This is a genomic window from Pseudomonas syringae pv. tagetis, from assembly GCF_022557255.1.
Classification (GTDB): domain Bacteria; phylum Pseudomonadota; class Gammaproteobacteria; order Pseudomonadales; family Pseudomonadaceae; genus Aquipseudomonas; species Aquipseudomonas caricapapayae.
Genome location: NZ_CP092923.1, coordinates 1718733 through 1776403, shown reverse-complemented (window position 1 = coordinate 1776403; position 57671 = coordinate 1718733). Strand labels below are relative to the sequence as shown.

Below are 57671 nucleotides of genomic sequence, written 5' to 3'. Positions count from 1 at the left end.
AACCGCGCTGCATGGACAGCGTAATCATCGCTATGTTTGCTAGACCGATGTCCAGGCACAACGACAGACTCAATAGAAAACCGTTGGAAAACTCCACCCGACAACTCCGGCCAGACACTGAATAACGCTTGGTATGCCCGATCTATCGGCGCACACGGGCAACATTGATACAACCGCCTTGCATCCGGTTCGGCAAAAAAACGCCTGTAGAGGACTCAAGAATCGCTTTAGTATTCCAAAACTGTTTAAAAAACGACCAAAAGAGACTGGACGGTGCGCCATGCTGAGCAATACTTAACCCGCTGACGCGTCATCATTCCCCAAATGACTCGCCAGTAAAGGTGCCGAGGGACCAGCGTGCCTTTGTTTTACTCCTAATGGTCTTAACCCGGCTTCACCCCCCAGAATCCGGGTTTTTTTTGCCTGCGATTTGCTTTTGCACCGACCTGTAGGCCAATCAGCGCTGAACATGTGCCAGCGGGAACAGGCGAGCGAAGTTGGCAGTGGTCTGCTCGGCAAAACGCTCGTAGGACTCGCCTCGCAGCATCGCGAGAAATTCGGCAACTTCACGCACATACTGCGGCAGATTCGGCTTGCCCCGATAAGGGATAGGCGCAAGGTAAGGCGAATCGGTTTCAACCAGCAGCCGGTCTGCAGGGACTTGCCTTGCAACATCCCGCAATGCGTCGGCATTGCGAAAGGTCACGATGCCGGACAGCGAGATGTAATAGCCCAGGTCCAGCGCAGCCCTGGCCATGTTCCAGTCTTCGGTGAAGCAATGCAGGACGCCTGCCTGTGGCAGTGCTGCCTCACCCAGAAGGCTCAATGTATCGGCGCGTGCGCCACGGGTATGGATGATCACCGGTTTACCCGTGACACGAGCTGCCTCAAGGTGCAACCGGAAAGAAGCCTGCTGCAGCTCGGCGGCCTCGGGCTCGTAGTGATAGTCCAGACCGGTCTCGCCGATCGCCACCACGCGCGGATGGTCCAGCTCCTTGAGCAACCAGTCCAGAGGGGGCATTTCACCCGGCTTGACGTCCAGCGGATGGATGCCTACCGAGCAGTCGACGTCGGCGTAGCGTTCGGCGAGCGCTTTGACTGCGCCGGCATTGTCGGCGCTGACACCGATGCAGAGAAAGTGCCCGACGCCCCTGCCCCGCGCGGCGTCAAGGGCGGCATCCAGAGAACCATCGTGCAGGGCGAGGTCAAGGCGATCGAGGTGACAATGGGAATCTACGAGCATGGGTTAAAACACAACTACATCGTATGGGTTGGACGATCGGACTTGAGAGCACCGACCAGATGAGTTTCGATCAGATTACGTGCGGTATTGTCGCCGTCATTGAATTGCACGCCGACACCGGCAGTCCGATTGCCCTGCGCGCCTTTTGGCGTAATCCAGGCGACGCGGCCGGCCACCGGAACCTTTTCCGGCTCGTCCATCAGGTTGAGCAGCATGAACACCTCATCACCCAGCTTGTAGCTTTTGCTGGTGGGAATGAACAGCCCGCCGTTTCTGATGAAAGGCATGTAGGCAGCGTAAAGGACGGATTTGTCCTTGATGGTCAGGGACAGAATGCCATTACGTGGACCTGTGTTCAGCGGCAGACTCATGACAACACCTCAACGGTTCCGGATAACGCAGAGTCTACGCCTGTCCTGGCAGGCCTGCCCACTGCACCAGCAATGCTTCAAGCAGCAAGACCCGATTGAGATTGGCCTTGGACATGACTTTTTGTCGCTGCGCCAGAATCCAGTCCTGAATATCCAGCACTTTGGCGCGAGAGGATTTCTGTGCCAGGTACTGAACGACCTTGCGCATGTCGCCAAGACCAAGGCCTTCTTCATCCTGCGTCATCTGATAGCGCAGGATAAGGTGCGACCAGTCGCAGAACCAGTCGAACAGCAGTAAAAGCGGAATATCCTTCCAGCCCTCGGCCAATTGAGTCGCCGATTGCTGTTGCTTGAGCAGCTTCTTGACACCGTCCACCACCTGCGCGCGTTGCTCGCGAACGCCTTGCGTATGGAGCGCCACGGCCGCCAGCGGCGATCCGGCCGCCAGCGTCAGCAACTCAAAACGCTCGTCCTGCGTGCAGTCAGGCAAGGCATTGCTCAGCCAGTCCAGGCTCATCTGCTCGCCTGGCAGCGGGCAAGCCTGCTGAACACAGCGGCTCTTGACCGTCGGCAGCAACCGGCTCGGCTGATGACTGACCAGCAACAGAACGGTATTGCCCGAAGGCTCTTCCAGACTTTTCAGCAAAGCATTGGCAGCGTTGATGTTCATTGCCTCTACCGGCTCGACGAGCACCACCTTGCGACCGCCCATCTGTGCGGTCTGCACGACAAAGCTGACCAGATCACGCACCTGATCGACCTTGATCGGCTTGTCCGCCTCTTCCGGCTCCAGGACATAATTGTCCGGGTGGCTGCCAACTGCCAGTAAAAGGCAGGACTTGCAATGCCCGCAGGCCTCAAGCCCTTCGGGGGCCTTGCACAGCAGGCTGGCCATCAGGCGTTCGGCCAATGCCCGCTTGCCGATGCCGGCCGGACCGTGCAACAGATAGGCATGCGCGTGCTGGGCACGACCGGCCATTTGTTGCCAGAGCGATGCCTGCCAGGGGTAGGCTTCAGCCACGTCGCAGCTCCAGCAACCGAGGCAGTAATGTATCCAGGGAAGCCTGCACGTTGGCAAGTGTCTGTGCGGCGTCTACCAGTCGATAACGTGCAGGATCAGCTTTCGCCCGCTCCAGATACGTTGTGCGCACTGCGTCGAAGAACACTCTGCCTTCCTGTTCGAATCGATCCAGTCGGCCGCGTGCAGCGGCGCGTGACAGACCGATTTCCACCGGCAGGTCGAACACCAGCGTCAGATCAGGGCGCAGATCGCCTTGAACAAACTGCTCCAGCGCCGCAATACGCTGATGGGACAAACCGCGACCGCCGCCTTGATAAGCGTAGGTTGCATCGGTAAACCGGTCACAAAGCACTACCTCGCCACGCGCCAGCGCAGGACGAATGACCTCAGCCAGGTGCTGTGCACGCGCAGCAAAGACCAGCAGCAACTCGGTGTCGGCGCTCATGGTTTCGTCACTGGGGGCCAGCAGCAGCTCGCGAATGCGCTCGGCCAACGGAGTACCGCCCGGCTCTCGGGTCAGCAATACCTCAACACCCTGTGCGCGCAGCTGTGCGGCCAGGTACTCGCGATTGGTGCTTTTGCCAGCACCTTCAGGGCCTTCCAGGGTGATAAACAAGCCAGTCACAGGCAATCCTTAATAGTCATCATTGCTCATTCGGCTCGGGCTGCGGCGCATCAAGTGTGGTTGCAGGTTCGGGCTCGGAAGCGGGCGAGTCGGCTGACGGAGGCGTCGTAACAGGTGCCGGGCTGGAGCGATAATCGGCACGGCGCTTGAGCTGGTAATCACGCACAGCTGCGTTATGGGCATCCAGGTCGTCAGAGAACACATGGCTGCCGTCCCCCTTGGCAACGAAATACAGGCTGCTGCCCGCAACCGGGTTGAGTGCGGCATGAATCGCTTCTCGCCCCACCAGCGAGATAGGTGTCGGCGGTAGACCCGCTATCACGTACGTATTGTAAGGCGTGGCTTCCTTGAGGTTGGCGCGGGTCAACTTGCCGTTGTAGCGCTCGCCCATGCCATAGATCACGGTCGGGTCAGTCTGCAATTGCATGCCCAGTTTAAGACGCCGTACAAACACGCCGGCAATCTGCCCGCGCTCCTGAGGCACACCGGTTTCCTTCTCGACCAGCGAAGCCATGATCAGGGCCTGATAGGGGTTCGAATAAGGGGCCTCTGACGATCTGGCGTTCCATTCTTCATCCAGTACCTCCTCCAGACGGCCGTAAGCCTGCTTGAGCAATTCCGCATCGGTCATGCCACGCACATAGCGATAGGTGTCAGGAAAGAAACGGCCTTCAGGGAATACGTCGGGATGGCCGATTTTTGCCATCAGTTCGCTGTCGGACAAGCCTGCCAGCGTCTGATCGAGCTTGACCTGCCTGGCCAGCGCGGCCCGCACCTGGCGGAAATTCCAGCCCTCGACCAGCGTCAGGCTGTATTGCACGACTTCCTTGCGCTTCCAGATATCGAACAGACCTTTGACGTTCATGCCTGGCACCATGCGGTACTCGCCGCTGTGCAAGGCTTGCCCCGACAAATTGAAGCGCCAGTAGAGACGCAACCAGAAAGCATCCTTGATGACACCATCGGCCTGCAGCCGATTGAGCACACCAGTCGGCGTCGAGCCGGCCGGAACATCCAGCAACTGCTCCTGCGCCACTTCAAGCGGCTGGTTCAGCGCCTGATATTGCTGCCAGAACGCAAGGCCGAGCAGCAGCCCCGCCAGAACGACAGCTGTTTCCAGCAACACCAATATTTTTCGGATCACAAATCAGATATCCAGAAGGGTGCGAGCAATGCCTTGCAGTTTACGGGTGAGCGGCCCGACCGGCCAGTTCGACGCTGCAAAGCCGCAAACCGGCCAGACGCCGTAGACGCTATTGCATAGAAACACTTCGTCCGCCGATTCCAGGTCGGACATGTGCAAATCACGGATATCGACAGCCAGTTCCAGATTTCGTGCCTGATCGAGCAGCTCGGCGCGCATCACCCCTGCAACTCCGCAGCGGCTCAGATCGGCCGTCAGCAGACAGCCTTTGCTGATCAGAAACAGATTGCTGTAAACACCCTCGATCAACCGCCCCGAGGTATCGCGCATCAAGCCTTCGGCATGCTCGCTATCGCTCCATTCGGAACGGGCGAGCACCTGCTCCAGGCGATTCAGATGCTTGAGCCCGGCAAGCAGCGGCTGTTCGGCCAGACGAGTCCGGCAGTCGAACAGGCGCACACCCTGCTCGGCATGTGCACCGGGATAAACGGGCGCCGGGCCGCCTTGCAGGATTCGGCGTGACGGAGTGTCCAGGGCCGGAGCATAGCCACGCTGGCTGTCGCCACGGGTGAGTATCAGCTTCATGACCCCGTCGCCAAGCTCTGCGGCGAAGTGGGTCATTTCTGCGCGAAGCAGCGTATGATCGGCAGCAATCGAAAGTCGCTGGCATCCACTTTCAAGACGCTGCAGGTGACGCTCGAGCAGCACTGGCTGCCCGGCCTTGACGGCAATGGTTTCGAACAGCCCATCGCCGTAGGCCAGCCCGCGATTCTTGAGGGACAAGGCATCTGCCGGGCAGCCATCGACCCAGCCAGGCATTACTCGGCGAACCGACGGAATACCAGCGAGCCATTGGTGCCACCAAACCCGAACGAGTTGGACAGGACGACATCGATGGGCATCCGGCGTGCTTCGTGAGGCACGAAATCCAGATCGCAGCCTTCACTCGGCTCATCCAGGTTGATAGTCGGCGGAGCTACCTGATCAACCATTGCCAGTACGCTGAAAATCGCTTCGACAGCCCCGGCAGCACCCAGCAAATGGCCTGTCATCGATTTGGTCGAGCTGACGGCCAGCTTGTAGGCGTGATCACCGAATACCGATTTGATGGCAGACGCCTCGGCCAGATCGCCTGCCGGCGTCGAAGTACCGTGTGCATTGATGTACTGCACCTGATCGGGATTGACCCTGGCATCACGCAATGCGTTGACGATGCAGCGCGCGGCACCGGCACCATCGTCAGGCGGTGAGGTCATGTGATAGGCATCGCCACTCATGCCGAATCCGACGAGCTCGGCATAGATGGTCGCACCGCGCGCCTTGGCGTGCTCAAGCTCTTCAAGCACCATTGCCCCGGCACCGTCGGACAGGACGAAACCATCACGCCCCTTGTCCCAGGGACGACTGGCACGGGTCGGGTCGTCATTGCGTGTCGACAGCGCACGCGCCGCGCCAAACCCGCCCAGTCCCAGGCCACAGGCGGCCATTTCAGCGCCACCGGCAATCATCACGTCCGCTTCGTCGTAGGCAATGTTGCGAGCTGCCATGCCGATGCAGTGGGTTGCAGTGGTGCAGGCCGTGGCGATCGAGTAGTTAGGCCCCTGCGCACCCAGATGGATAGACAGGAAACCGGAAATCATGTTGATGATCGAGCCCGGCACGAAAAACGGTGAAATCCGCCCCGGGCCTTGCTCGTGCAGCAGACGGCTGCTGTTTTCGATGTTGGTCAGACCACCGATGCCCGAACCCATGGCAACGCCAATGCGCTCACGGTTTGCATCAGTGACTTCGAGGCCTGCGTTACGCACGGCCTGAAAACTGGCCGCAAGACCATACTGAATGAAGAGATCGAGCCGACGCGCTTCTTTGGGCGCGAGGTATTCTTCAACGTTGAAGCCCTTGACCGAACCGCCGAAGCGGGTGGTGAAGGCTGACAAGTCCGTGTGCTCGATAAGGCCAATGCCACTGCGGCCCGCCAGAATGCCTTGCCAACTGCTGGGCACGTCATTGCCCAGTGGCGAAAGCATACCCATCCCGGTGACCACGACGCGTCTACGCGACACAGGACTCTCCTTCTCTCTTGTTTACGGAACAATCAGTTACGAACAATCACAGCGTTTTTTAAAGAAAAAACCGCACGCCGGTTAAAGCAGTGCGGTTTTCCCGTGACAGCAGTCAGCGATTACAAATCTTAAGCCTGATGGCTGGTGACGTAGTCGATTGCTGCTTGAACGGTAGTGATCTTTTCCGCCTCTTCGTCAGGGATTTCGGTCTCGAATTCCTCTTCCAGAGCCATTACCAGCTCGACGGTGTCCAGGGAGTCAGCGCCCAGGTCTTCAACGAAAGAAGCAGTGTTGACAACCTCTTCTGATTTGACGCCAAGTTGCTCTGCAACGATTTTCTTGACGCGCTCTTCGATGGTGCTCATACCTAGTTTTAACTCCTAGTGGAAATGTTCAGGCATCTGGCCAGTGGGTAAGTGTATAGAAGAGGTTTTGCGAATTTCAAGCTTAACGCTCTCCCCTTGTCCCCAACCGTACCTTTGCCCATTCATAGATTGCAGCTTTATAACGGATTTTAGACAGCTCGTATGACATTTTTTTGAAACAGATCGTCACATTAGCTCATGTACATGCCGCCGTTAACAGGGATTGTGGCCCCGGTAACGTAGCCTGCGCCTTCGGACGCAAGAAAAGCGACTACATGCGCAATCTCTTCAGCCTGCCCCAAACGGCCCAGGGGTATCTGGGTAATCAGTGACTCACGCTGAGCTTCAGGCAGCTCACGTGTCATGTCAGTGTCGATGAAACCGGGCGTAACCGAATTGACGGTTACTGCACGCGAGCCCACTTCACGAGCCAGAGCCCTGCCGAAACCTTCCAGCCCGGCCTTCGCGGCAGCATAGTTTACTTGACCGGCGTTGCCCATGGCACCCACAACCGAACCAATGCTGATAATACGGCCCCAACGCGCCTTGGTCATGCCGCGCAAAACACCCTTGGAAAGGCGGAAAAGGCTGTTCAGGTTGGTGTCGATGACATCGGACCATTCGTCATCTTTCATGCGCATCATCAGATTATCACGGGTGATACCGGCATTATTGACCAGAATCAACGGTGCACCGACGCGCTCCTGAATGGTCGACAAGACCGAGTTCACGGAATCGGCATCGCAGACGTTGAGCATCAGACCAAAGCCTTCGATGCCGTTTTCCTTGAGCGTCGCGCTGATGCGCTCGGCACCAGACTCGGACGTTGCCGTGCCCACAACGACAGCACCATTGCGCCCCAATTCCAGGGCGATGGCTTGACCAATACCGCGACTTGCACCGGTTACCAGTGCAACTTTACCTTGAAGGCTCATGCAGGCGTCTCCTAATCAGGCCAGTGCCGCACGCGCGGCGGCAAAGGCGTCTGGGGTATCAAGGTTGTAAGTAATCACGCCTTCGGCGCAACGCTTGTTCAGACCGGCCAGTACCTTGCCCGGCCCACACTCCACAAGCTGGGTCGCTCCGCGGCTCGCCAGACATTGAATGGATTCAACCCAGCGTACCGGTTTATACAGTTGCTCCAGCAGATCACGTTTGAGCGTCGCCAGATCACTGACTGCGCTGGCACTGACGTTCTGTACCAGCGCGATTTCAGGCGCTTGCCATTCGATGGCTTCGACAGCTTCGGCGAAACGCTCGGCGGCCGGGCGCATCAGCTCGCAGTGCGACGGCACACTGACCGGCAACGGCAATGCACGCTTGGCACCGCGCGCCTTGCACAGCTCCATGGCGCGCTTGACGGCCTCGGCAGCCCCGGCAATCACGACCTGGCCCGGCGAGTTGAAATTCACTGCACTGACGACCTCGCCCTGCGCCGCTTCGGCACAAGCGGCGATGACGTCGGCGTCATCAAGCCCCAGAATGGCGGCCATACCACCCTGACCGGCCGGCACCGCTTCCTGCATCAACTGGCCGCGACGCTCGACAAGCTTCACCGCGTCAGCCAGGCTCAGGCTTTGCGCAGCTACCAGCGCACTGTATTCACCCAGACTGTGGCCTGCGACAAAAGCAGGAACTGCACCGCCCTCTGCCAGCCAGACATGCCACAACGCTACGGAAGCAGTCAGAATCGCAGGCTGGGTCTTGTCGGTCTGATTGAGCGATTCGACAGGACCGTTCTGGGTCAACGCCCACAGGTCATAGCCAAGGGCATCGGAAGCCTGCTCGAAAGTATCGAGGATCAACGGATGCTGCGCGCCTTGCTCGGCGAGCATGCCGAGCGATTGCGATCCTTGACCCGGAAAGACGAATGCGAGGGATGCAGACATTTGACAAGCCTCTGAATTATTGTCGCCAAAATGGGCGTCCGGACAAGCCGAACGCGGGAATTCAAATTTACATGACTGATCGGTTGGATGACTGACCAGTCTGGTGCGTCACATTTTCAGGTCCGCCCGTTCTGAAACAGCGTCTCAAGTCGCCCTTTCAAACGCTGCGGCAGGTTTTCACGGGATTCTACGATCGCTCGCTGAATCGCACTCTGGAATCCTGAGACACTGGCGGAGCCATGGCTTTTCACCACAACCCCCTGCAACCCGAGCAGGCTCGCACCATTATGACGAGCGGGTGCCAGATCCGTCTGCAGTCGCCTGAGCAACGGCAACGCCAGCGCCCCGACAGCCCTGCTCAGCAGGTTACGATTGAACAGTGTATCGATTCTGGCAGCAATCATGCTCGCCAGCCCTTCACTCGACTTGAGCAGCACGTTACCGACAAAGCCGTCGCATACCACCACATCAGCCTCGCCCCGGTACAACCCGTCGCCTTCCACATAGCCAACGTAGTTAAGGCCCGAGGCAGCCTGCAGAAGACCGGCGGCACGCTTGACTTGCTGGTTGCCCTTGATGTCTTCAGTGCCGACGTTGAGCAAGGCCACTCTGGGCGTTGCGACACCAAGGATCTCGGCGAGCACTGAGCCCATCACGGCAAACTGATAGAGCGCTTCGGCGCTGCAATCGACATTCGCCCCCAGGTCCAGTAATTGGCAATGGCCTGATCGAGTGGGAATGGCCGCGACCATCGCGGGACGATCAATCCCCGGCAAGGTCTTGAGGACAAATCGGGAAAGCGCCATCAGCGCACCGGTATTACCGGCGCTGACACACGCCTGGGCCTGCCCGCCTGCCACAAGCTCGAGCGCCACGCGCATCGAGGAATCAGGCTTGCCACGCAGAGCCTGGGAAGGAAGTTCGTCCATCGCGATGGTCTCGCCGGCATTCACGACACGCAGGCGAGAGCGATCCACAGCATCATGGCGGGCAATGAGTTCTTCAATCAGGGAGGCTTGGCCGACGAGGACCAGATGAAGCGAGGGCGTAGCTGTCAGGCACGCGAGGCTTGCCTGAACAATGTTGCGGGGACCGAAGTCCCCGCCCATTGCGTCGATCGCGATGATCGGAGCGGACAAGAAATTACTCGTCAGCGCCCTTGTCGATCACTTTACGACCACGGTATACGCCTTCTGGCGATACGTGGTGACGCAGGTGGATTTCACCAGTGGTCTTTTCTACCGACAGAGTGCTTGCCTCAAGAGCGTCGTGCGAACGACGCATGTCACGGGCAGAGCGGGATTTTTTGTTCTGCTGAACAGCCATAATTGATTAACTCCTAAACGTTTGGGTCACGCTTTAACTGCGCCAATACACTGAACGGGTTGGACCGCGTTACCTCGTCCACGCTCGGTTCGGGCTCATCGAGACCCGCCGGTTGCTGGCATTCTTCAGGATGATGAGCAGGCACAATGGGCAAGGCGAGCAATAGCTCCTCCTCGATCAATGCCAGCAGATCCAAAGGATCTTCGCCCAGTTCCAGCACGTCATAACCTTTCGGTAACGACTGGGTATTCGCACCCTCCTTCACCACGGCGTAACTGCATTCGCTGTGGATCGGCAGGGTCACCAGCTCAAGACAACGCTGGCAAACCATCTTGACCGGAACGTCTATCGAACTGTGGATAACCACCGAACGACGTTCGTCACGCTCAAAAACGAATTTCGCCTGCACCGTACCGACAGTGTCGGCAAGCGGGTCGCAGAGTCTCTTCAAATCGCCCAGCAGCACTTCACCCTGAAGGGCAGTGCCGCGATCAGACAATTTGCGCGGGTCAACGTGAGATGGAATCGGGTCATTCAACATAGGCGCAGCATTCTATGGATGCCCCCTTGGCATGTCAAAGGAAATTCAGGCCTGTTCGTCACTCCGACCACTCTTTAGAATCAACGCTCAGCCTACGGAGAACCGCATGCCATCCCTGCTACTTGCCTCCAGCTCTTCTTACCGCCGCGAGTTGCTCACTCGCCTGCGCCTGCCCTTCGCCTGCAAGTCTCCGGACATTGATGAAAGCCACCGCCCCGGCGAGACTGCACACGACCTCGTACGGCGCCTGGCCCGAGAGAAGGCCGAGGCGCTGGCGGACGAGTATCCGCGCCACCTGATCATTGGCTCAGACCAGGTCGCCGTGCTGGATGGACAGGTACTTGGCAAGCCCCACACCTTCGAGCGCGCGCTTGGGCAACTGACGGCCGCCAGCGGCACAAGTGTTACGTTCCTGACCGGCCTGGCACTGCTCAACAGCACCACAGGCGAGTGCCAGGTCGATTGTGTGCCTTTTACGGTGCACATGCGTGAACTCGACCGCGCCAGCATCGAGCGCTATCTACATGCAGAAGAGCCTTATGACTGCGCAGGCAGTTTCAAGGCAGAAGGCCTTGGCGTCAGCCTGTTTCGCAGCACCGACGGCAGCGATGCGACGAGCCTGATCGGCCTGCCCCTGATAAGACTGGTGGACATGCTGATAAAGGAAGGCGTCAGCGTGCCCTGACCCCAGACAAAAGAACCCGGCCAATGACCGGGTTCTTTTATCGACAACAGACCATCAGCGCAGGCTGGGCCCATTGAATCCGACCAGCATGGCTATTCGCTCGGCGATACTGGTGCCGAGCTTTTTCGAAAAACGATCAAATGGCGACTCTTCGACAGTATATTCGACGATGTCCTTTTCCTTGATCACATCCCGCGCAACATAGCTTGCACTGCCCAGACCATCCACCAGACCGAGCGCAACGGCCTGCTCACCAGTCCAGATCAACCCTGAAAACAGCTCGGGATGATCCTTGTCCTTCAGACGCTCACCACGCCCCTGCTTGACGCTGGCGATGAACTGACGATGAGTCGTATCCAGCACGCCCTGCCAAAACTGCGTTTCTTCAGCCTTTTGCGGTTGAAACGGATCAAGGAAGGCTTTGTGCTCGCCCGATGTGTAAGTGCGTCGATCAACGCCGAGCTTATCCATGGCGCCGACAAACCCGAAACCGGCTGCCGTCACACCAATGGACCCTACAAGACTGGCCTTGTCGGCATAAATCTGGTCGGCGGCGCTGGCGATGTAATACGCCCCGGAAGCCCCCAGGTCAGTAATGACGGCATAGACCTTGATGTCCGGCTTTGCGGCGCGCAGACGACGGATTTCGTCATATACGTAACCCGACTGAACAGGACTGCCACCAGGGCTATTGATGCGCAGAATCACACCCTTGGTTTTTTCATCGTCGAATGCCTTCTGCAACGCGGTGACGATATTCTCGGCACTGGCCGACTCCTTGTCGGCAATCACGCCCTGCACATCAATCAACGCTGTGTGGCTGGAGCGCCGCGATGTGCCACCATCGAAATCCAGCATCGGCACAATCACCGCAACAAACAGAAACGCGAAGGTCAACAGCTTGAAAAAGATCCCCCAGCGACGCGCACGACGCTGCTCCTGAACACTGGCCAGCAGCGTCTTTTCAAGAAGTTTCCAGCTTTTTGCCTCTTCCCTGCTATTGATGCCCTCGTCTACGCTCTGCGAGACAGGTGCCTTCCATTCGTCAGACATGTTCCAATCACTCCAATCCTGAAACTAGACGCCGCGACCGTTCAACCAGGTACGCAGCTCGGAAAAATGCTCGATAGCCAGCCGCGGCTGGAACTGGCGCAACGACTCCAGCGGCTGCGCGCCGTACCCCACCGCAACCGAATCCATACCCGCATTGCGGGCCATCAGCAGATCGAACGATGCATCGCCGATCATCAACGAACGCTGCGGCGCAACATCGCAGTGCGCCATGATCTCGTTCAACATCAATGGGTCAGGCTTGCTGGCTGTTTCGTCGGCAGCCCGGGTAGCATCGAAGTAATCCAGCCAGCCATTGGCCTTCAGCACCCTGTCCAGCCCGCGACGCGCCTTGCCGGTTGCAACCGCAAGACGATAGCCATCCTCGCGAAACGCCTGCATCGACTCCAGAACGCCTTCGAACAGCGGCGAGGGCACATTATCCATTGCCATGTAGCTGTCAGCATAGCGCTGCCGGAAATCGATCAGCTGATTGCCGCTGATCTGTGGATAGAGGGTCCGGATCGCCTCCGGCAGCCCCAGGCCGATAATGCCCTTGATCGCCAGATCGTCGCGAACTTCAAGATCGGTCTCGATGGCAGCCGCGCGCATGGACAGGACAATGCGTCCGATTGAGTCGGCCAGCGTGCCGTCCCAGTCGAAAATCAACAGATCGTAATCACGACGCACTCAGACGCTCCACTGTTTTGGCCCACATGTCATCGACAGACGCCTGCACATTCAGCTTGCTGCCATCGGGCATCGGCACGGTCAGCATGTAAGCATGCAAAAACAGGCGTTTGCCGCCCAGATCGCGAATTTCGCGACTGAAATTCTCGTCACCGTACTTGGTGTCGCCTGCAATGGCGTGCCCCGCATGCAGCGTATGCACGCGGATCTGATGGGTGCGACCAGTGACTGGCTTGGCTTCGACCATGGTGGCAAAGTCACCGAAACGACGCAGCACCTTGAAAATCGTCAAAGCCTCCTTGCCCTCTTCATTGACCTCGACCATACGTTCGCCGGAACGCAGATTGCTTTTCATCAGCGGAGCACGCACCTGTTTCAGCGCTGTCGCCCAGTTACCGCGGACCAGCGCCATGTAGCGCTTGTCGACGCCGTCGCCACGCAAAGCTTCGTGCAGATGACGCAGCATGCTGCGCTTCTTGGCAATCATCAGCAGCCCGGACGTGTCGCGATCAAGACGATGCACAAGCTCAAGCTCCTTGGCATCGGGACGCAACTGGCGGAATGCCTCGATCACACCAAAGCTCAGGCCACTGCCACCATGCACGGCGATACCCGCAGGCTTGTTGAGCACGATCAACGCCTTGTCTTCGTAGACAATCGCCGCTTCAAGGCGCTGCAACAAAGCCTGAGCGACCGGCACCGGCTCGTCGCGCTCGGGCACGCGCACAGGGGGAATACGCACGATATCGCCTGCCTGCAGCTTATACTCGGGCTTGATCCGCCCCTTGTTCACACGCACTTCGCCCTTGCGCAAAATGCGGTAAATCAAGGTTTTGGGCACACCCTTGAGATAAGTGATCAGAAAATTATCGATGCGTTGACCGGCAAGTTCCGGGGCAACCTCGACCAGCTGGACGCCGGGGGTTGGAGGGGCAATATTCGTCATGCCGCAAATGATAACAATTTTTTATGGATTTGAAGCACTTAATGATTGCTGCTATAGTCGCGAACGCCGCCAAAAGCGGCCGGACAGCGGACCAACGGTTGACAACCGGCCCTGACCAACGCAATTCACAAGGACGGGAGGCCGTCCTACGCAGTGTTCGGTGACAACGGAGCAAGCTGGAAACGTAACGAGCGCAGGTGACATGAGGCCGGAAACACGCCTGACAGCAGAGCAGACAGCTCGCGGCCAGTGCGGACAGTTCATGGCCAGTTCACAAAGTGCAGTCGCTTCCAGACGCTACGAGCGAATGCTTCGGGAACAACGCCTCAAGCCATGATGCGCGACCTTCCCTATCGAAGATCGCGGTAAATGCCAACCCGCTGCGGATTCTGCGCGCGGCAGCACCCGAATTATCAGGGATACGTGTAGGGTGGAGACGCACAACCATCGGACTGTGTAGCACAAGGCTTGTTCTAGACGCTTCATCTCGTCCGCTACCGATGGTCGATTCCTCCTCCTGACAAAGCTTTTGCTGAAAGGGTGTCTTACGCCACCACAGCAAGCAGGAAACGTCGTCGCGACCCTCCGCCCCCTCTGGGCGAGGACCTCGCTAGACACTGGAGTGTCCAACCACTCCTGACGCGCCCTGACACCGACCGTGAGAAGTCGTGTGTGCCGAACGCCGTTTCCGGCAGCCCGGAAACCGACGGTACTACATGAAAAGAATGCTGATTAACGCAACTCAACCCGAAGAGTTGCGTGTTGCACTGGTAGACGGCCAGCGCCTCTACGACCTGGACATCGAGTCAGGTGCACGCGAGCAGAAGAAGGCCAACATCTATAAAGGCCGAATCACTCGCATCGAACCCAGCCTTGAGGCTGCCTTTGTCGATTTCGGCTCTGAGCGCCACGGCTTTCTGCCCCTCAAGGAAATCTCCCGCGAATACTTCAAGAAAGCCCCCGAAGGCCGCGTCAACATCAAGGATGTCCTGAGCGAAGGCCAGGAAGTCATCGTTCAGGTCGAGAAAGAAGAGCGTGGCAACAAGGGTGCCGCCCTGACCACCTTTATCAGCCTTGCAGGCCGCTATCTGGTCCTGATGCCGAACAACCCTCGCGCCGGCGGCATCTCGCGCCGTATCGAAGGCGAAGAACGCAACGAACTGCGTGAAGCGCTAAACGGCCTGATCGCTCCAGCCGACATGGGCCTGATCGTTCGCACTGCCGGCCTGGGCCGCAGCAGCGAAGAAATGCAGTGGGACCTCGATTACCTGCTGCAACTGTGGACCGCTATCAAGGAAGCGTCCCTGGACCGCTCGGCTCCTTTCCTGATCTACCAGGAAAGCAACGTCATCATCCGCGCCATCCGTGACTACCTGCGTCAGGATATCGGTGAAGTCCTGATCGACAGCGTTGAAGCCCAGGAAGAAGCCCTGACCTTCATCCGCCAGGTGATGCCGCAGTACGCCAGCAAGATCAAACTGTACGAAGACAGCGTCCCCCTGTTCAACCGCTTCCAGATCGAAAGCCAGATCGAAACCGCCTTCCAGCGCGTGGTCGAACTGCCTTCCGGCGGCTCCATCGTCATCGATCCGACCGAGGCCCTGGTGTCCATCGACATCAACTCGGCGCGCGCTACCAAAGGCAGCGACATCGAAGAAACCGCCTTGCAGACCAACCTTGAAGCGGCTGAGGAAATCGCCCGTCAACTGCGTCTGCGTGATATCGGCGGCCTGATCGTCATCGACTTCATCGACATGACGCCAGCCAAGAACCAGCGCGCCGTGGAAGAAAAAGTCCGCGAGAGCCTGGAAGCAGACCGCGCCCGCGTCCAGGTCGGTCGCATCTCGCGCTTCGGCCTGCTGGAGATGTCCCGTCAGCGCCTGCGCCCATCGCTGGGCGAAAGCAGCGGCATCGTTTGCCCTCGCTGCAACGGCACTGGCATTATCCGGGATGTCGAATCGCTGTCTCTGGCCATTCTGCGCCTGATCGAAGAAGAAGCCCTGAAAGACCGCACTGCAGAAGTGCGCGCCCAGGTCCCTATACCGGTTGCGGCTTTCCTGCTCAACGAGAAACGCAACTCGATCACCAAGATCGAACTGCGCACCCGTGCGCGCATCATCATCCTGCCGAACGATCAACTGGAGACTCCGCACTTCGAAGTTCAGCGACTGCGTGATGACAGCCCGGAAGCGCATAGCAGCCAGACCAGCTACGAAATCGCTGCGGCGGCTGCCGAAGTGGAAGAGATTGCCCCTCTGGCTGCGGCAACCCGCACCCTGGTTCGTCAGGAAGCAGCCGTCAAGACTGCCCCGGCTCGTGCCAATGCCCCCGTTCCGGTAGAAGCCGTTGCGCCCGCACCGACACCTGCACCTGCCGCTCACGAGCCAAGCCTGTTCAAGGGCCTGGTGAAATCCCTGGTCAGCCTGTTCGCGACCAAGGAAGAGCCCGCCGCCCCGGTTGTGGTTGAAAAACCTGTTGCAGAACAGCGTCCGGCCCGTAATGAAGAGCGCCGTAACGGTCGCCAGCAGAGCCGTGGCCGCAACAACCGTCGCGACGAAGAACGCAAGCCTCGTGAAGAACGTGCCCCGCGCGAAGAACGTGCCGAACGCGCACCGCGTGAAGAGCGCGCACCTCGCGAGGAACGTGCTCCTCGTGAAGAACGCGCCGCTCGCGAACCTCGTGAAGCCCGCGAAGACTCGACACCACGCGAAGAGCGTCCGGCGCGTACCTCTCGCGAGCGCAAGCCGCGTGAAGCACGCGAAGATCGTCCGGTCCGTGAGTTGCGCGAACCTCTGGACGCGGCCCCTGCCGTGAACCTTGCCCGTGAAGAACGTCCTGAACGTGCTCCACGCGAAGAGCGCCAGCCACGCCAGCCTCGTGAAGAACGTCAACCACGTGCCGAACAGGCCGCAGCCGCCGTGAGCGAAGAAGAGGAAGTGCTGCACAACGAAGAGCAGGTCAACGACGAGAACCAGGAAGGCAACGACGGTAGCGAAGGCGACCGCCCTCGCCGCCGCTCGCGTGGCCAGCGTCGTCGCAGCAATCGTCGTGAGCGTCAGCGCGATGCCAATGGCAACGTGATCGAAGGCTCCGAAGAGAATGGCAACGAAGAAGAAAGCAGCGCCACCGACCTGTCGGCTGGTCTGGGCTTCACCGCAGCCGCCTCGGCTGCAAGCAGCGTGATCAGCGCGCCTGCCGAAGCCGATGCGCATCAGCAGGCAGAACGTGCCAACAGCAATGCAGTCACTGCAGACGCCGAGCCGGTGCATCAGGCACCTGCTGCCGAAGCACATACGACTGAAACGCCAGTAGCTGAAACACCAGCCACCGAAGCACCGGTTGCCGAAAAAGCACCGACTGTTGCCGAGCCGACTGTCGAAGCGCCTGCCGTTGAAGCCCCTGTGGCAGACGACGCTCCTGTAGCAGAGCCTGCTCCAGAGGTTGAAGTTCAACCGGCAGCGGTCGAAGCACCTGCCATTGCTGCGCAGTCCGAACTGTTCGAAGCACCTCACGCAGAACGCGTAGTGCCGTTCAAGCCAACGCCAGAGCCACAGGTGCCGGTCGAAGCAGCGGCTCATGAGGAAGTGCCAGCCACTGAATCATCCGAACTGCCAACGCCTGCACCTGCTGATGTCGTCGAGCCGGTAGCGGTAAAAGAAGAGCCTGCTCCTTACGTCGCGCCTCAGCCGGTCGTTGAAGAACAGTCACCTGCCCCACAAGAGCAGGCACCTGCACTTGTAGAAGCAGCGCCTGCACCAGTGGTCAGCAGCACGGGCCGCGCACCGAACGATCCTCGTGAAGTTCGTCGCCGCAAGCGTGAAGAAGAAGCACGCCGTCAGCAGGAAGCTGCTGCCAGCACTCCAGTCGTCGAGGCAACGCCTGCTGCTGAAGCAGAATCGGCAAAGCCTGCACCGGCAGTCGAGGAGCAGACCGAAGAAGCGGCAACTGAGCAACCAGCAGTCAAACCGCAACATGAAGCCGAGAAAGAAAACGAGCCTAAACCCCTCGTTTAACCCCGGCCCACGAAAAAGCCCCGCCTGTGCAGACAGGCGGGGCTTTTTTACATCTGCGATTCAGCATCACTCTCTGGTCACGTTGCAGTCTCAGTAAAGATTGGGCTCCATTTCCAACTCCACACCAAAACGTTCGGTGATGTCGGTCTGAATGCGGCGCGCCAGGTTCAATAGCTGCAAGCCACTGGCATGCCCGTAATTGACCAGCACCAGAGACTGAAGCCTGTGCACCCCGGCATCACCGTCACGGTACCCCTTCCAGCCAGCCTGCTCGATCAGCCATCCGGCCGCCAGCTTCACACGACCATCGTCCTGCGGGTAGCCGACGATGCCTGGGTACTGCTGCTTGATCGTAGCGTACAGTTCGGCAGGGATAATCGGGTTTTTGAAGAAACTGCCGGCATTGCACAACACCGCTGGGTCAGGCAGCTTTTCACTGCGAATGGCGCAGATCGCACGGCTGACATCGAACGGGGTTGGCTTATCGAGACCTAGCTCGTCGAGACGCTGACGAACCGGACCGTATTCAAGGTGCAGAGTGGCTACGCGACTGAGCTTGAAGCGCACGCGCAAGATCAGCCAGCGCGCGACCTGATGCTTGAATACGCTGTCGCGATAGCCGAAGGCACAATCCTGCAGAGAGAACTCGCGCAACTCGCCTGTTTCACGATCCAGCGCAGTCAGGCCATGGAATACATCCTTGATCTCGACGCCATAAGCACCGATGTTCTGCATCGGTGCAGCGCCAACGGTGCCTGGAATCAGACTGAGGTTTTCCAGCCCCGCCAGCCCCAGTTCCAGGCAGGACTGCACAAACGGATGCCAGGGCTCGCCAGCCTCTGCCTCGACAATCGACTCGAGACAGTCCTCATGCACGATACGAATGCCGCGGCTGGCCATGCGCACGACCAGTGACTGCACGTCACCACTGAGCAGCAGGTTACTGCCACCGCCAATCACCAGCAGCGGTACGTCGTGCTCGGCCGAATATGCCAGAGCCTCGCGAACATCGTCATCACTGTGCGCCTCAGCGAACAATCGGGCCTGAACGTCGACGCCAAAGGTATTGTACGGTTTGAGGGAAATCGCGGACTGTACCTGCAAGGTCATACCCTCGCCTTCCCGAACCACTGGACGAAGTGCATTAACCCTCCAGCAAGCGCCTTACGCGCTCCAGGTCTTCAGGCGTATCGACGCCACCGGGTGGCGCCTCGAGCGCATCGGCAACGTGAATCCGCACGCCATTCCACAGCGCTCGCAATTGCTCCAGGCTTTCGGTGTTTTCCAGCCAGCATGGGCCCCAACTGACAAAGTCGTGAAGGAAGCCCGCACGATAAGCGTAGATACCGATATGGCGACGATAAGGCACGCCAGCAGGCAGTTCGTCCCTGTTTGCGGCCAGCGCATCGCGCGCCCACGGCAAGGGAGCCCGGCTGAACGTCAGTGCCAGGCCGTTGATGTCCGTTGCGACCTTGACGATGTTCGGGTTGAACAACGCCGCTACGTCGTGGATAGGCTCGGCCAGTGTAGACATGCCGGCTTCGGGGTGAGCCGCAAGATTGGCCGCCACCTGATCGATTACCGCAGGCGGGATCATCGGCTCGTCGCCCTGCACATTGACGACAATCGCGTCGGCGGCCAGCCCCAATTGCGCAGCCACCTCGGCCAGACGGTCAGTACCGGAATTGTGATCCTGGCGAGTCAACAGCACTTCGGCACCGAAAGCCTGACAGGCTTCGACAATGCGAGCATCGTCGGTGGCAATCACTACGCGCCCGGCGCTGCTCTTGCAAGCTTGCTCCCAGACGAGCTGGACCATGGGCTTGCCGGCAATGGTTTTCAGTGGCTTGCCGGGGAAGCGACTGGAGCCGTAGCGCGCAGGGATGACAACGGTAAACGCTGCTGTCATTTGTCCAGCCGCTCATCGGTGCTCAAGGTACGGGCTTCACTTTCAAGCATTACCGGGATGCCGTCACGAACCGGGTAGGCCAAGCCTGCCCCCTTGCTGATCAGCTCGGTCTTGTCGGCGCTGAGCTTCAATGGTCCCTTGCAGACAGGGCAAGCGAGGATATCGAGTAGTTTGGTGTCCATAGGAGATCCTGAAGCAATCATGGAGAAAGACGTAGCAGTTGCTCATCGAACCAGCCGACAAAAGCGTCGGACGGCACTGCATCCACCGCCAGATACCACCAGTCATCGGCTGCAAAAGCCCGACATTTCACTGCATCCTTCTCGGTCATGACCAAGGGCAGGGACGGTGTGAAAGTCAGCGCCTGGGCACTGTAGACCGCGTGGTCGGCGAAGGCGTGAGCCACCGGTCGCCAGTGTAATCCTTCGAGGGTATTGAAGAAACGTTGAGGATTGCCGATCCCGGCTACCGCATGCAACGCCTGCCCGTTCGGGAAATAGTCCACCGGCTGGCGTTCACCACTGCGCAGGCTGACCAGCGCCGACGGCTTGAGCGTAAATGCGTACCCATCGTCGCGATCAGCCGTCGCGCCGTTATAAAGCAAGGCGTCGACACTGTTCAGCCGTTCGACCGGCTCACGCAATGGTCCGGCAGGCAGGCAGCGACGGTTACCCAGGCCACGGGCAGCATCGATCAGTACCAGCTCCAGATCGCGGGCCAGGCGATAGTGTTGCAGGCCATCGTCGGACAGAATCAGATCCAGCGGCTCGTCAGCGAGCAAGGCCTGCACCGCACGACTGCGATCCGGATCGATCATCAGCGGAACACCGCTGCGCTGCACGATGAGTAAAGGCTCGTCGCCTGCCTCGCCGGCACTCTGGCCGGCCCTGACGCGCCAGGGCAGGCTGGGAGGTTTGGCACCGTAACCGCGACTGACTACACCGACGCGCAAGCCACGACGACGACAGTGCTCGATCATCCATAGAATCAATGGCGTCTTGCCAGTGCCGCCAACAGTGATGTTGCCCACCACGATGACCGGCACCGGAGCCCGGTAGATGCTGCCCTCGCCCGCCAGAAAACGTGCACGCTTGCTCTCTACCACACGCCTGTAAAGCGCTTCGAGCGGACGCAAAAGCGCCAGCGCAGGGTGGCCCTTGTACCAGGCATCAAGCAGGCGGTCGGTAAATGCCATCAGTTAGCCGGTGTGGCCTCGACAGTGGTCATGCGCAAATGACTGAAGCCCAGCTTGCCCGCCGCATCCATGGCCGTAATGACCGATTGGTGCGGAGTCTTGCCGTCGGCACTGATCGACAAAGGCAGACTGGTATCGCCAGCCGATTCGCGTTGCAGCGCTTCGATCAGCGTGGCCAGATCATTCTTGGGCAGCAGCTGATTGTTCAGGGAAAAGATCCCGTCGGCATTGATCGCAATGTCCAGGTGCTTTGCACTGGCGTCCACTTCCGGCGTACCGGTGACGGCCTGTGGAAGGTCCACCCGCAGCTGCGTTTCACGGGTAAAGGTGGTCGTCACAATGAAAAACAGCAGCAGGATGAACACCACATCAATCAAGGACACCAGATTGATATCGATGTTTTCCCGGGGTCTGCGACGGCGAAATTTCACTTCTTCTTGCCCCCGCCCGCTCTGGCCAGAGACTTGAGGTCGATCCTGGCGTCGATCAGATCGACATCGCGGTCGCCCTGCACCACTTCAACCAGACGAATGGCCTGTTGCTCCATGCCGACCACCAGCTCATCGACGCGGCTTTGCAGAAAGCGATGAAAGAAAATCGCGGGAATCGCCACGATAAGCCCTGATGCGGTACAGATCAGCGCTTTGGAAATACCACCTGCCAGCACACCGGCATTGGCAGTGGCACCTGAGCTGTTGAACGAGCCAAAAATATCGATCATGCCCAACACGGTACCCAGCAGGCCAAGCAACGGAGCCATTGCAGCAATCGAACCCAGTGCGCTCAGATAGCGCTCCAGGTCATGGATAACCCGGGCAGCGGCTTCTTCGATGCATTCTTTCATGATCTCGCGACCATGCCTGGAATTGGCCAGCCCGGCAGCGAGGATTTCACCCAGTGGCGAGTCGGCACGCAGTTGCTTGAGCTTTTCGCTGTCCAGCTTCTTTTCCTGAATCCACTGCCAGACCTGTCCAAGCAGATGCGGTGGCGTGATGCGGCTGGCACGCAACGTCCACAGGCGCTCGATGATAATGCCCGCAGCGGCGATGGAGCTCAGAATAATCGGCAGCATCATCCAGCCGCCAGATTTGACCAGTTCCCACACAGTGATCACTCCCTCGAAAAATTGGCGCCACTCTACCATAGGGTCGCCAAGTGCCGAACGCCGAGATCGATATCCATTCGCTCAGTCACGCCAGAAACGCCGTTGTGCACGTTCTGCCTGCGGCGCACCGAACGTACCCAGTTGCAGACGCACAGCGCCCAGCTCGGCACTGTCGTAATGGGCGATGCCCAACCATCGATAGCGCGCCATGACCAACGGATGCGGGTGACCGAAAGAGTTATTGCGGCCACGGGAAATCAGCACACCGATAGGTGCAACGGCCTGCAGAAACGCTTTGGATGACGAGGTCCGGCTGCCGTGATGCGGGGCCTGCAGCCAGTGAGCACGAAGATCGAATCCACTGTCGATTGCCGCCCGCTCAGCGTCGACGTCGATATCGCCGGACAGCAACAGACGCTCGCCCCCGGCATCGGCACTCAGGATACAGGACGCCGGATTGCCGTCAGGCCCCTGCTCCCAGCGCCACGTGGAGAACACCACGCCATCCCACGTCCAGCGTGCGCCACTCTCACACAGCCGGGCATCGAGCTGCGGAGCAAGTCTGGCCAGCTCGCCACCCAGCACGCGGGCGACCGGAAATGCCTGATGAACTGCCACTGCACCCCCGGCATGATCGGCGTCTGCGTGGCTGATCAACATCAGGTCCAGATGACGGACACCGGCCTTGCGCATGGCAGGCACGACCACACGCTGACCGATGTCGAACTCGCCAAAACGCGGACCGGCATCGTACAAAAGTGTGTGATTACGAGTGCGCAGAAGAATGGCAAGGCCTTGCCCTACGTCCAGTTGCAAGACCTCTACCTGCCCCGCAGGTACTGAGTCGAGCGGCGGAAAAACGCACAGCAACAGCAGTGGCCAGCCCAACGGGCGCATCGGCACGCCTTTAGGCAGCAGTAAAAGCAAAGCTCCGAGCAGACTCAGCAACCACGCCCAACCCGGCATTGCACTGGGCAGCCAGGCAGGCAAGAATGCGGCAACCCGGCCGAGAAATACGAACAGCCACTCCAGCGCGCCTCCGGCCAGCCAGAGCAAGCCTTCGCCTGCCACAGGAACAGGCAGCAACAGGGTTCCGATCAACGCGGGCGGCAGGACGATCACGCTGACCCACGGCACCGCAAGCAAATTGGCCAACGGGCCACTGAGACTGACCGGCAGGTTCAGCGCCAGCAGAAGCGGCAGCAAACCAATCGCGATCAACCACTGCGCACGTGTCCAGCTTTGCCACAGGCTCCAGGTCCCGAGGCGGCCACTGAAAATCAGCACCAGAATGGCAACCGCCGCAAAAGACAGCCAGAAACCCGGCTGCAGCGTCACCAGTGGCTCGAAGACCAGCACCGTGTTGAATGACAGCAGCAAAGGCCAGACCACGCCCAGATGGCGAAAACGCAAACGCCACAGCAGCACCATCGCGACCATCACACAGGCACGTCGCACCGGCACCTCGAAACCGGCCAGCAGTCCGTAGCCCAATGCCGCGCTGAACGCCAGCACACAGGCCCAGGGCAGCCAGGGCAAGCCCCGTGGCCACAGTCCCCAGCGTGCGAGAGCTGCGACCAGCGCATAGACCACGCCGGCCAGCAGCCCGATGTGCTGACCGGAGATTACCAGCAGGTGCACGGTGCCGGTGTCCTGCAACACCTGCCAGTCGGCGCTTGTCAGCCCGGAGCCATCGCCCAGCACCAGCGCCGCCAGACCGCCCTCCCGACCCTGCGCATCGACCGCCAGCAAACGCTGACGAATAGCGTCGCGCCAGGCCCCACGCGCAGGCGCCAGCCGTTGGCCATCCACCACCGTGCCAGTCGCCCCGATGCGCTGGGCCAACAGCCACGCCTCGTAATCGAAGGCATCGGGATTGACCAGTCCACCCGGCCGCTTGAGCTTGACCGCCAGGCGCCAGCGTTCCCCGCTGCTGACCTGCGGACCGCCATACCATGCCACACGGATTCGCGCAGGCAACGTCGCTCGCCGCGATCTGGCCCCTTGCAGTTCGAAACGCACCACACCTTCGGCGACACTGGGCAAACCGACCACCTTGCCCTGCAGCCACAGCGTCTGACCATCCAGACGATGCGCCAGACGATCATTCAACGCCCATTGCGCCGACACGCATGCCCATGTGAATCCGAGCAGGAAGAAGGCCAGCGGATAGCTCCGAAACGGCAACAGCATCAATGCCAGTATCGGCATCAGCAGCAATAGCCAGGTGGGCGGCAAGGCCGGTAGAAAACGCAGGGCAAGAAGCCCCAGCGCGAGCGCGATCATCCCTGTGCGCATGGTGACTCCTTGAAGCTGAAAGCCTCAAGGATCGACGCACTGCCGAAATGTCGAAAGCGATGGTGTGTTGCTGAATCTGAAAAATCTGTTCTGACAGGCAGCCGACCCGCCAGCCTGACGGGTCGAAAACCAGTGTGTTACTGACGCATACCGCGGCCGCTTACCAGCAGCCTTGCGCAGCCGATATAAAGCACAAAGGTTGCCACGATCATGAACGCCAGAGCGATGCTGATCTTGATGTCGGAGACGCCCAGAATGCCATAGCGGAAGGCGTTGACCATGTGCAGGACCGGGTTGGCCAGCGATACGGTCTGCCAGAACGGCGGCAGCAGGTTGATCGAATAGAACACGCCACCCAGGTAGGTGAGCGGGGTCAGGACGAACGTCGGGATGATCGAGATATCGTCGAAGTTACGGGCGAACACCGCGTTGATGAAACCCAGCAGCGAGAAGATCGTTGCGGTCAACACGACCACGAGGATGGTAACTCCCAGGTGGTGTACCTGCAGGTCGGTGAAAAACATCGACAGCAGGGTGACGATGAAACCGACCATCAGGCCCCGTAACACGCCGCCCAGGGTGTAGCCGACGAGAATGGTGTGCGGTGAGACCGGCGAGACCATCAATTCTTCGATGGAATGCTGAAATTTGGCACCGAAGAAGCTCGAGACCACGTTGCCGTAAGAGTTGGTGATCACCGACATCATGATCAGCCCCGGCACGATGTACTGCATGTAGGTAAAGCCGCCCATGTCGCCGATCTGTCGACCGATCAGGTTACCGAAGATCACAAAGTACAGAACCATCGTGATGGCCGGCGGCAGCAGGGTCTGCGGCCAGATCCTCATGAAGCGGTGGACTTCGCGATAGACAATGGTTTTCAGCGCGACCAGGTTCGGGCGCAATTCGCCGTTATGCACTGTCATAGCGCCACCTTCGCGAGGTTTTTTTCCACCAGGGACACAAACAACTCCTCAAGGCGATTGGATTTATTACGCAGGCTCAAGACTTCGATGTTCTGAAAAGCGAGTTGACTGAACAGCGCAGTGATACCGACGTTCTTGTCGACCTGAACTTCGAGGGTGTGGCTGTCGAGCAACCGGCTGGGGAAACCCGGCAGTTGTGGCGCGGTCTGCCATGACGCCTTGAGATCGAGCACGAAGGTTTCGACGGTCAAGGTGCTGAGCAACTGCTTCATGCCGGTGTTCTGCACGATCACACCGTGATCGATGATGCCGATGTTGCGGCACAGCTGCTCAGCCTCTTCCAGATAGTGAGTGGTGAGGATGATGGTGATGCCCTTCTTGTTCAGCTCGGTCAGGAACGTCCACATCGAACGGCGCAACTCGATGTCCACACCAGCGGTAGGCTCGTCGAGGATCAACAGGCGCGGCTCGTGAATCAACGCACGAGCAATCATCAGACGCCGCTTCATACCACCGGACAACGAACGGGACGGAACGTCACGCTTGTCCCAGAGCCCCAGTTGAGTCAGGTACTGCTCGGCGCGCTCCTTGGCAATTTTGGCCGGAATGCCGTAGTAGCCGGCCTGAGTCACAACGATGTCGAAGGTTTTTTCGAACTGGTTGAAGTTGAATTCCTGCGGCACCACGCCAATGGAACGTTTGAGCGCGGCGGGCTCGCGGTCCAGGTCGTGACCGAAAATATTCACTGTCCCGCTGGTCTTGTTGACCAGCGTGGAGATGATACCGATGGTGGTGGATTTGCCTGCGCCATTAGGGCCCAGCAAAGCGAAGAAATCACCTTCGGCTACGTCCAGATCAATGCCACTCAGGGCCTGGAAACCGTTGCCGTAGGTTTTGGTTAGCTGCCGAATGGACAGAGCTGAAGACATATCGGAAAGAGTACTCATCAGGAAATAGGAATGAAACTGGCCGGTAACAACGGTCTGTCGTGAACGCCCAGCCTCGCAATGGTGCTTGGCCGGGTCGTTCAAGTACAGACACATCTGTTAATAGTAAATATCGAAAGCCGGACATGCGTCCGATCAACCCTTGTTACACGTGCAAATGATGCACTCAGGTCAATGGCGTCATGACGGCCTTGCGATAAGCCGGCCGCATCTTGAGGCGTTCATACCAGGCTTGGAGGTGGGGCAGCGGCGGACGTTCAATCGGCATTTCGAACCAGCCATAGGCGAAGCACCCCAGCGGAATGTCGCCCATGCCAAAAGCTTCCCCGGACAGATAAGGTTGCCGGGACAACGCCTCATCAGCGACCAGCAACAGGCTGTGCAGCGTCTTGATGCCCTGCTCGATGGCAGGCCAGTCCTGTTTTTCAGGCGGGGTGCGCACCACACCCCAGAATACCGTGCTGAACGGGGCGGCAATGGTCGAAGTAGTCCAGTCCATCCACTTGTCCGCGCTGGCGCGTGCCTGGAGGTCAGCGGGGTACAAGTCAGAATCCGGGGCGTGACGGGCAGCCAGGTAGCGTACGATTGCGTTCGATTCCCAGAGCACGAAATCGCCGTCTTCAATCATCGGAATACGGCCATTGGGGTTTTTCGCGCGGTAGGCTGCTTCATTGACCAGACCGAATGCACCACCCGCGTCCTGCGTCTCGTAGCGCACGCCTGCTTCTTCGGCAATCCAGAGTGCCTTGCGTACATTGCTGGAATTCTTTCGCCCCCAGATCTTGAGCATTGCGTTCCCCTCGCAGTGGCTGAAAAATAATCGCTGGCAGTCTACTCCGAACCTGCGGCAACTTCCTCGTCAACCGGGGGTCACTATCGATGTCGCCTCACCACTGCCCGGCGACCAGTTCTTGATCGCTGCCACGGCGGCTGTCATCACGGAGGAATTCTTATGCTGTTGTTGTGGATTGTAGTGCTGGTCGTCGGCATTGCCTGGCTGGCTCATCGGCGTACCGCCCCGCTCCCGGCGCTTGGCGTGGTAGCGGCCTACCTGCTGGCCATGGGCATTTTCAGTCACGCGCCAGGATGGCTGCTGACGGTGTTCTGGGTGCTCTGGCTGGCCGTGTTCGTCCCTATTGTGCTGCCCGACCTGCGCCGCAAGCATTTCACTGCGCCCATGTTCAGCTGGTTTCAGAAAGTTCTGCCGCCCATGTCGGAAACCGAGCGCGACGCGATCGATGCCGGTACGGTCTGGTGGGATGGCGAGCTATTCAGCGGTCGCCCGGACTGGGACAAGCTGCTGGCCTATCCAAAAGTCCAGCTGACCGAAGAGGAGCAGGCTTTTATAGACGGGCCAGCAGAAGAACTCTGCGCAATGGTCAGCGACTGGGAGATCGGTCAGGCAATGGACCTGCCGGCCGAAGCTTGGGTGCACATGAAAGAGCACGGATTCTTCGCCCTGATCATTCCGAAAGAATTCGGTGGCAAAGGCTTTTCCGCTTATGCCCACTCTCAGGTGGCAATGAAGCTGGCCACCCGCAGCGGTGACTTGGCGTCCACCGTGATGGTGCCCAATTCTCTCGGTCCTGCCGAATTGCTACTGCACTACGGCACCGAAGAGCAACGCAATCATTACCTGCCACGTCTGGCGCGCGGTGAAGACATCCCCTGCTTTGCGCTGACCGGCCCGTTGGCAGGCTCCGATGCAGGCGCGATGCCTGACACCGGAATCATCTGCAAGGGTCAGTGGCAGGGCGAGGAAGTCATCGGCCTGCGCCTGACCTGGGAAAAGCGCTATATCACCCTTGGCCCGGTAGCCACCCTGCTCGGCCTGGCTTTCAAGGCTTATGACCCTGAGCACCTGCTCGGCGAAGAAGAAGACTTGGGCATCAGCCTGGCCTTGATTCCGACTGACACACCCGGTGTCGAGATCGGTCGTCGCCACCTGCCACTGGGCGCAGCGTTCATGAACGGCCCCAACTCGGGCAAGGATGTCTTTGTCCCGTTGAGCTACCTGATCGGCGGGCAGCCGATGCTCGGCAAAGGCTGGATGATGCTGATGAACTGCCTGTCGGTAGGTCGTTCCATTTCGTTGCCTGCAGTCGGCACAGGGGCCGCCAAGTACACCAGCCTGGTTACCGGCCAGTATGCAAAGGTACGTGAGCAGTTCAACGTGCCGCTGTCGGCGTTCGAAGGCATTCAGGAAGCGCTGGCCCGCATCGGCGGCAACGCCTGGCTGATGGACAGCGCACGCATGCTGACCGCCAATGCGGTCGATCTGGGCGAGAAGCCCTCGGTGCTCTCAGCGATCCTCAAGTATCACCTGACCGAACGTGGCCGCGAGTGTATCGGTCACGCCATGGACGTGCACGGCGGCAAGGGCATCATCATGGGCCCGAATAATTACCTGGGTCGCAACTGGCAAGGCGCGCCGATCTTCATCACCGTCGAGGGGGCCAATATCCTTTCGCGCAATCTGATGATCTTCGGCCAGGGTGCGATTCGTTGCCATCCGTTCGTACTCAAGGAAATGGCCCTGGCCGGACGTGAAGACAAACAGCAGGCGCTGGTCGAGTTTGACGCGCTGCTGCTCAAGCACATAGGTTTTGCGGTGAGCAACGCCGCCAGCACGCTGATCCTCAATCTGGGCTTTGGGCATTTCGAAAGAGCACCGGGCAACAGCCTGAGCCAAGGCTATTTCCGCGCGCTGAACCGGCAGGCAGCCGCGTTCGCAATGCTCGCAGACTTGAGCATGATGCTGCTGGGTGGCGAGCTGAAACGCCGCGAACGCCTGTCGGCCCGCCTGGGTGATGTGCTCAGCCATATGTACCTGGCCTCGGCGGCACTCAAGCGCTATCACGACCTGGGTTCCCCCGACCACATGAGCCCGCTGTTTCGCTGGGCCATGGAAGAAAGCCTTGGGCATTCCGAGCGCGCAATGGACGAAATCCTGAGCAATTTCCCCAACCGGGTGCTGGGTGGACTGTTGCGCGCTGTGGTATTTCCGTTCGGTCGTCGCCATAAGGGCCCTTCGGACAAGCTGGACGCCGAAGTGGCACAGGTACTGGGCCGCGCCAAGGGCGATCCGACGCTGGAAGAGTTGCTGGCAGGTTGTTATCGCCCGCAGTCGGCAGAAGATGCGGTTGGCGCACTGCAACATGCTGTCGACTTGCTGAGCGCTGCTTATCCGCTGCACAAGAAGCTGCAAGTGGCGCTCAAAAGTGGTCAGATCAAACCGAACGCAGGGGAGCACGCAATAGACGCTGCGTTGCGCCTCGGAGTGTTGCAGGCAGACGAGGCGCAGACGCTGCGCACAGCCGAAGCAGCTCGCCGCAAAGTGATCGACGTAGACGATTTCGACAAGGAAGAGCTGACCCTGGCAGCAGGCAAAATCCGCTGACCATCAGGTCACCCCACACAGCAGGCGCGTAGAGCTTTATACTCTCGCGCCTGTTTTTTGTATTTGAGGATTACCCGATGGCCGACGCCACTCTCGATCACCAACTTGGCCTGCTGGCACACCTGCGCAGCATCCTGGTCGCGCTGGGCGAGGCCGAGCAGGTTCCGGAAGAAAGCCACACGCTGTTCATGGAGCGCTTCGACGAACTGGTCGAGCAACTGCCCCAGGACCCTATAGAAAGCCAGTATCTGGGACAGGACATTCTGTGTCAGGTCATCCAGCGCTACCCGCAAATCGCTCATCTGGTGCCTCGCGATCTGCTGTGGTTTTTTGCCGGTGACTGCCTGCATTTCATGCCGGACGATGAAATCGAGCTATATCAGGCGCTTGAAGAGCGCCGCTACGAGGCCGAGCAGAATGATGAACCATTCGACTGGAATCAGGAGAAGCAGCTACTGGCCATGTCGACGCAGGGCAGCAAGCACTGATCACTCGATGTATTGAAGCCTGCCTTGAAGACATTCGGGCGGCTTGCCTCTTCACCTTTGCCCATCCGCTAAAAACCGTGACATATCGATAAATACGATCATTCCGTTCCGGGATTCGAATCAGTTTATCGAACAGCCCGGCATACCATGGCACTCCCTATCATCTGATAAGGCTACCTGATAAGGAGTGTTCACCTTTCATGACTCAATTTCGCAAAGTCCTGTCGATTCAGGCAGGTCAACCTGCCTCTGACGGCGCGGGTGTCAAACTGACGCGCGTTTTCGGCGGTCGCGGCGTAGAGCAATTCGATCCTTTCCTGATGCTGGACGAGTTCGGGTCAGATGTGCCCGATGATTACATCGCAGGCTTCCCGCCCCATCCGCACCGTGGCTTCGAAACAGTGACCTACATGCTTGAAGGTCGCATGCGTCACGAAGACCACATGGGTAATGTCGGCCTGTTGCAGGGCGGCGGTGTACAGTGGATGACCGCAGCGCGCGGGATCATTCACAGCGAGATGCCTGAACAGGAAGAAGGCACCATGCGAGGTTTTCAGCTATGGCTGAACCTGCCAGGCAAGAACAAGCTGAGCGATTCCAGCTATCAGGATATCCAGCCGGAAAACGTTCCTCACCTGACCACCGAAACCGGTGTGCGAGTGGTGGTACTGGCCGGGCATTTCGACGATGGTCAGGTTCGACAGGCCGGTGCGGTACAACGCCCGGACACCGAGCCCCTGTACTTTGATTTCGACATGCCCGCTGGCAGTCGTATCAGCCCGCTCTTGCCTGAAGGGCATCTTGCGTTGCTGTACGTATACGAGGGCAGTATCAAACTGGAAGGCAGCGAACACCCAGTGGGCAAACGCCATCTTGCGCGCCTGTCTAACACAGGTGATTTGCAGATCAGCAGCGCTCAGGGCGCGCGGGTCTTGTTGATTGCCGGCAAGCCTTTGCGCGAGCCAATCGTGCAGTACGGACCGTTCGTGATGAACACCCGTGAAGAGATCGATCAGGCATTGCGTGATTTTCGGGAAGATCGTCTGACGGCCTAGGGTCGATTCAGGCCGTCAGATTTTCCGCTTGCCTGACTGGACCATCGTGAGCAATGCGCAGCACCGCATTGCTTACGAAGTTGCCTGTCAGACGACACCTGCGTGACGGATACCTACCGGACTCAGACCAGCACCGGATTCTGCTTTTCAGGATTGATCTTGTAACGCTCGATGGCACTCGCCACGACCTTGCGCTCGATCTTGCCGTCATCGGCCAGCGCCTTGAGTGCCGCCACAGCCACGAAGTAGCGGTCTACCTCGAAGAAATGGCGAAGCGACTCGCGCGTATCGGACTGACCAAAGCCATCCGTACCCAGCGCCACAAAACGACGCATGGGGACAAACGGGCGGATCTGGTCGGCGAAGATCTTCATGTAATCCGTCGCTACGACAACTGGCCCTTCCCTGTCGGCCAGACAGCTTTCCACATAACTCTGGCGCGGCTCCTGCTCGGGATTCAGCAGATTCCAGCGCTCGACGTCCTGGCCTTCACGGCGCAGCTCGGTAAGGCTGGTGACACTCCAGATTTCGCTGCTTACACCAAAATCGTCCTCCAGCAATCTGGCGGCCGCGATGACTTCCAGAAGGATCGACCCGCAGCCCATCAATTGCACATGCTTGCCGGTATTGATCGATGCACTGGCCTGCAACGGGTACATCCCCTTGATAATGCCGGACTCGGCCCCCTGGGGCAGATCGGGGTGCGGGTAGTTCTCGTTGAGCAAGGTGATGTAATAGTAGATGTCTTCATTTTCGGCAAACATGCGCCGCATGCCGTCCTGAATGATAACCGCCAGCTCAAAGGCAAACGTCGGATCGTAAGACACACAGCACGGTATCGTCGACGACATCACATGGCTGTGCCCGTCGTCATGCTGCAGGCCCTCGCCCATCAGCGTGGTCCGGCCCGATGTGGCTCCCAGCAGAAAACCTCTGGCCCTTGCATCCCCTGCCGCCCAGGCAAGATCCCCCACTCGCTGGAAGCCAAACATCGAATAGAAGATATAGAACGGCACGGTCATCACGCCGTGGTTGGCGTAGGACGTACTGGCCGCGATCCATGAAGAAATGGCACCGGATTCATTCAGCCCTTCCTGCATGATCTGCCCGTCGGTGCTTTCCTTGTAGTAACTCAGTTGCCCTGCATCCTGTGGCGTGTACAACTGACCGACGTGGGAATGAATACCGATCTGACGGAACAGGTTCTCCATACCAAAGGTTCGGGACTCGTCCGGCACGATCGGCACAATCAGTTTGCCGATGTTCGGATCCTTGAGCAGGGTCGAGAGGATGCGCACAAAGGCCATGGTCGTCGATATGCCGCGATCACCGGTGTTTTTCAGCTGGGTATCCAGCACCGAGAGCGGCGGTATCTGCAGGGTGGCTGCGTCACTGAAACGCGCCGGAATATAGCCGCCCAATTGAGCACGGCGGGCCTTGAGATACAGCGCTTCGGTACTGCCCTCGGCGGGTTTCAGATAAGGCATGTCGCCCAACTGGTCGTCAGTGATATCCAGAGCGAACCGGTCGCGGAAGGCCTTGATCGCCTCGGCACCGAGCTTTTTCAATTGATGATTGATGTTCTGCCCTTCGCCTGCCTCGCCCATGCCGAAGCCTTTGACGGTCTTGGCCAGGATCACGGTCGGCCCGCCCTTGTGGCGCATTGCGGCAGCGTAAGCGTTGTAGACTTTTTCCGGATCGTGCCCACCACGCGACAGCTTCCAGATATCGTCATCGCTCATGTCACTGACCAGTTCCAGCAACTCCGGGTACTTGCCGAAGAAGTGTTCACGCACGTAAGCGCCGTTCTGGGACTTGTAATTCTGGTACTCGCCGTCCACGCATTCCATCATGCGCTGACGCAGCAGCCCGCTCTTGTCCTTCTCCAGCAACGCATCCCAGCCACTGCCCCAGATCACCTTGATCACGTTCCAGCCAGCGGCGCGATACAGGCTTTCGAACTCCTGAATGACCTTGCTGTTACCGCGCACCGGGCCGTCAAGACGCTGCAGGTTGCAATTGACCACAAAAATGATGTTGTCGAGTTTTTCACGCCCGGCCAGCGCAATGGCCGCCTGGGACTCGGGCTGATCCATCTCGCCATCGCCGAGGAAAGCCCAGACCTTGCGCCCCTGATGCTCCTTGAGCCCGCGATTCTCCAGATAGCGCATGAAGCGCGCCTGATACGCCGCAGTGATCGGCCCCAGCCCCATCGAAACCGTAGGAAATTGCCAGAAATCCGGCATCAGGCGCGGGTGTGGATAGGAAGAGATGCCGTCACGGTCGGTTTCGCGACGGAAGTTGTCCAACTGCTCTTCGCTCAGGCGACCTTCCAGATACGCTCTGCCGTAAATGCCCGGCGATGAATGGCCCTGAATGTAGACCAGGTCGCCGGCAAACTGCTCGGTACGTCCCCGGAAGAAATGGTCGAACCCCACATCATAGAGCACGGCGGCTGAGGCATAGGATGCAATATGACCACCTACTCCGGAATGCTTGCCGGCACGCAGGACCATCACCAGTGCGTTCCAGCGGATGAACGCGTTGATACGCTTCTCGACCTGGAGGTCACCCGGATAAGGCTGCTGACGGTCGCCGGGAATGGTGTTGACGTAGGGCGTTGTGACCCGACCATAGAAATCGCCATGTTGAGCGACATCGAAGTCCAGCAACTGATCGATCAGGTAGTGCGCGCGCGGGCGCCCTTCACTGTTGAGTACCGACTCAATCGATTCGAGCCATTCGCGGGTTTCTTGCGGATCCTCGTCAAGAAACCGGGGTTGCTGTGCCATCGTCGTCTCCTACTGTGATGCGGCATTGGACGCCGAACAGGCGTCTGCCCTGAAAAATATTATTGCAATTGCAATCACATGCCGGAATTTATCCCGCGCTCGGTTACTATTGCAACCCTCAAGAATTTCAGACAAAGGTGACTCATGCCGTCAGCCGAACCGGATACGTGGTTCAGATTCGTCAGGGCGCACCGCTGTCTGATTCGCGAAATCGAGCGACGCCTAGCGGCCGCCAAGCTGCCTCCCTATGCGTGGTATGACGCACTCTGGGGTGTGGAAAGCGGCCCTCGGGGCATGCGCCGGATGCATGAACTGGCCGATGTCATGGCCATCGAACGCTACAACCTGACCCGCCTCATCGACCGTCTTGAAAGCGAAGGACTGGTGGAGCGCCACAGGTCGGACAGCGATGGTCGAGGCGCTGTGGCAGCGATCACCGACAAGGGCCGGGCACTGCGTAAACAGATGTGGCAGATCTACGAAAAGGCAGTCGACGAGCTGTTTCTGACGCAATTCGACGACGCGCAACGACACCTGTTCGCTGACGCACTCGAGCGTGCTGCGCTCGCAGCCCGGCAAAGCGGCGGCAAGGGCTGACATCAGACCAGCCGATAGCGTTGCAGGGCGAGTTTCAGCGGCTCGTAGCCCAGTTGTCCACCCTCCGCAAGCGCGGTCAAGGCCTGAACAACGATCCACTCTGCCTGGGTTGCAGACGTACCTTGCGGCGCGGCAGAGTCGGCTCCCACTGCAACGAACCGTCCGGGAACATGTTCACGCAACTGTTCGACCACAGCTTGCGGATAACCGGTAACAGCGACCACGGCATCCTGTCCTTCGCCCAGGCAGTCACGCAGGTGCCAGGACCGTCCGATCTGTGCAGGATGGAAACGATTCCAGCGTCGGGCCGAGTCGGCATCGCGCGCCAGCCGGGTATAGCTGGGGCAACTCCAGATTTCACAATCGACATCCCAGTGCTCCTTGAGCAGGCTGGCAGCCTGGCGTACCGAGCGCAGCGCCAGCCCTGCACCCAACAGGCGTACGCGACGGCCCTCATGACCGGAAACGGCATCGCCAATCCGATACATGCCTTTGACGGCAGCCGCAGCCTGCGTCTCGCTCAACGCACTGACCTCATCATTGAATTCGTCATGCAACGCCATGTAATAGAAACCGGCGCGGCCTTCGACATACAGACTGTGCAGGGCGTATAGCGTGATGGCCCGCGCTTCCGCGGCATCCGCCGGGTCGTAAGGGTGGCACTTGTGATTTGAAAGCAGCCATAACGGCAGCCACGGATGAGCCCCTTTGGGCCAGCGAGACGGCAGCGTTTCGATGTCGTTACAGAAAATTCCGCGCTGGGACGACTCTGACGCGAGCGCGCTCAGTTCGGCCGAGGTTTCGCTGCTGATCATGTAGATCAGAGGCAACTCGACCCTGCCAGCCTGCGCTGCAAATCTCAAAGGCCAGGCGCTGGCGAGCATGCCCTCCTGTGCACAGGACATGTGCCTGCTGGCTCGTATTACGGCTATCCGCCGTGATGTATAAGGGTCTCTGGTCAGACGCTCGACGATATCGGCCATCGCAAACAAGGGTGAGCAGCACCCGCGCAGCGCAAGCCCCGCAACCGCCTGAATCTTTTCCATGCACGCCAGCGCTGCAACCCGGGTTTGCGGCGCCAACTGGTGACCCTCTGCGCTGTTCATCACTACTCCTTGCTGTCGGACAAGCGTCCTTGCACCTTAATGGAACGAAGAATATGATTGCAATCGCAACAACACTGCCTTGTTGCGGCGCAGGCCGGGCCCCGACTGCACGTTGACTCGCATGCCAATGCTTCGATAAACGTTTTTTCGCGGCCAAGCCGTTGTTCAAAAACGAAAGACACAGGAAGTCCATGTTTTTATGTACGACCTGGAATACAAATGGGGATAATGAATACGGCAAGGCCGGGAACAAAACAATAAACAAGGTATTACATGGAGGTTCGTACCGTGAAAGCCCAACTTGACTGCCCACCGTTCAAGATCAACGGGGCGCCCGCCCCTCTCCGTCAATTGATCGAAGACTTTGAAAATGACCTGCAGCACATCGGCGATTTCACGTACGCCTACTTTTCCACGCCCAAGACGCGTAACGCCAAGCCCGTCATCCTGTCCAATTATCCCGATTCCTGGTTGAAATCGTATGTAGCCTCCAACTATCACCTGATTGATCCGATTATCAAACATGCCTGGCATAGCATTACGCCATTCTTCTGGAGAGAGGCTCGCAATGCCGTTCAATGTGTAGAGACCGATGATTTCCTGAAGCGGTCGGCCAAATACCAGTTGTCTTCAGGAGCCACGTTCACCCTGCACGATGCCACTGGGCTTTTCGCCGCATTAAGTCTTTGCAATACCAGGCAACAGAACGACTTCGATCAGCGAATCCGCGAAAAGGCCGCCGATATCCAGATGAGCCTTATCCGCTTCCATGATCGCCTGATCAAGACCCGGGCACCCCATGAACTCTTTCCGCCGCCTTCCCAGTGCAAGCTGTCCAGTCGCGAAACAGGCGTGCTGAAATGGGTGGCCATGGGCAAGTCGTACAGCGAAATCGCTGAAATATTTTCCATCTCGGAACGTACCGTGAAATTCCACATGTCCAACGTCTCGAGCAAGCTTGAAGTGCGCACGGCCAAGCAAGCCGTCTACAAAGCTATCAATATGGGCATGGTCTGACTCAGGCAGCGCTGTCCATGCAGGCTCGCGCGGAGGCATCCGCTGCGAGCGTCACCGGCCAGCGCAGCAGGTCATCCGTGACCTGCTGCCTGAGGGCAATGCTCTTGAGTAGCCGTTGATGATTGTCAGCCGTTACCGGCATTTCCAGCAGCAGCACCGTTTCCCCAGGCGACGCTTCCCCGGTTGCCAGCACTCGGTGCTCCCATCCGGATTTTCGTACGATCCGCGCCATCGCCTTGCTCACCACCGTGATGATCGATTGCAGACCGGACAATGCAGCATGGTTGTGCATGGAAAACAGCAGCATCTCGGTCAGTGGCGCATGCAAGATACCCAGCGAGCGGGCACGGTCCGTGTCGACAAAGAACCGGCTCGACTCTGCCATGGTAGTATTTTTGGGCGCCGAGTAGTCGAAAAAACAGCGAAACGGACCTTCCAGCATGTAGGGATCACAGGTATTTATCAGCCGCAGGCCGGCCAGCGGAATTCCGTTCCAGCGTCCGATCAGGTAAGTAGCAGTGGCACTGTCATACTCATCGAACTCAAACGCATGACTGACACGAACATTCCATTCAAGTCGATCCGAAAAAATCTTTTTGCGCATGCAATACAGTGTTTCCAGCAACGTAACGGGCATTGTGTTGTAACTGGCTATCTGAAATTCAAACCCGCTCGACATTATTAAGCTCCCCCCTGCGCAACCAGCGTGAAGCATCGCCTACTTAAGCCTTCAAATCTACTGTACCTAAGAACAGGTCAACCGCCCGAAACACTAACACCGCATGGTTTGTACTTAGGTACAGTGTTATTTCTGCCGAAAATAAGGAAACCTGCTCCAGCGTTCTGGACAACCAGAACGGCCGCTCCCAAACAATAATGACTCCATAGGGATAATGGTATGAATAGTTTATATGCCGGTATCGACACCTCGCACGCTGTGCCTGTTCTGGACGATATTACCCAACACGAAATCTCTGCCCTCAAGACCCGCTTCAATCTGGCCGATGCCCATACTCATCAGGACCAGAGCGCCACCCAACGCCTGATTGTCGCCAGCCTGCCCGAGCTGTGGTACAGCGCACAGAACCAGACTCAATATCAGAGTGAGCAGGCCTTCATCCGTGCTTTTTTCACCTTCCATGGTCAGCACCACGCCCTGAAACGCCATGACGAAATCTATCTCGTCTACGCGGCGTCCGTGGCCATGCATATCACCGCGACCTACCTGCGCAAAAATAACATGAGCGTCGGCCTGATCGAGCCCTGCTTCGACAACCTGCACGACCTGTTGAAACACATGGAAGTGCCCATGTCGGCACTCGATGAACGCCTGTTCACCTCCTCGACCCAGGTGTATGCGAACTTGCAGAAAGCGGCCATTGGTCTGGATGCGATCTTTCTCGTCGACCCCAATAACCCAACGGGGTCCAGCCTGTTCGCTGAGGGTCCGGATACCTTTGTGGAGGTGGCCAGATACTGCCGGGATCATAACAAGCTGCTGATACTCGACTTCTGCTTCGCCTCGTTCTTCAAGGCCACTGGCCGGGAGCGCATGGATGCCTACGCGATTCTCGACGACATCGGTACTCGATACCTGGTCATGGAAGACACAGGCAAGACTTGGCCCTTGCAGGACACCAAATGCGCCACGCTCATGGCCAGCCAGGACATCAATGCCGATATCTACAGCATCGTCACCAGCGTCCTGCTGAACGTCTCGCCTTTTGTCCTCAATGTCGTGACCCGCTATATCGAGGACAGCAGCGACGACGACTTCAATTCAGTGCGCTCGGTGCTGGACGTCAATCGTCGCAAGGCACGGACCTGTCTTGAGGGCAGGATTTTGAAGTATGTGGAGCCGATGATCGACACCAGTGTGGCGTGGTTCGAAATTCTGCCCGCGGGCATCAATGCCGACGAGTTGCAGGCTTATCTGCTGCAATCGGACGTTTACGTACTGCCGGGTAAATATTTCTACTGGAGCCAGCCTGAAAAAGGCCAGCGTTACATACGCCTGGCGCTTGCGCGCAAACCCGACGAATTCGAGGCCGCCGTTAAGGTCATCGCACGAGCGCTGGAGAACCTCCATGTCTGATTTCGACCTGCCGATGATCGACGCGACGGTTTTCATGGGCATGCACCATGCGGACCCCGATGTGCGTGACAAATCACTCGGGGTTTTCTCCCGGTTCTATGAAAGCAGTGTGCAGATGAATTTCGCCCAGATAGGCATTTGCGACGCCATTATCTGGAAGAAAAGCCGCGCCTTGCAGGACGTGTACTACCCGTTCATGGATGTATTGCACACCGACATGGCCATTCAGCGTGAGGGCTGCAGCGAACAGGTACTTCAACGAGCCGCGAACGACACACTGTTCAAAGGCCTGCCCGCCGAAAAGAAACTCTTGGCAGCGCAGGTGATGGAGCAGGAAATCCCGTTTTATACCCACGATCCGGAGCTGCTGCGCCTGCAGGTCCTGCAGCCTTTTCTCCAGCCTTTCGAAGGCCTCACCAGACAGCGTGTGTTCCCGGAGATGCTGCAGCGTCTCTACGACCAGTCGCGTGCCATGGTGATCCGTCACGAGGACTTTCAACATGTCTGGTAAAACCATTCTGGTGCCGCTGGTAACACCCCTGAACGAACAGGAGCAAGTCTGCGAACCCAGCCTCGAACGCCTTTTGAGCAGCCTCGCCCCCCATGTCGATGGCTATATTCCATGCCTGACCTCCGGAGAGGGCTGGCGGCTGTCGCGTCGGCAATGGCTACAGATGTTGCAACTGACCCTTAAACATGCGGGCGACAAGGTCGTCATCGCCGGGATTGAACGCAGCTCTACCCAAGAGGTACTGGACCTTGCCCTAATGGCTCAGGATGCAGGCGCGCAAGCGGTCATGTTTACCTCTCCATTCACACCGGGTATCAGCCAGCAGGCGATCATCGATCACTACCAGACCGTTCATGACGCGACGCACCTGGATATCTTCATGTACAACGAAGCCGGCCTGTCAGGCAACGAAAAGTCCTTCGCCACCCTCAAGGTCATCGCACAGTTACCCAAGGTGATTGGCCTGAAGGACTCGCCGTCGGTGCCTCGCCCACAGGATCAGGTGGATGCCATCCGGCAACAGGGCGTCGATTACTTCATCGGTTGGGAGATGCAGCTGGCCGGCGAGCTGGAATCCGACGGCAATGTGGTCTCCCTCGCCAACCTCGAACCGCTGCTCTGCCGGCAAGCGACCGTCCGGCAGCAGCCGGCGCTCAGTCACGAAATCGCGATGCTCAACGAACGGTTCCTGCTGAATGCGTCCGACTGGTACGCCCAGGTCAAGCGCGAGCTTAAAACCAGAGGCGTGATCGACAGCGACCGGGTTCTGACCGAGGAGGCAGCCTGATGGAAAGCATGCAAAAGCAACTGTTTCTGGCCAATCGTGCACTTATCGAAAAGCTGGTGCCTGTCCCACAGGAGATTCTTGCCTTTGAGCAGCGCTGGATCGAAGACGCCATCGAGCGCAGCATGACCGCTCAGATCCCTACTGATCTCGCCGGTCTGCGCAGGATGCTGGCTGAACTGGTTGAGCACGAGAGCAGCGAAGTGCCGCCCAGCGCACAGTATGTCGCCAGCGACATGACGCTCGACGAGTTCAGGATTCTGGTTCAGGAGTTTGCGCTGGATGGCCTGACCGAAGCGCAGGTTTTCTATCACCTGATGCCCAGGCTCAGCCTGCCCGCGCAAATGCCCATGCTGCGCATGATGATCGACGAGTTTGGCTCGGGAAACCTCAAGCGCTCGCATACCACGCTTTATCAGGATCTGTTGCGCGAGCTGGAAATGCCGCTGGAGCTGCAGTTTTATGTAGAAACCAACTCCAGCGCCGGCTTCACCTTTCCCAACATGTTCTGCTGGCTAGCCATGCGCGCGGACGATCCATCGTGGTTTGCCGGGGTCATCACCTACTTCGAGACCGTGGTGCCGTTCTTTTTCGAATGCTACACCCGGCTCTGCGAGCGTCTGCAGATACAGGCTCACACTTACTACTCCGAACATGTCCATATTGACGTGTTCCATGCAATCGAGGGGCAGCGCCTGCTCAAGGCCATGGACGCCAGTGGGGACCTCGACGCGGAAAAAGCCTGGCGAGGCATCTGCATGGGACGCGAAATCACCAATCTGGCATTCGACCTGGCTGTAGATAAGGCCCGCCGACTCAAGCGCTTCAACAAGGAGGCCAATCTTGAACGAGCCTGCTGAGTTTCGTCGCCCCGACACCTTCACCGTACGTGTCGGCCAGGAGGAATACCTGGTACCGAGCAGTTGCCCGCATCGTGAGGGATGGCTGGAGCACGGGGTGATCAACGTGAAACGGCGGTCCATAACCTGCCCCCTGCATTTCTCGGTGTTCAGCCTTGAAACCGGGGAGCAATTGAGTGGCCCGCCATGCGGCAGCCTGCAAGTGAGGCGACTGAGGTAAAAGCACGTTCCCCGGCAGAATCAGCGTCTGCCGGGGACGGATCAGGGCAAGCGCAGGAAACGTTTCAATTCTGCCCCTTGGGCAACGGCATCGTGTCGACCCAACTCGATCAATTCGCTGCAGTAACCCGATTCGAACAACAGATAGCTCAGAACACTGGCACCACTGCTTTTGGTCGCGCCAGGGCCGCGCAAAAACGTACGTAATGCAGGGGGTAGTTCACGGCGATGACGGGCAGCGATTTCATCCAGCGGACGGCTCGGGGAAATCACCAGCACTTCCACCGGCTCCATACCCGGCTGCCTGATCTGATCGTCGGGCAGCAACGCACTGGCGATGTTCAGGCGTTCGAGCAACTCGATATCGCTTTCCAGATTATCAATGAACGTACTGTTGAGCATGTGGCCGCTGATCTGCGCCAGACTTGGCTGAACGCCGCTTGGCGCGCGTGGTGCCGGCCTTTCGGCTTTGAGCCCGCGCGGATTGCCGCTCACACCGACGACCAGAACACGATTGGCACCCAGGTGCAGCGCCGGACTGATCGGTGCCGATTGCCGCACCGCACCGTCCCCAAAGTATTCCTGATCCAGCATCACCGGTGCGAACAGCAAGGGAATCGCCGAACTGGCCAGCAAGTGATCCACCGTCAGCTGAGTCGGCCGACCAATACGCCGATGCCGCAGCCAGGGTTCAATGGTGCCGCGGCCCTGATAAAACGTGACCGCCTGCCCTGATTCGTAACCGAATGCTGTCACCGCGACCGCGCGCAAGTGATGGGCATCAATAGCGGCTTCGATTCCGGACAGGTCCAGCCGCTCGTTGAGCAGCTCACGCAAGGGTGAGCTGTTGAGCAAGGCAACCGGGATATTTCTTCCGAAGCCCATCAGGCTGCGCCCGAAAAAACGGCTGGCCTGATGAATCACGCCGGACCAGTCGCTGCGCAACACTTGATGGCTGCGGAACGCCTGCCAGAACTCGGTCAACTGATGAATGGCAATGCGAAAATGCAGCGCGCCGCTGGCCAGCTTTACTGCGTTGATCGCCCCGGCCGATGTACCGACAATGACTGGAAAAGGGTTGGGAGAGCCGGGCGGCAACAAGTCGGCAATGCCTGCAAGTACGCCAACCTGATACGCAGCACGCGCACCGCCGCCTGACAAAATAAGCCCGGTCACGGGCTCGACTTCGGTTACAGCACGGTTCACTACGGCGGTATCTGGCATCTACGACTCGCCCTCGATGGTCAACGACGCTTTTTATCCACGTTTTTCATACAGCTTCGCTTCGCCGGGCGGTCGACTCTTGAAGCGCCGATGGGCCCAAAGATACTGTTCCGGACAGTCAGTGATAGCACTTTCTACCCACTGATTGATACGCAGGCAATCGGCTTCATCGCTTTCGCCGGGAAAGTCCTTCAGCGGTGGGTGAATCACCAGTCGATAACCGCTGCCGTCCGGCAGACGCTGTTGAGTGAACGGCACCACCTGAGCACGGCCCAGGCGAGCAAATTTGCTGGTGGCGGTCACCGTCGCAGCCTGAATGCCGAACAGCGGCACAAAGACGCTCTGTTTAGCGCCATAGTCCTGATCCGGTGCATACCAGATGGCCCGGCCGGCACGCAGCAACTTGAGCATTCCGCGCACGTCATCACGCTCGACAGCCAGCGAATCGAGGTTGTGCCGCTCGCGTCCGCGACGCTGGATGAAATCGAACAACGGGCTCTTGTGTTCGCGGTACATGCCATCAATGGTGTGTTGCTGGCCCAGCAGCGCAGCACCGATCTCCAGCGTGGTGAAATGCAGCGCCATCAGAATCACGCCCTCGCCTTTCTGCTGAGCGCTCTGCAAGTGTTCAAGCCCTTCGACGTGGGCAAGCCTGGCCAAGCGTTTTCTAGACCACCACCAGCTCATGGCCATCTCGAAGAAGGCAATCCCGGTGGAGGCGAAGTTTTCCTTGAGCAAACGCTTGCGTTCGGTTGCGGACAGGTGCGCAAAGCACAGTTCAAGATTGCGCGCCGCGATTTTTTTTCGATCAGTGGCCACGCAATACATGATCGCGCCCAGTGCCCGACCGATGACCAGCAAGGCACGGAACGGTAACTGGACAATCAGCCACAAGAGCCCCAGCCCCAGCCACAATGGCCAGAAACGGGGGTGAAGGAAACTGGATTTAAAGCGCGGGCGATCCATTTGGGCTTCCGTCAGAACAAAGGCCGCGCATTCTACAACGGTTCTAGCTGCTTGCGGCTCGCGGGCGTTCTCGCTATAAGTCTCGGCACTTTTAGCGACAAGCTGTTGTGTATATCAACCATGAGCCAGATTGAATCGCAAAACCCGGAACCTGTATTTCAGCTCAAGGGCAGCATGCTCGCCATCACTGTGATGGAGCTGGCCCGGACCAACCTTGAGGCGCTCGACAGGCAACTGGCGGCAAAAGTGGCACAGGCCCCCAATTTCTTCAGCAATACGCCGTTGATCCTGGCTCTGGACAAACTCGCGCCCAACGAAGGCCCGGTCGATCTGCCCGGGCTGGTGCGCATCTGCCGCCAGCACGGCCTGCGCACTCTGGCGATCCGCGCCAACCGTATCGAAGACATCGCTGCGGCCATTGCCGTCGACCTCCCGGTTCTGCCGCCGTCCGGCGCACGTGAGCGTGTCATCGACCCGGTTGAAGCCGATGCACCGAAAAAGATTCCGGAAAAACCACCCGAACCGCTGATCAAGCCGACCCGCGTAATAACCGCCCCCGTGCGCGGCGGTCAGCAGATTTATGCGCAGGGCGGCGATCTCGTTGTGGTCGCGCCTGTCAGTCCCGGCGCGGAACTTCTGGCCGATGGAAACATCCATGTGTACGGCCCAATGCGCGGCAGGGCACTGGCAGGAATAAAGGGCGACACGAAAGCGCGAATCTTCTGTCAGCAGTTGAGTGCAGAGCTGATTTCGATTGCCGGGCAATACAAGGTTTCCGAGGATCTGCGCAGGGACCCGCTATGGGGCTCGCCGGTTCAGGTAAGCCTGTCCGGGGATGTGTTGAACATCATTCGTCTTTAACGGATACTGCCGCAATTTTCAAAGCATCTCTGATTCGTCGCGAATTGTCGTGAAGGCGGCAGGAAGTTCTGACAAGCACTGTTTTTTCAGTGGGTATATGAGCCGAAAGTAATAGCTTAACGCTACCTTTCAGGGATCGGATCTCATGATTTCCAGAATGCTTCGACAAACGTGGCGTCAAGAAATGCTCTTCAGGGACTAAACGTCCTTTTCCTCTAGGGGTGATACACCTTGGCCAAGATTCTCGTTGTTACATCCGGCAAGGGTGGTGTGGGCAAGACCACCACCAGCGCCGCTATCGGTACAGGTCTCGCACTGCGCGGCCACAAGACAGTCATCGTCGATTTCGACGTCGGCCTGCGTAATCTCGACCTTATCATGGGCTGTGAGCGTCGCGTCGTGTATGACTTCGTCAACGTGGTCAATGGCGAAGCCAACCTGCAACAGGCGCTGATCAAGGACAAGAAGATCGAAGGCCTGTTCGTGCTGGCCGCCAGCCAGACCCGTGACAAGGAAGCACTGACCAAAGAGGGCGTCGAAAAAGTCCTCATGGAACTGAAGGAATCGTTCGAATACATCGTCTGCGATTCGCCGGCCGGTATCGAAACCGGTGCTCACCTGGCGATGTACTTTGCCGATGAAGCGATCGTCGTGACCAACCCTGAAGTATCGTCGGTGCGTGACTCGGACCGCATGCTGGGGCTGCTGGCCAGCAAATCGCGTCGCGCCGAGCGTGGCGAAGATCCGATCAAGGAACATTTGCTGCTGACTCGCTACAACCCTGAGCGCGTCAGCAAGGGCGAAATGCTCGGTGTGGAAGACGTCAAGGAAATCCTTGCTGTCACCCTGCTCGGCGTGATTCCCGAATCCCAGGCGGTGCTGAAAGCCTCCAACCAGGGCGTGCCGGTCATCCTCGATGACCAGAGCGACGCGGGTCAGGCCTATAGCGATGCCGTTGACCGCCTGCTGGGCAAAGACCGGGAACATCGCTTCCTGGATGTGCAGAAGAAAGGATTCTTTGAACGTCTGTTCGGGGGTAATTAATGAATATTTTTGACTTCTTTCGTGACCGCAAAAAAGAAAGCACGGCCTCGGTAGCGAAAGAGCGTCTACAGATCATCGTTGCGCACGAACGCGGCCAGCGCAGTACTCCGGACTACCTTCCTGCCCTGCAGAAAGAACTGGTGGAAGTGATCCGTAAATACGTCAATATCGAGTCTGATCAAGTGCAGGTTGCGCTGGAAAGCCAGGGCAGCTGTTCGATTCTGGAACTCAATATCACCCTGCCCGATCGCTGATCAGGCAGTCGCTTGCGGCGGTATCGGCGTACTTCTCAGGAAGCTGCGCCCTTACCGCCGTTGGCGTTTCTAGCGTTTCGAGGCCGTTGCATGCCGTTGTCGAACATCCGCATCATTCATCAGGACGCAGCCGTTCTGGTGATCGATAAGCCTACCCTGTTGCTTTCCGTCCCCGGCCGTGCCGATGACAACAAGGATTGCCTGATTACCCGCCTGCAGGAAAACGGTTATCCCGAAGCCCGTATCGTCCATCGTCTGGACTGGGAAACGTCGGGTATCATCCTGCTGGCCCGCGATGCCGACACGCATCGTGAGCTGTCGCGTCAGTTTCATGATCGCGAAACCGAAAAAGCCTACACCGCGCTGTGCTGGGGCCAGCCTTCGCTGGACAGCGGCAGCATCGATCTGCCGTTGCGCTACGACCCGCCCACCAAGCCTCGGCATGTGGTGGATCATGAGGCAGGCAAGCACGCGCTGACGTTCTGGAAAGTTGTCGAGCGCCACGACACATACTGCCGGGTCGAGCTCACGCCGATCACTGGCCGCTCGCATCAGTTGCGCGTACACATGCTGTCAATCGGACATCCACTGTTGGGTGATGGCCTGTACGCGCATCCCGAGGCGCTGGCGGCTTCCCCCCGTCTGTGTCTGCATGCCAGCATGCTGAGCTTCACGCATCCAGGCACCGGTGAGCGACTGACCTTCGAGTGTGCTGCACCGTTCTGATCTGAATGACACGCTGACTATCGTGCCGATGCTCCGCGTGGTAATGCCGTTCGTGACGCCCCCGACATCGCAGAACCGCCGTGTGACGCAGTGCGTCGACACGAGAGCCGGGGTTGTGTACCGGCAATGAGCGCAACCGAAGGCAGCAAATCATCCAATACGGTAAACTCGCACCATTGCTGTCTGGAGCTATTTATGCGCGCAGAGTTGAACAAAGGCCTTATCGACTTCCTGAAGGCTTCTCCCACCCCGTTTCACGCCACCGCCACCCTCGTGCAACACTTCGAAGCCGCTGGCTTTCAACGGTTGGATGAGCGTGATACCTGGGCAATAGAAACCGGAGGTCGTTACTTCGTCACCCGTAATGACTCTTCTATCGTCGCCTTCCGCATGGGCCGGCAGTCGCCACTCACAGGCGGTATTCGCATGGTCGGTGCACACACCGACAGCCCTTGCCTGCGGGTCAAGCCACAACCGGAACTGCAACGCCAGGGCTTTTGGCAACTGGGTGTAGAAGTCTACGGCGGCGCGCTTCTGGCACCGTGGTTTGACCGTGATCTGTCGTTGGCTGGTCGCGTTACCTTCCGCCGCGACGGCAAGGTCGAAAGCCAGTTGATCGATTTCAAACTGCCGATTGCCGTGATTCCCAATCTGGCCATTCACTTGAACCGCACCGCCAATGAAGGCTGGGCGATCAATGCGCAAAACGAACTGCCACCGATCCTCGCGCAAGTGGCTGGTGACGAACGTGCAGACTTCCGTGCGCTGCTGACTGATCAACTGGCTCGCGAGCACGGGCTAAACGCGGACGTGGTGCTCGATTACGAGTTGAGTTTCTACGACACCCAGAGCGCCGCAGTTGTCGGCCTCAATGGTGACTTCCTGGCAGGCGCACGTCTGGATAACCTGCTCTCGTGTTTCGCCGGAATGCAGGCGCTGCTCTCCACCGAGAGTGACGAAACCGCTCTGCTGGTATGCACTGATCATGAGGAAGTCGGCTCGTCGTCGACCTGTGGCGCAGACGGTGCAATGCTGGAGCAGATCGTCCAGCGCCTTCTGCCGAGCAGCGAAGACTACGTACGAACCATTCAGAAGTCGCTGCTGATATCGGCCGATAACGCCCACGGCATACACCCCAACTATGCTGACAAGCACGACGCCAATCATGGTCCAAAGCTCAATGCTGGGCCGGTGATCAAGGTAAACAGCAATCAGCGTTACGCCACCAACAGTGAAACCGCCGGTTTCTTCCGCCATCTGTGCATGGCTGAAGAAGTTCCGGTGCAGAGCTTCGTGGTACGCAGTGACATGGCGTGCGGCTCGACCATCGGACCGATTACCGCCAGCCATCTGGGTATCCGCACGGTAGACATCGGCTTGCCGACATTTGCCATGCACTCGATTCGCGAACTGGCCGGCAGCCACGATCTGGCGCACCTGGTCAAAGTATTGAGCGCGTTCTATGCCAGCCACGAGCTGCCATAACGGAGCCCATAGCCACTGAGGCAATCATCGACATCGCGGGGCGCGGCCAACAGCCCCCGCATGTGGGTGCTCATGCGCGGTAAAATGCGCGTCGAATACACTACAATTTTGCCAATGACCTAAAAAAGAAGGCAGACGTTATCTGCTTTTTGCTCGGCATTATTGCAAAGGGCATCACATTATTCGTTATAAAGGGACTTCATGTCCCGCGCCACCGACGTACCCTGTCGATGTTTCAGTCGTCGATTATTCGTCTTCTCCAGCAACGTGACTCAGGTATCGTCCTCGTCGTTTTTATGGACAATATCGTCATCTTCATTCATGTAATACGGGAGATCGGCTTCCACACCGTTTTCTCCGGTTTTGGCAACCAGCTGCCGATAGCGCTTACCATCCCAACGTCTGAACACGAGGGTAGAGTCTTCGCCCGCCGAAAGCGTTGAACCTTCACTGCCAATAAGTCTGCTGCGAGCACCCGCCGTCAGAACACTGTTCTTGCCGGCGGTCAATCTGCTTTGGTCACCCGCCATTAACGTGCAATCGTGCCCACCGGTCAGTTTGCTTCTGTCACCCGCAGTCAGATAACTGTTATTACCAGCCAGTAGTTTACTGCGGTCACCTGCCGTCTGATGACTGTCCGCACCGGCAATCAATCTGCTGCGATCACCGGCCAGTTGTACGCTGTCCGCACCCGCGATAAGTGTGCTGCGAAAACCGGCAGTCTGCGAACTGCCCTTACCGGCGATCAACATGCTTTTATGCCCGGCCACCTGAATACTTTCATGGCCTGCAATCAACGAACTGCCATAACTTGCAATCTGATTACTGCCGTAGCCTGCCGTCAATGTGCTGCGGATGCCCGATGTAAGACTGCTGCCATACCCCGCAATCAAAACACTGCGAAGTCCAGCGATCAGCGTACTGCCATAACCTGCCGTCAGAAAACTTCTGATCCCGCTGGTCAGGGAACTGCCATAACCAGCGATCAATGAGCTGTCCTGCCCGGCCGTTGCCGTACTGCCATAACCCGCGGTCAGTGAACTTCCATGCTCTGCCGTCTGTGTGCTGCCGTAGCCCGCTGTGAGCGTACTGTTATAGCCCGCCGTCTGCGTACTGCCATAACCCGCGATAAGCGAACTTTCGTAGCCCGCCGTGGAGGTACTTCCATAGCCGGTGGTGAGCGAGCTTTTTTCCTGCGCGGTTTGCGTACTGCCGTAACCGGCGGTCAACGTGCTCTCGTAACCTGCCGTTTGCGTACTGCCATAACCCGCGATCAGGGAACTTGCATAACCAGCGGTGGACGTACTTCCGTAACCTGTTACGAGGTCACTGCGCTCCTGCGCGGTTTGCGTGCTGCCGTAACCGGCGGTCAATGTGCTTTCGTAACCTGCCGTCTGCGTACTGCCGTAACCCGCGATCAGGGAACTTGCATAGCCTGCGGTAGAGGTACTGCCATAGCCGGTGGTGAGCGAACTGCTGTCCTGGGCGGTTTGCGTACTGCCGTAACCGGCGGTCAATGTGCTTTCGTAACCTGCCGTCTGCGTACTGCCATAACCCGCGATAAGCGAACTGGCATAACCCGCGGTGGAGGTACTTCCGTAACCTGTAACCAGGTCACTGTGCTCCTGTGCCGTCTGGGTACTTCCATAACCGGCGGTCAGTGTGCTTTTGAAGCTTGCGGTCTGGGTGCTTCCATATCCGGCTATCAGTGAACTGTTCGAGCCTGCCGTTGAAGTGCTGCCGTAACCTGCGACAAGATCACTGTATTCTCTGGCAGTCTGTGTACTGCCATAACCGGCGGTCAGCACACTTTTATAACTCGCGGTCTGGGTGCTGCCGTAACCTGCGATCAGCGAACTACTTGAACCTGCTGTTCCGGTACTGCCGTAGCCCGCAATCAGGTCACTACCATCCCTGGCCGTCTGAGTGCTCCCATATCCAGCAGTCAGGATGCTTTTATGCCCCGCTGTCTGTGTGCTGCCATAACCCGCGATGATGAAGCTCTCATGACCCGCCGTACCCGTACTTCCATAACCTGCCGTGAGATTACTGGCAGCCCCGGCCGTTTGCGTACTGCCGTAACCTGATGTAAGCACGCTGCCCTGCCGGGCAGTCTGAGTGCTGCCATAACCTGCTGTGAGCGAGCTATCGCTGCCTGAAGTCTGCGTGCTGCCATAGCCCGCAATCAGCGAGCTGTCGGCTCCCGCCGTGCCGGTGCTGCCGTAGCCGGCAGTCAGGTCGCTGTCCTGCCGGGCAGTCTGAGTACTGCCATAACCCGCCGTGAGCGAGCTATCGCTGCCCGAAGTCTGCGTACTGCCATAGCCCGCAATCAGCGAGCTGTCGGCTCCCGCCGTGCCGGTGCTGCCGTAGCCGGCAGTCAGGTCGCTGTCCTGCCGGGCAGTCTGAGTGCTGCCATAACCCGCCGTGAGCGAGCTATCGCTGCCCGAAGTCTGCGTACTGCCATAGCCCGCAATCAGCGAGCTGTCGGCTCCCGCCGTGCCGGTGCTGCCGTAACCGGCAGTGAGGTCGCTGCCTTCCTGAGCCGTTTGCGTGCTGCCATAGCCTGCCGTCAGGGCGCTGTCCCCGCCTGAAGTCTGCGTACTGCCATAACCGGCTATCAACGAACTGTCGGAACCTGCGGTACCGGTGCTGCCGTAACCGGCAGTCAGGTCGCTGCCTTCCTGAGCCGTTTGCGTGCTGCCATAGCCTGCCGTCAGGGCGCTGTCGCTGCCTGAAGTCTGCGTGCTGCCGTAACCGGCTATCAGCGAACTGTCCGCTCCGGCAGTACCGGTGCTGCCGTAACCGGCAGTGAGGTTGCTGCCTTCCTGAGCCGTTTGCGTGCTGCCATAGCCTGCCGTCAGGGCGCTGTCCCCGCCTGAAGTCTGCGTGCTGCCGTAACCGGCTATCAACGAACTGTCGGAACCTGCCGTACCGGTGCTGCCGTATCCGGCAGTGAGGTGGCTGTTTTCCTGAGCTGTCTGAGTACTCCCGTAACCAGCCCTTAGCGAGCTGTCACTCCCGGACGTTTGCGTGCTGCCATAACCGGCAGTCAACGAACTGTCAGAGCCTGCCGTGCCGGTGCTGCCGTATCCGGCAGTGAGGTCACTGTGATCTCCCGCCGTTTCGGTGCTGCCATAACCTGCGACCAGCTGACTGTGGCTGTCGCCGCTCAATGTGCTGCCGTAGGTCGCTGTCTGCAACGTCTGAGTGGCGACAGCAGGAACGTTATTCCCGGAGCTGGCAGAAGCAACCACTGATGCCACATCAAATACTTCATGACTGACAACCAGCTCTCCACTGGCCGGGCGAACGTCTACTGTTGCCGGGTTGCTTGCCGACAGGTAGCTGGCCTTATGCATCAAGAGGTACTGTGCAGCGCTGCTTTTGTCACCGACATGGACGACTTGCGCACGCTGGAATTTCACCATTCCGCTTTCGGGCAACTCAATGATGTCTGCGACGACCACTTCACAGACCACCCATTGCGCATCGGCATGCACACTCAAAAAAGCGCTGGTGCCAGCCCCCCATAGCAGTCCAGACAGTCCATTTTCATGCCCTTTTGTGGGTTGCCAGTGCTTGCACTCGACGGGCCCGGAAACCGGCCAGACGAGACCGCAATGATCAGCCATGTTATTTGCGCACGTCCGCAACACCAACACTTTCTCGATACTCATTACCGTACCCTCATCGATCCTTTAAATGAAAGTAGCCGCGCTCATCGACCCATAATTAATGGCCAGCCACCGATCAACCCTCACACTTATACATCGGACATCGCCAGCAACCCGACAACTAACAGAACACTAACGACGCTCTAAAAACCTACCACACCCCCCTAATAAATATTCATGAACACGCGACTTACTGCTTATATTTTCGACAACCGGAATCAAAAAATCCGTGCATTTCTCACTGCAAAAACTTTTTAAACTACGCTCGCCTTTACGCGTCTTATAGTGATTTTCTCATTAATTTTTTTAATAAACCCGCGTCCATGCTGAACAGGCCTTCCCGGTCATGAGTTTCAATACGCTTTGCGTCAGGCTGACGGGCTGACACCGAAAACCGGCCACAGACTTTTTATACGGACAGGGGTGTTCTGAAACTTTCAGCGGGTGCAAAGTCCTTGAAGGGTACGCTCAACTAATCGTTGTCTCTAACTGTGGCACGCACATGAATAGCATCATGACGCCAGTATTCAAGATCGCAGTCAATAAGACGGTCGCGTTGATCATAATTGATCCGTGCTATACGCAAACCGGGACTGCCAAGCGACACCTTCAACGCAGCTGCGGCGTCGGCATGCAATGCGGTGGGCACCATATCGAACTGCACTTGCCCGTAATGCAGGTCATAACAGCGGGCATAAAGTTCGGTAAGTGACTCGTTCAGGTCATGCTCCAGAATACCCGGAAACAGCTCTGGCCTCAGGTAATGCTCCACGTAGAGCACCAACCGCTGATCGATACGTCGGGCGCGGCAGATCTGGATCACGCTCGACAGTGCGGGCAGTTCCAGCATTTCACAGATCATTGCCGAGGCGGGTTGCAGGCGTGCAGACAGGAGCCGGGTGTGAGCCACTCTTCCCTGGGCGCAGACCATTGCATGGAAATGGCTGCGCCTGATCAGGTCGTACGCCAGCCGTGGCGGGGAAATGAACCAGCCGCGTCGCTCTTCACGGTAAATGAGCCCTTGCGCCTCCAGTTGCAGAAGTGCCTCGCGCAACGTGATACGGGTGGTCGCGAAGACTTCACTGAGCTTGCGTTCCGCAGGCAACTGGCTGCCATGGGGCAACAAGCCATGTTCGATCTGCTCTTGCAGCGCACTGCAAATCGTTGTTACCGCCCGTGGCACATCTTCGCGCATTCCGGTATCCGTCTGGACTAGACCAGCTCTATTGCGAGGCGCACATCAATGCAACCAACGCCATTAACTCCATTGATTCAAGCCTAGGCCGGGCACATGACCATTCTGTTACACACCGCACCACGGTGTATGCCAGCCGGGTTGAGGAAAGCCCCAAGCCCCTGCAAACCCTGCACATTCCCATGGTCTACGCTTAGCGCCAGGTACTGCCCGGGCCCGCGAATAACGCTTTTCCCTATTCGGCACGACACGAAAATGTCATGCAAAAAGCCTAACTTGGCTCAGGTATTGCTGATCTAGACCAAACAATCCGCAACGAACACTTCTTGCAAGAAGTGCACTAGGAGCTCCGAATGAAACATCTTCTGTTGGCATCACTCCTCGGTTCAGCCATGGCAATGAGTTCCCTGGCCATGGCTGCGGACACGGATCTTAAAACGCTGGAGGCTGCGGCCAAGGCTGAAGGCGCGGTCAACAGCCTCGGCATGCCGGATGACTGGGCAAACTGGGGTGGCATCTGGAAGGATCTTGAGACCAAATACGGCCTCAAGCACATGGACACCGACATGAGTTCGGCCCAGGAGATCGCCAAATTCGATGCGGAGAAAGACAATGCCAGCGGTGACATTGGCGACGTAGGCGCAGCATTTGGCCCTATCGCGGCAGAAAAAGGCGTTACCCAGCCTTACAAGCCGACCACCTGGGAGCAAATCCCGGACTGGGCCAAGGACAAGGACGGCCACTGGGCGCTGGCCTACACCGGCACCATCGCCTTCATCGTCAATAAAAACCTGCTGCACGGCTCTGAAATACCAAAAAGCTGGGCCGATCTGAAAACCGGCAAATACAAGGTTTCCATCGGTGATGTGAGCACTGCTGCTCAGGCTGCCAACGGTGTACTGGCGGCAGCCATCGCTATGAAAGGTGACGAAAAAAATATCTCACCGGGCCTGGCACTGTTTACCGAACTGGCCAAACAGAAGCGTCTGTCACTGGCCAACCCGACCATTCAAACCATCGAAAAAGGCGAAATCGAAGTCGGTGTGGTCTGGGACTTCAACGGTCTCAACTACAAAGCCAAGATGGCCAAACCGGATGACTACGTGGTGCTGATCCCTGCGGACGGCTCGGTTGTTTCCGGCTACACCACCATTATCAACAAGTACGCCAAGCACCCGAACGCCGCCAAGCTGGCGCGTGAATACACCTTTAGCGATGCGGGTCAGATCAGGCTGGCAGAAGGCAACGCACGCCCGATTCGCGTCGAACACATCAAGCTGCCAGACGACGTGAAAGCCCAGTTGCTGCCGCATGAGCAATACCTCAATGCCAAGCCGATCAAGAACGCAGATGCCTGGGAAAAAACCTCCAAAGCGCTGCCTCAAAAGTGGAACGAGCAGGTCATCATCGAGATGAACTGATTCTCTCCTGCGGCTCAAGGACGAAGTCATGTCCATCGGGCGAGCCAGTCTCGCCCGTTCTTTCAAAGCGAGTTGCCCATGAAACACAATGTCATCCTGATCGTGCTTGATGGACTCAACTACGAAGTGGCACGTCATGCGATGGGCCATCTTCAAGCCTGGCATGATGCCGGCCGGGCCGCGCTGTACAAGCTGGAATGCGAGCTGCCTGCCCTCTCCCGCCCGCTGTATGAATGCATACTGACCGGAGTCGCGCCTATCGACAGCGGCATCGTGCATAACAACGTCTCGCGCCTGTCTAATCAACGCAGCATCTTCCACTATGCCCGCGACGCCGGGCTGAGCACGGCAGCGGCGGCCTATCACTGGGTCAGCGAGCTGTACAACCGCACGCCATTCGACCCGGCACGCGATCGCCATACCGAGGCCGCGGATCTGCCGATTCAGAACGGGCTGTTCTACTGGGCCGATCACTACCCTGACTCGCACCTGTTCGCCGACGCCGAGAGCCTGCGTCTCAAACACGCCCCGAACTTTCTGCTGATCCACCCCATGAATATCGACGACGCCGGGCACAAGCACGGTCTCGACACCGCGCAGTACCGCAACAGCGCCCGCAGCGCCGACATCATTCTGGCCGACTACCTCCAACGCTGGCTGGACGCGGGTTATCAGGTGCTGGTGACCGCCGACCACGGCATGAACAACGACCGCTCGCACAACGGCTTATTGCCGGAAGAGCGTGAGGTGCCTCTGTTCGTACTGGGTGATGCCTTCAGCCTGAATGTCGACGCAGCGCCGCGCCAGATTGATCTGTGCGGCACTGTCTGCGAGCTGCTGGGCGTGCCACACAACAAACCGGTCTGCCGGGAGATTCTCAATTGACAACCCTTTCCCGAGGCAAATGGCTGGGGCTGTTGTGCCTGGTGCCGTTTGCCGTCTTCTTCATTGTGTTCCAGATTGCACCGCTGCTCTGGGTGGCGATTCACAGCCTGCAAAGCGATGCCGGCTGGGGCTGGGAAAACTTCATTCGGGCGTTCAGCTCGAAGTTTTACCGCCAGGCGATACAGTACAGCCTTGAGATCAGCTTTTGGTCGAGCCTGTTCGGCATCATCATTGCTGTACTGGGTGCCCATTCGCTACGCAAGGTGGACTCTCGCCTGCGGGATTTCGTCAACTCGTTCGCCAACATGACCAGCAATTTTGCCGGCGTGCCATTGGCGTTCGCGTTCATCATCCTGCTGGGGTTCAACGGCGCGTTGACCCTGATCCTCAAGCAAACAGGGATCATCGATGACTTCAACCTGTATTCCAAGACCGGGCTGATCATCCTTTACACCTACTTCCAGATCCCCCTGGGCGTGCTGCTGCTCTACCCCGCATTCGATGCTGTGCGCGAGGACTGGAACGAGTCGGCAGCATTGCTGGGGGCCAGCAGTTATCAGTTCTGGCGTTACATCGGCCTGCCGGTCCTGACCCCTGCACTGCTCGGTACGTTCGTGATTTTGCTGGCCAACGCGCTGGGCGCGTACGCAACGGTCTATGCCCTGACCACCGGCAATTTCAACGTGCTGCCGATCCGTATCGCGGCGATGGTTGCGGGCGATATCACCCTGGACCCGAACATGGCCAGCGCCCTGGCGATGATTCTGGTCGGGCTCATGACCCTGGTCACCGTGGTCCATCAGTGGCTGTTGAGAAGGAGCTACCATGTCGCGCGTTGAACAAGGACCTGCCGGTATCTACCACAAGACCGTCGTCTACCTGCTGTTCCTGATCCTGTTGCTGCCGCTGGCCGGCACTTTCCTGTACTCGATCTCCACCAGTTGGTCGGCGACCATTCTGCCCAGTGGCCTGACCTTCAAATGGTACGTGGCGTTGTGGAGCGACCCTCGTTTTCTGACGGCATTCGGCCAGTCATTGCTGGTGTGCGTAGGCGCACTGATCTTGTCGGTGGTGCTGATTCTGCCGTTGCTGTTTGTTGTGCATTACTACTTTCCGCGCCTCGACGGGCTGATGAACATCCTCATCCTGCTGCCGTTCGCCGTACCTCCCGTGGTCTCGTCGGTAGGCTTGCTGCAGCTCTATGGCTCAGGACCGATGGCCATGGTCGGCACACCGTGGATTCTGATCGGCTGCTATTTCACGGTTGCCTTGCCCTTCATGTACCGCGCCATCACCAATAACCTGCAAGCCATCAACCTGACCGACTTGATGGACGCTGCCCAGCTACTGGGAGCCAGCACCTGGCAAGCGGCGTTCATGGTTGTACTGCCCAACCTGCGCAAGGGCTTGATGATCGCGCTGCTATTGTCGTTTTCCTTCCTGTTCGGCGAATTCGTGTTCGCCAACCTGTTGGTCGGCACGCGCTATGAAACCTTGCAGGTGTACCTGAACAACATGCGCAACAGCAGCGGTCACTTCAACAGCGCGCTGGTGATTTCCTATTTCTTCTTCGTGCTGGTGCTGACCTGGGCCGCCAATCGACTGAACAAGGACAAAGACTGAGATGAGTTTTGTCAGCATTGAAAACCTGCAGAAAAGCTACGCCAGCACGTCAGTGTTCAGCGACATCAATTGCCGCATCGAAAAAGGCGAGTTCGTCACCTTGCTCGGCCCGTCCGGCTGCGGTAAATCCACGTTACTGCGCTGCATTGCCGGGCTCACAGCGGTCAACAGCGGGCGCATTCTGCTCGACGGCAGCGATCTGGTGCCGCTCACGCCGCAAAAGCGCAACATCGGCATGGTGTTCCAGAGCTATGCGCTGTTTCCCAACATGACCGTCGAGCAAAACGTCGCCTTCGGGCTGCGCATTCAGAAAGTCAGTGCCGATGAGAGCTCAAGGCGCGTTGCCGAGATTCTGCGGATGGTCGAGCTGCACGACTTCGCCACGCGCTACCCGCATCAGTTGTCTGGTGGGCAATGCCAGCGCGTGGCACTGGCGCGCTCGCTGGTCACTCGTCCGCGCCTGCTGTTGCTTGATGAGCCGCTGTCAGCGCTGGATGCGCGAATTCGCAAAAACCTGCGTGAACAGATCCGGGCCATTCAGCGCGAGCTGGGCTTGACCACGATTTTCGTGACCCACGATCAGGAGGAAGCACTGACCATGTCAGACCGCATATTTCTGATGAATCAAGGCCGGATCGTGCAGAGCGGCGACGCCGAAACCCTCTACACTGCTCCGGTTGATATATTTGCCGCAGGTTTCATCGGCAACTACAACCTGCTGGAAGCCGAGGACGCCACACGCCTGATGCAGCGCCCGATCGCCAGCCGCGTCGCTATTCGCCCTGAATCGATCCAATTGAGCCTGACCGGCGAACTGGAAGGCGAAGTACGCAGTCACAGTCTGCTCGGCAACGTCATCCGCTACCGGATACAGGCCCGTGGCGTACAACTGGTGGTCGACGTACTCAACCGCAGCGCCGACGACCTGCACCCGGATGGACGACGCGTGACATTGAACATCGAGCCGTCGGCGCTCTGTGCGCTTGACTGACGGATCGAGAACACCGGGCGTTCGCTTCAGGCTTGAAGCTGCCCCA

The 57671-nt window shown here is 58.4% G+C and carries 56 protein-coding genes (1 of these 56 only partly in view); 22 read left to right on the top strand and 34 right to left on the bottom strand.

Annotated features, from left to right (window positions below; translation table 11 throughout):
- From MME58_RS08060 to MME58_RS07995, 14 genes are all read right to left on the bottom strand, one after another.
- A protein-coding gene (locus MME58_RS08060) for a LysE family translocator (RefSeq protein ID WP_054984651.1) crosses the window boundary here: on the bottom strand, positions 1-97 show its 5' portion. It extends 557 nt beyond the left edge of the window; the window shows 97 of its 654 coding nt (coding positions 1-97); the start codon lies at positions 95-97; its stop codon lies beyond the left edge, outside the window.
- Positions 98-457: 360 nt separating this feature from the next.
- Positions 458-1243: a TatD family hydrolase gene (locus MME58_RS08055; protein WP_055007240.1), complete on the bottom strand. Its 786-nt coding sequence runs from the start codon at positions 1241-1243 to the stop codon at positions 458-460.
- Positions 1244-1257: 14 nt separating this feature from the next.
- Positions 1258-1614: a PilZ domain-containing protein gene (locus MME58_RS08050; protein WP_002552698.1), complete on the bottom strand. Its 357-nt coding sequence runs from the start codon at positions 1612-1614 to the stop codon at positions 1258-1260.
- A gap of 34 nt (positions 1615-1648) precedes the next feature.
- Entirely contained in the window at positions 1649-2635 is a 987-nt protein-coding gene (locus MME58_RS08045; RefSeq protein ID WP_055007239.1) for a DNA polymerase III subunit delta', read from the bottom strand.
- Positions 2628-3260: a dTMP kinase gene (gene tmk / locus MME58_RS08040; RefSeq protein WP_054984647.1), complete on the bottom strand. Its 633-nt coding sequence runs from the start codon at positions 3258-3260 to the stop codon at positions 2628-2630. The genes MME58_RS08045 and tmk overlap by 8 nt, the downstream gene beginning before the upstream one ends.
- A gap of 19 nt (positions 3261-3279) precedes the next feature.
- A complete protein-coding gene (mltG, locus tag MME58_RS08035) occupies positions 3280-4404 on the bottom strand; it encodes an endolytic transglycosylase MltG (RefSeq protein WP_054984646.1) in 1125 nt (374 codons plus the stop codon).
- 3 nt (positions 4405-4407) lie between these two features.
- Entirely contained in the window at positions 4408-5223 is an 816-nt protein-coding gene (gene pabC / locus MME58_RS08030; RefSeq protein WP_054984645.1) for an aminodeoxychorismate lyase, read from the bottom strand.
- Positions 5223-6467 carry a beta-ketoacyl-ACP synthase II gene (fabF, locus tag MME58_RS08025; protein WP_004408311.1) on the bottom strand — a complete coding sequence of 415 codons (1245 nt, stop codon included), beginning with the start codon at positions 6465-6467 and terminating at the stop codon, positions 5223-5225. The genes pabC and fabF overlap by 1 nt, the downstream gene beginning before the upstream one ends.
- 128 nt (positions 6468-6595) lie before the next feature.
- Positions 6596-6832 carry an acyl carrier protein gene (gene acpP / locus MME58_RS08020; RefSeq protein ID WP_002552692.1) on the bottom strand — a complete coding sequence of 79 codons (237 nt, stop codon included), beginning with the start codon at positions 6830-6832 and terminating at the stop codon, positions 6596-6598.
- 191 nt (positions 6833-7023) lie between these two features.
- Positions 7024-7767, bottom strand: coding sequence for a 3-oxoacyl-ACP reductase FabG (gene fabG, locus MME58_RS08015; protein WP_054984643.1), 744 nt, complete (start codon positions 7765-7767; stop codon positions 7024-7026).
- A gap of 15 nt (positions 7768-7782) precedes the next feature.
- Positions 7783-8721 (bottom strand): ACP S-malonyltransferase, encoded by a 939-nt coding sequence (gene fabD, locus MME58_RS08010; protein ID WP_055007238.1) that lies wholly within the window; start codon positions 8719-8721, stop codon positions 7783-7785.
- A gap of 116 nt (positions 8722-8837) precedes the next feature.
- A complete protein-coding gene (plsX, locus tag MME58_RS08005; RefSeq protein WP_055007237.1) occupies positions 8838-9860 on the bottom strand; it encodes a phosphate acyltransferase PlsX in 1023 nt (340 codons plus the stop codon).
- Between the two features lie 4 nt (positions 9861-9864).
- Entirely contained in the window at positions 9865-10047 is a 183-nt protein-coding gene (gene rpmF / locus MME58_RS08000) for a 50S ribosomal protein L32 (RefSeq protein WP_002552688.1), read from the bottom strand.
- Positions 10048-10060: 13 nt separating this feature from the next.
- Positions 10061-10588 carry a YceD family protein gene (locus MME58_RS07995; RefSeq protein WP_055007236.1) on the bottom strand — a complete coding sequence of 176 codons (528 nt, stop codon included), beginning with the start codon at positions 10586-10588 and terminating at the stop codon, positions 10061-10063.
- Positions 10589-10694: 106 nt separating this feature from the next.
- Between MME58_RS07995 and MME58_RS07990 the strand changes: the two genes are divergently transcribed.
- Positions 10695-11273 carry a Maf family protein gene (locus MME58_RS07990; RefSeq protein WP_055007235.1) on the top strand — a complete coding sequence of 193 codons (579 nt, stop codon included), beginning with the start codon at positions 10695-10697 and terminating at the stop codon, positions 11271-11273.
- A gap of 54 nt (positions 11274-11327) precedes the next feature.
- Here the strand turns inward: MME58_RS07990 and sppA are convergent, their stop codons facing one another.
- From sppA to rluC, 3 genes are read right to left on the bottom strand one after another with little or no spacing between them, the layout of a single operon-like run.
- A complete protein-coding gene (sppA, locus tag MME58_RS07985; protein ID WP_054984639.1) occupies positions 11328-12326 on the bottom strand; it encodes a signal peptide peptidase SppA in 999 nt (332 codons plus the stop codon).
- Positions 12327-12350: 24 nt separating this feature from the next.
- On the bottom strand, positions 12351-13013 hold the full coding sequence (locus tag MME58_RS07980) for an HAD-IA family hydrolase (RefSeq protein WP_055007234.1): 663 nt from the start codon (positions 13011-13013) through the stop codon (positions 12351-12353).
- On the bottom strand, positions 13003-13959 hold the full coding sequence (gene rluC, locus MME58_RS07975; protein WP_055007233.1) for a 23S rRNA pseudouridine(955/2504/2580) synthase RluC: 957 nt from the start codon (positions 13957-13959) through the stop codon (positions 13003-13005). The genes MME58_RS07980 and rluC overlap by 11 nt, the downstream gene beginning before the upstream one ends.
- Positions 13960-14675: 716 nt before the next feature.
- Between rluC and rne the strand changes: the two genes are divergently transcribed.
- Positions 14676-17972: a ribonuclease E gene (gene rne / locus MME58_RS07970; RefSeq protein WP_443096884.1), complete on the top strand. Its 3297-nt coding sequence runs from the start codon at positions 14676-14678 to the stop codon at positions 17970-17972.
- Between the two features lie 90 nt (positions 17973-18062).
- Here rne and murB read toward each other — a convergent pair whose 3' ends face one another.
- The 10 genes from murB to MME58_RS07920 all read right to left on the bottom strand — a co-directional run bounded on the left by murB (position 18063) and on the right by MME58_RS07920 (position 27142).
- Positions 18063-19082 (bottom strand): UDP-N-acetylmuramate dehydrogenase, encoded by a 1020-nt coding sequence (gene murB, locus MME58_RS07965; protein ID WP_055007231.1) that lies wholly within the window; start codon positions 19080-19082, stop codon positions 18063-18065.
- A gap of 34 nt (positions 19083-19116) precedes the next feature.
- Entirely contained in the window at positions 19117-19881 is a 765-nt protein-coding gene (kdsB, locus tag MME58_RS07960) for a 3-deoxy-manno-octulosonate cytidylyltransferase (RefSeq protein ID WP_054984634.1), read from the bottom strand.
- Positions 19878-20063 carry a Trm112 family protein gene (locus tag MME58_RS07955; protein WP_054984633.1) on the bottom strand — a complete coding sequence of 62 codons (186 nt, stop codon included), beginning with the start codon at positions 20061-20063 and terminating at the stop codon, positions 19878-19880. Before MME58_RS07955 ends, kdsB begins: the two co-directional genes overlap by 4 nt.
- 17 nt (positions 20064-20080) lie before the next feature.
- On the bottom strand, positions 20081-21076 hold the full coding sequence (lpxK, locus tag MME58_RS07950) for a tetraacyldisaccharide 4'-kinase (protein ID WP_054984632.1): 996 nt from the start codon (positions 21074-21076) through the stop codon (positions 20081-20083).
- Positions 21076-21507, bottom strand: coding sequence for an ExbD/TolR family protein (locus MME58_RS07945; protein WP_002552677.1), 432 nt, complete (start codon positions 21505-21507; stop codon positions 21076-21078). The genes lpxK and MME58_RS07945 overlap by 1 nt, the downstream gene beginning before the upstream one ends.
- Complete coding sequence (locus MME58_RS07940; RefSeq protein ID WP_054984631.1) at positions 21504-22220, bottom strand: MotA/TolQ/ExbB proton channel family protein; 717 nt, start codon at positions 22218-22220, stop codon at positions 21504-21506. The genes MME58_RS07945 and MME58_RS07940 overlap by 4 nt, the downstream gene beginning before the upstream one ends.
- Positions 22221-22262: 42 nt before the next feature.
- Positions 22263-24479 carry a DNA internalization-related competence protein ComEC/Rec2 gene (locus tag MME58_RS07935; RefSeq protein ID WP_055007230.1) on the bottom strand — a complete coding sequence of 739 codons (2217 nt, stop codon included), beginning with the start codon at positions 24477-24479 and terminating at the stop codon, positions 22263-22265.
- A gap of 137 nt (positions 24480-24616) precedes the next feature.
- Positions 24617-25405, bottom strand: a complete 789-nt coding sequence (locus tag MME58_RS07930; RefSeq protein ID WP_054984629.1) for an ABC transporter permease — start codon at positions 25403-25405, stop codon at positions 24617-24619.
- Positions 25402-26334 carry an ABC transporter ATP-binding protein gene (locus tag MME58_RS07925; protein ID WP_054984628.1) on the bottom strand — a complete coding sequence of 311 codons (933 nt, stop codon included), beginning with the start codon at positions 26332-26334 and terminating at the stop codon, positions 25402-25404. The genes MME58_RS07930 and MME58_RS07925 overlap by 4 nt, the downstream gene beginning before the upstream one ends.
- 184 nt (positions 26335-26518) lie before the next feature.
- Positions 26519-27142: a glutathione S-transferase gene (locus MME58_RS07920; protein ID WP_054984627.1), complete on the bottom strand. Its 624-nt coding sequence runs from the start codon at positions 27140-27142 to the stop codon at positions 26519-26521.
- Positions 27143-27304: 162 nt separating this feature from the next.
- Between MME58_RS07920 and MME58_RS07915 the strand changes: the two genes are divergently transcribed.
- From MME58_RS07915 to MME58_RS07905, 3 genes are all read left to right on the top strand, one after another.
- Positions 27305-29752 (top strand): acyl-CoA dehydrogenase, encoded by a 2448-nt coding sequence (locus MME58_RS07915; protein ID WP_055007229.1) that lies wholly within the window; start codon positions 27305-27307, stop codon positions 29750-29752.
- 77 nt (positions 29753-29829) lie between these two features.
- On the top strand, positions 29830-30240 hold the full coding sequence (locus MME58_RS07910) for a PA2817 family protein (protein WP_054984625.1): 411 nt from the start codon (positions 29830-29832) through the stop codon (positions 30238-30240).
- 200 nt (positions 30241-30440) lie between these two features.
- Positions 30441-31295, top strand: a complete 855-nt coding sequence (locus MME58_RS07905; RefSeq protein WP_054984624.1) for a pirin family protein — start codon at positions 30441-30443, stop codon at positions 31293-31295.
- A 122-nt stretch (positions 31296-31417) separates the two neighbouring features.
- Here MME58_RS07905 and aceE read toward each other — a convergent pair whose 3' ends face one another.
- Complete coding sequence (gene aceE, locus MME58_RS07900) at positions 31418-34087, bottom strand: pyruvate dehydrogenase (acetyl-transferring), homodimeric type (protein ID WP_055007228.1); 2670 nt, start codon at positions 34085-34087, stop codon at positions 31418-31420.
- A 144-nt stretch (positions 34088-34231) separates the two neighbouring features.
- Between aceE and MME58_RS07895 the strand changes: the two genes are divergently transcribed.
- Complete coding sequence (locus tag MME58_RS07895) at positions 34232-34684, top strand: MarR family winged helix-turn-helix transcriptional regulator (RefSeq protein ID WP_054984622.1); 453 nt, start codon at positions 34232-34234, stop codon at positions 34682-34684.
- 2 nt (positions 34685-34686) lie between these two features.
- Here MME58_RS07895 and MME58_RS07890 read toward each other — a convergent pair whose 3' ends face one another.
- Positions 34687-35790: a transketolase-like TK C-terminal-containing protein gene (locus tag MME58_RS07890; protein WP_054984621.1), complete on the bottom strand. Its 1104-nt coding sequence runs from the start codon at positions 35788-35790 to the stop codon at positions 34687-34689.
- A gap of 273 nt (positions 35791-36063) precedes the next feature.
- Between MME58_RS07890 and MME58_RS07885 the strand changes: the two genes are divergently transcribed.
- Positions 36064-36807, top strand: a complete 744-nt coding sequence (locus MME58_RS07885) for a helix-turn-helix transcriptional regulator (protein WP_054984620.1) — start codon at positions 36064-36066, stop codon at positions 36805-36807.
- A gap of 1 nt (position 36808) precedes the next feature.
- On the opposite strand, the gene MME58_RS07880 is transcribed toward MME58_RS07885, so the two are convergent.
- Positions 36809-37486: an acyl-homoserine-lactone synthase gene (locus MME58_RS07880; RefSeq protein ID WP_054984619.1), complete on the bottom strand. Its 678-nt coding sequence runs from the start codon at positions 37484-37486 to the stop codon at positions 36809-36811.
- A 219-nt stretch (positions 37487-37705) separates the two neighbouring features.
- On the opposite strand from MME58_RS07880, the gene MME58_RS07875 reads away from it, so the two are divergent.
- The 5 genes from MME58_RS07875 to MME58_RS07855 are packed head-to-tail and all read left to right on the top strand — an operon-like array spanning position 37706 to position 41277.
- Complete coding sequence (locus MME58_RS07875; protein ID WP_054984618.1) at positions 37706-38902, top strand: aminotransferase class I/II-fold pyridoxal phosphate-dependent enzyme; 1197 nt, start codon at positions 37706-37708, stop codon at positions 38900-38902.
- On the top strand, positions 38895-39413 hold the full coding sequence (locus MME58_RS07870; protein ID WP_054984617.1) for a DUF6190 family protein: 519 nt from the start codon (positions 38895-38897) through the stop codon (positions 39411-39413). Before MME58_RS07875 ends, MME58_RS07870 begins: the two co-directional genes overlap by 8 nt.
- Complete coding sequence (locus tag MME58_RS07865; protein ID WP_054984616.1) at positions 39403-40200, top strand: dihydrodipicolinate synthase family protein; 798 nt, start codon at positions 39403-39405, stop codon at positions 40198-40200. Before MME58_RS07870 ends, MME58_RS07865 begins: the two co-directional genes overlap by 11 nt.
- Positions 40200-41057 carry an iron-containing redox enzyme family protein gene (locus tag MME58_RS07860; RefSeq protein WP_055007227.1) on the top strand — a complete coding sequence of 286 codons (858 nt, stop codon included), beginning with the start codon at positions 40200-40202 and terminating at the stop codon, positions 41055-41057. Before MME58_RS07865 ends, MME58_RS07860 begins: the two co-directional genes overlap by 1 nt.
- Positions 41041-41277: a Rieske (2Fe-2S) protein gene (locus tag MME58_RS07855; RefSeq protein WP_054984614.1), complete on the top strand. Its 237-nt coding sequence runs from the start codon at positions 41041-41043 to the stop codon at positions 41275-41277. The genes MME58_RS07860 and MME58_RS07855 overlap by 17 nt, the downstream gene beginning before the upstream one ends.
- Before the next feature lie 41 nt (positions 41278-41318).
- Here the strand turns inward: MME58_RS07855 and MME58_RS07850 are convergent, their stop codons facing one another.
- Positions 41319-42500 carry a patatin-like phospholipase family protein gene (locus MME58_RS07850; RefSeq protein WP_054984613.1) on the bottom strand — a complete coding sequence of 394 codons (1182 nt, stop codon included), beginning with the start codon at positions 42498-42500 and terminating at the stop codon, positions 41319-41321.
- A 33-nt stretch (positions 42501-42533) separates the two neighbouring features.
- On the bottom strand, positions 42534-43466 hold the full coding sequence (locus tag MME58_RS07845) for a lipid A biosynthesis lauroyl acyltransferase (protein ID WP_054984612.1): 933 nt from the start codon (positions 43464-43466) through the stop codon (positions 42534-42536).
- 120 nt (positions 43467-43586) lie between these two features.
- On the opposite strand from MME58_RS07845, the gene minC reads away from it, so the two are divergent.
- From minC to MME58_RS07820, 5 genes are all read left to right on the top strand, one after another.
- Positions 43587-44327: a septum site-determining protein MinC gene (minC, locus tag MME58_RS07840; RefSeq protein ID WP_054984665.1), complete on the top strand. Its 741-nt coding sequence runs from the start codon at positions 43587-43589 to the stop codon at positions 44325-44327.
- 231 nt (positions 44328-44558) lie between these two features.
- Positions 44559-45371, top strand: a complete 813-nt coding sequence (gene minD / locus MME58_RS07835) for a septum site-determining protein MinD (protein ID WP_054984611.1) — start codon at positions 44559-44561, stop codon at positions 45369-45371.
- Positions 45371-45625: a cell division topological specificity factor MinE gene (gene minE, locus MME58_RS07830; protein WP_002552653.1), complete on the top strand. Its 255-nt coding sequence runs from the start codon at positions 45371-45373 to the stop codon at positions 45623-45625. Before minD ends, minE begins: the two co-directional genes overlap by 1 nt.
- A gap of 90 nt (positions 45626-45715) precedes the next feature.
- Positions 45716-46351, top strand: coding sequence for an RluA family pseudouridine synthase (locus MME58_RS07825; RefSeq protein WP_054984610.1), 636 nt, complete (start codon positions 45716-45718; stop codon positions 46349-46351).
- Positions 46352-46546: 195 nt separating this feature from the next.
- Positions 46547-47836 carry a M18 family aminopeptidase gene (locus MME58_RS07820; RefSeq protein WP_054984609.1) on the top strand — a complete coding sequence of 430 codons (1290 nt, stop codon included), beginning with the start codon at positions 46547-46549 and terminating at the stop codon, positions 47834-47836.
- 272 nt (positions 47837-48108) lie between these two features.
- On the opposite strand, the gene MME58_RS07815 is transcribed toward MME58_RS07820, so the two are convergent.
- Together MME58_RS07815 and MME58_RS07810 are read right to left on the bottom strand one after the other, a co-directional pair.
- On the bottom strand, positions 48109-51513 hold the full coding sequence (locus MME58_RS07815) for a beta strand repeat-containing protein (RefSeq protein WP_338156854.1): 3405 nt from the start codon (positions 51511-51513) through the stop codon (positions 48109-48111).
- A gap of 469 nt (positions 51514-51982) precedes the next feature.
- Entirely contained in the window at positions 51983-52705 is a 723-nt protein-coding gene (locus MME58_RS07810) for a UTRA domain-containing protein (RefSeq protein WP_054988724.1), read from the bottom strand.
- A 353-nt stretch (positions 52706-53058) separates the two neighbouring features.
- Between MME58_RS07810 and MME58_RS07805 the strand changes: the two genes are divergently transcribed.
- From MME58_RS07805 to MME58_RS07785, 5 genes are all read left to right on the top strand, one after another.
- Positions 53059-54126: an ABC transporter substrate-binding protein gene (locus MME58_RS07805; RefSeq protein WP_055005477.1), complete on the top strand. Its 1068-nt coding sequence runs from the start codon at positions 53059-53061 to the stop codon at positions 54124-54126.
- Between the two features lie 78 nt (positions 54127-54204).
- On the top strand, positions 54205-55011 hold the full coding sequence (locus tag MME58_RS07800) for an alkaline phosphatase family protein (RefSeq protein WP_054986854.1): 807 nt from the start codon (positions 54205-54207) through the stop codon (positions 55009-55011).
- Entirely contained in the window at positions 55008-55850 is an 843-nt protein-coding gene (locus MME58_RS07795; RefSeq protein ID WP_054986855.1) for an ABC transporter permease, read from the top strand. The genes MME58_RS07800 and MME58_RS07795 overlap by 4 nt, the downstream gene beginning before the upstream one ends.
- The gene (locus tag MME58_RS07790; protein WP_055005478.1) at positions 55837-56634 is read left to right on the top strand and encodes an ABC transporter permease; all 798 of its coding nucleotides are present in this window, start codon (positions 55837-55839) and stop codon (positions 56632-56634) included. The genes MME58_RS07795 and MME58_RS07790 overlap by 14 nt, the downstream gene beginning before the upstream one ends.
- A 1-nt stretch (position 56635) precedes the next feature.
- Positions 56636-57625 carry an ABC transporter ATP-binding protein gene (locus tag MME58_RS07785; RefSeq protein WP_055005479.1) on the top strand — a complete coding sequence of 330 codons (990 nt, stop codon included), beginning with the start codon at positions 56636-56638 and terminating at the stop codon, positions 57623-57625.
- The last annotated feature ends 46 nt before the right edge of the window (positions 57626-57671 follow it).

Excerpts from the sequence above, each read along its gene's own strand:
- MME58_RS07860 (WP_055007227.1), top strand. The coding sequence starts at position 40,200 with ATGGAAAGCATGCAAAAGCAACTGTTTCTGGCCAATCGTGCACTTATC.
- MME58_RS07875 (WP_054984618.1), top strand. The coding sequence starts at position 37,706 with ATGAATAGTTTATATGCCGGTATCGACACCTCGCACGCTGTGCCTGTT.
- MME58_RS07955 (WP_054984633.1), bottom strand. The coding sequence starts at position 20,063 with ATGGACACCAAACTACTCGATATCCTCGCTTGCCCTGTCTGCAAGGGA.
- MME58_RS07825 (WP_054984610.1), top strand. The coding sequence starts at position 45,716 with ATGCCGTTGTCGAACATCCGCATCATTCATCAGGACGCAGCCGTTCTG.
- MME58_RS07925 (WP_054984628.1), bottom strand. The coding sequence starts at position 26,334 with ATGTCTTCAGCTCTGTCCATTCGGCAGCTAACCAAAACCTACGGCAAC.
- fabG (WP_054984643.1), bottom strand. The coding sequence starts at position 7,767 with ATGAGCCTTCAAGGTAAAGTTGCACTGGTAACCGGTGCAAGTCGCGGT.
- MME58_RS07890 (WP_054984621.1), bottom strand. The coding sequence starts at position 35,790 with ATGAACAGCGCAGAGGGTCACCAGTTGGCGCCGCAAACCCGGGTTGCA.
- MME58_RS07880 (WP_054984619.1), bottom strand. The coding sequence starts at position 37,486 with ATGTCGAGCGGGTTTGAATTTCAGATAGCCAGTTACAACACAATGCCC.
- MME58_RS07810 (WP_054988724.1), bottom strand. The coding sequence starts at position 52,705 with ATGCGCGAAGATGTGCCACGGGCGGTAACAACGATTTGCAGTGCGCTG.
- MME58_RS07870 (WP_054984617.1), top strand. The coding sequence starts at position 38,895 with ATGTCTGATTTCGACCTGCCGATGATCGACGCGACGGTTTTCATGGGC.
- minE (WP_002552653.1), top strand. The coding sequence starts at position 45,371 with ATGAATATTTTTGACTTCTTTCGTGACCGCAAAAAAGAAAGCACGGCC.
- MME58_RS08055 (WP_055007240.1), bottom strand. The coding sequence starts at position 1,243 with ATGCTCGTAGATTCCCATTGTCACCTCGATCGCCTTGACCTCGCCCTG.
- MME58_RS07995 (WP_055007236.1), bottom strand. The coding sequence starts at position 10,588 with ATGTTGAATGACCCGATTCCATCTCACGTTGACCCGCGCAAATTGTCT.
- pabC (WP_054984645.1), bottom strand. The coding sequence starts at position 5,223 with ATGCCTGGCTGGGTCGATGGCTGCCCGGCAGATGCCTTGTCCCTCAAG.
- MME58_RS07905 (WP_054984624.1), top strand. The coding sequence starts at position 30,441 with ATGACTCAATTTCGCAAAGTCCTGTCGATTCAGGCAGGTCAACCTGCC.
- fabD (WP_055007238.1), bottom strand. The coding sequence starts at position 8,721 with ATGTCTGCATCCCTCGCATTCGTCTTTCCGGGTCAAGGATCGCAATCG.
- MME58_RS07850 (WP_054984613.1), bottom strand. The coding sequence starts at position 42,500 with ATGCCAGATACCGCCGTAGTGAACCGTGCTGTAACCGAAGTCGAGCCC.
- MME58_RS07790 (WP_055005478.1), top strand. The coding sequence starts at position 55,837 with ATGTCGCGCGTTGAACAAGGACCTGCCGGTATCTACCACAAGACCGTC.
- minC (WP_054984665.1), top strand. The coding sequence starts at position 43,587 with ATGAGCCAGATTGAATCGCAAAACCCGGAACCTGTATTTCAGCTCAAG.
- MME58_RS07920 (WP_054984627.1), bottom strand. The coding sequence starts at position 27,142 with ATGCTCAAGATCTGGGGGCGAAAGAATTCCAGCAATGTACGCAAGGCA.
- MME58_RS07910 (WP_054984625.1), top strand. The coding sequence starts at position 29,830 with ATGGCCGACGCCACTCTCGATCACCAACTTGGCCTGCTGGCACACCTG.
- MME58_RS07820 (WP_054984609.1), top strand. The coding sequence starts at position 46,547 with ATGCGCGCAGAGTTGAACAAAGGCCTTATCGACTTCCTGAAGGCTTCT.
- MME58_RS07845 (WP_054984612.1), bottom strand. The coding sequence starts at position 43,466 with ATGGATCGCCCGCGCTTTAAATCCAGTTTCCTTCACCCCCGTTTCTGG.
- MME58_RS07865 (WP_054984616.1), top strand. The coding sequence starts at position 39,403 with ATGTCTGGTAAAACCATTCTGGTGCCGCTGGTAACACCCCTGAACGAA.
- rpmF (WP_002552688.1), bottom strand. The coding sequence starts at position 10,047 with ATGGCTGTTCAGCAGAACAAAAAATCCCGCTCTGCCCGTGACATGCGT.
- murB (WP_055007231.1), bottom strand. The coding sequence starts at position 19,082 with ATGACCTTGCAGGTACAGTCCGCGATTTCCCTCAAACCGTACAATACC.
- MME58_RS07895 (WP_054984622.1), top strand. The coding sequence starts at position 34,232 with ATGCCGTCAGCCGAACCGGATACGTGGTTCAGATTCGTCAGGGCGCAC.
- MME58_RS07805 (WP_055005477.1), top strand. The coding sequence starts at position 53,059 with ATGAAACATCTTCTGTTGGCATCACTCCTCGGTTCAGCCATGGCAATG.
- MME58_RS07940 (WP_054984631.1), bottom strand. The coding sequence starts at position 22,220 with ATGGTAGAGTGGCGCCAATTTTTCGAGGGAGTGATCACTGTGTGGGAA.
- MME58_RS07800 (WP_054986854.1), top strand. The coding sequence starts at position 54,205 with ATGAAACACAATGTCATCCTGATCGTGCTTGATGGACTCAACTACGAA.
- aceE (WP_055007228.1), bottom strand. The coding sequence starts at position 34,087 with ATGGCACAGCAACCCCGGTTTCTTGACGAGGATCCGCAAGAAACCCGC.
- MME58_RS07930 (WP_054984629.1), bottom strand. The coding sequence starts at position 25,405 with ATGACAGTGCATAACGGCGAATTGCGCCCGAACCTGGTCGCGCTGAAA.
- MME58_RS08050 (WP_002552698.1), bottom strand. The coding sequence starts at position 1,614 with ATGAGTCTGCCGCTGAACACAGGTCCACGTAATGGCATTCTGTCCCTG.
- MME58_RS07935 (WP_055007230.1), bottom strand. The coding sequence starts at position 24,479 with ATGCGCACAGGGATGATCGCGCTCGCGCTGGGGCTTCTTGCCCTGCGT.
- kdsB (WP_054984634.1), bottom strand. The coding sequence starts at position 19,881 with ATGACAGCAGCGTTTACCGTTGTCATCCCTGCGCGCTACGGCTCCAGT.
- sppA (WP_054984639.1), bottom strand. The coding sequence starts at position 12,326 with ATGTCTGACGAATGGAAGGCACCTGTCTCGCAGAGCGTAGACGAGGGC.
- MME58_RS07785 (WP_055005479.1), top strand. The coding sequence starts at position 56,636 with ATGAGTTTTGTCAGCATTGAAAACCTGCAGAAAAGCTACGCCAGCACG.
- acpP (WP_002552692.1), bottom strand. The coding sequence starts at position 6,832 with ATGAGCACCATCGAAGAGCGCGTCAAGAAAATCGTTGCAGAGCAACTT.
- lpxK (WP_054984632.1), bottom strand. The coding sequence starts at position 21,076 with ATGGCATTTACCGACCGCCTGCTTGATGCCTGGTACAAGGGCCACCCT.
- MME58_RS07990 (WP_055007235.1), top strand. The coding sequence starts at position 10,695 with ATGCCATCCCTGCTACTTGCCTCCAGCTCTTCTTACCGCCGCGAGTTG.
- MME58_RS07915 (WP_055007229.1), top strand. The coding sequence starts at position 27,305 with ATGCTGTTGTTGTGGATTGTAGTGCTGGTCGTCGGCATTGCCTGGCTG.
- rluC (WP_055007233.1), bottom strand. The coding sequence starts at position 13,959 with ATGACGAATATTGCCCCTCCAACCCCCGGCGTCCAGCTGGTCGAGGTT.
- MME58_RS07815 (WP_338156854.1), bottom strand. The coding sequence starts at position 51,513 with ATGAGTATCGAGAAAGTGTTGGTGTTGCGGACGTGCGCAAATAACATG.
- MME58_RS07885 (WP_054984620.1), top strand. The coding sequence starts at position 36,064 with ATGGAGGTTCGTACCGTGAAAGCCCAACTTGACTGCCCACCGTTCAAG.
- rne (WP_443096884.1), top strand. The coding sequence starts at position 14,676 with ATGAAAAGAATGCTGATTAACGCAACTCAACCCGAAGAGTTGCGTGTT.